Here is a 55,068-nt window from a genome sequence, read left to right as displayed (position 1 = left end):
CCAGCAAGGTTAATGGGGTTTTAAAGTTGGGCTTTTTCATAAATATCTCCGGTTTTATTCAGGCTGGCGCAGAACCAGTTCCACTCGGCGGTTTTTGGCGCGTCCTTCGGGCGTGTCGTTAGTGGCGACGGGTGCAGTTTCGCCCATACCCTGAGAGTTAATTCGGGTTAACGAGATGTCGTATTCCGCTGAAAGCACCTTCCCTACAGCACTGGCACGTGCGTCAGATAGCTGCATGTTGTAACTGGCTGAGCCACGGCTGTCGGTATGGCCGAACACCTGGAGTTCAGTTGAAGGGTATTCCTTCATCAGGCGGGCAATATTCTCGAGTTCTTTTACGGATTCCTGTGGCACGGCAGAGCTATTGCTGGGGAAGGCGATATAGAGATTTTCGCGGACTTCTACCGTCAGTTTTTCTGCACAACCCTGAGCGTCTACTTTTGCGCCCTCTGGTGTATCAGGGCACGCGTCATTCTTGTCGAGGATGCCGTCCATATCAGAGTCTTTTTCTTCACATCCGGTCGCATCAACGACAGCACCTGCCTGAGTATTCGGGCACTGGTCGTCACCGTCGACGACGCCATCCCCGTCACTATCAAGAACCACAGGTTCCATCGCTTTGGCGTAGCTACGCCCGAAGAGAACCGAAATACCAAGAAAGGGCTGGAAATCAATGTAGGTATCCTGAACTTCACCAATCGCGCGCACACCCGCCTCAGCAATAAAGCGCTGATCGAAGATCAATTTCTGCAACCCTGCCTCAGCGAACAGAGCGTTTTCGCTGACTTCACTACTACCGATTAAGGTGTTCGATGCGATGTCATAATTGTTGTACTTGTAACCGCCGCCAGCGAACGCCCGCCAGTCTCCGTAATGAAACGCAGACGGATGAAATCTAAGGCCGACAGAATACGATTCCACATCAATATCAGCCTCTGATTCAGTGGTTTCGCTCTCCGCCATGGCTGCCTGAGCATAGATACTTAACAGTGGGTTGTACTGGTGGGTGAGGTTGATGCCGTACCCATGAAAATCAGTGATGTTATCGTCGGTATCTTCGGTACGCCCTTCTGCGATCAGAGAGTAGTTGTATTCAATACCGAGGCTGGTATAGCTCTCAGGCCATTCATGTTCGTGGTCATCTGCTACTGCCATTGATGGCATGAGTGCGATGGTGCAGATAAGTGCTGTTTTTTGTATATCCATAGTCAGAACTCAGATTGTTCATAAATTGCGTGCTGTCGATGGCATAGAAAAATCAGTTATGACGGTGTCGACGTGTCGCGTTGTTTGTAACCTTCCTGTTTGAGAAGGTGTCCTGAGTGGAATATATCGTTGCGAACTATGGTGATATGTTCGTTTGTGTTATCGAAGGTGAGGGATTGTTATTTAAAAACTGAGAGATTTATTAGTAGTGGCTGAATCTATTGCAATAATCACAGTTACATTTTGAAACACTAGAACAGAGTGAAACAAAATAAAACCTATTGTTACTCTGCGGGGGTGTTTCAGATCTCTTTTGTAGTCAGCTGGCTCTCATGGAAAAATGATCTTTCAATTTCACAACACTGAATAACCGTTGGGATTCTCTGTATACTGCGCGCTGTGACAGAAGCCATAGCTACAGAAGCCATAGATAGAGACAGGGGACACATTATGAGACCAAGCGGCCGCGCACTGGATCAGTTGAGAGAAGTACGCATCACCCGGAACTACACCAAGCACGCCGAAGGCTCTGTGTTGGTGGAGTTCGGCGACACCAAAGTCATCTGTACGGCCAGTGCGGAAACCAAAGTGCCACCTTTCCTGCGCGGTCAGGGCCAGGGCTGGGTTACCGCAGAATACGGTATGTTGCCACGTTCGACCGGATCGCGAATGATTCGTGAAGCTGCCAAAGGTAAGCAGCAGGGCCGTACGGTTGAGATCTCCCGCCTGATTGGCCGCAGCTTACGTGCTGCTGTTGACCTCGAAGCGCTGGGTGAAAACACCATTACCATCGACTGTGATGTGATTCAGGCCGACGGTGGCACGCGTACCGCATCAATCACTGGTGCGTGTGTTGCTCTCGCAGACGCCATTAACTGGCTGAAAGAAAACGGCAAAGTGAAAGGTGAGCCACTGAAGCAGATGATCGCTGCAGTGTCTGTCGGTATTTATAACGGTGAAGCCGTACTGGATCTGGACTATGCCGAAGATTCAACCGCCGAGACCGACCTGAACGTCATCATGACCGAGAAAGGCGGTTATGTAGAAATTCAGGGCACGGCAGAAGGCGAAGCCTTCTCTGGTGAAGAGCTGACTGCCATGCTGGCGCATGCCCAGAAGGCTATCGGCGAACTGTCAGAGTTGCAGAAGGCGGCTTTGGCGTCCTGATACGAAAAAGGCCAGCGGGTTCGCTGGCCTTTTCACTTTGTTCCAGAGTTATCTCTTCTGGAAATTTCTATTTTAAGATCTGGTTTTTCAGATCTCTTCATCAAACTCATATTCGATAAGCACCGCAGCATGCTTGCCGAATTGAGGTGCTTTTTCGACACGCGCTTCAACAACGTACTGACGCACTCCCGGTGTGCAGATCTGATAGTCGATACGCCAGCCGTTCTGATCACGGCGCTGGCTTTCTTCATCGGGCCACCAGGTAAACTGATTCTCACCAAAGTTTGCTTCACGAAAGGCATCGGTGAACTCTACCGGCCCGAATACCTGATCAAACCAGGCACGCTCTTCTGGCATAAATCCGGGAGTATCCTGTGCATTTTTCCAATCCTGGATATCAACAGTCTTGTGCGCTGCTTCGAAGTTGCCACAGAAAATAAACTCGCGACGTTTGCGTCGGGTTTTCTGCAAATGCTCAAGAAACACCTGCTGAAACTCGAGTTTGTCGTCAAGCGTGTTGTGCTCATCAATCGTTGGAAACAGAACTGAGGCCACACTGACGTGGTCGAAGTCAGCCTGAATGAAGCGACCCTGCATATCCCATTCGGCGTGGGCTAAGCCCGTCATGATGGCCTTCGGGACATCGCGGGTCAGGATAGCGACGCCGCTGTAGTTATCTTCGGCAGCATCGAAAAAGTACGCGTTGAATCCTTCCGGGTAGAGTACGTCGTCAGACAGCTGATACTCTTTTGCCTTGAGGTTCTGTATGGCTACGACGTCAACATCGGCACTGCTTAGCCACTGATACAGGCCGTTTTTCACTGCCTGCTCTAGTCCGTCAACGTGAAGTGTGATTATCCTCATACATGGTTCCCGGTTATCGATGGGTGTATCATACCGCATCCAATTAGGCCGCTGCACTCTTCTGTGGCACCTATATGGCTACGGGTCTTGCAAAAACAGGAGATAACCCGGCTGGATCGCCTGTTCTTCTTAATTTTCATTGCTGGCCCACGACGACAATTCAGGATTCCTTATGCAGACCTATCAGAAAGAGTTTATCGAATTTGCTATCCAGCAGGGTGTACTACGTTTTGGTGAGTTCACTCTTAAATCCGGACGCATCAGTCCCTATTTCTTCAACGCTGGTTTGTTTAACACAGGGTCTGCACTCGCGCGCCTGGGTCGTTTTTATGCGGCGGCGTTAGAAGACTCCGGCATCGAATACGATGTTGTCTTTGGCCCTGCATACAAAGGTATCCCTCTGTCTGCTGCGTTATCTATTGCATTGGCGGACCAGTACCAGAAAGACCTTCCTTATGTCTTTAACCGCAAAGAGGCCAAGACGCATGGTGAAGGTGGTAATCTGGTTGGTGCTCCGCTTGAAGGCCGTGTTCTGATTGTAGACGACGTTATCACGGCTGGCACGGCGATCCGTGAAGTGATGACAATGATCAATGCAGCTGAAGGTGCGACTCCGGCGGCGGCGCTGATCGCGCTCGACCGTCAGGAACGTGGTCAGGGCGAATTATCGGCCATTCAAGAGGTAGAACGTGACTTCGGTATCACTGTTGCCAGTATCGTAGGCCTGAATCAGGTGCTAGATTATGTGTCTGGAAATCCGGAGCTGGCGCAATACGCAGACGCGATTACAGCCTATCGGGATCAATACGGCGTTAAGTAACCCGGGAGACCTATGTTCAGGCGGCTGTTGGTTGGTGCAACTATAAGCGCATTAGCATGCGCATCTTTGGCAGCAGGCAATGTTTATCGGTTCAATGTAGACGGACAAATTGTTATCAAAGACTCGGTGCCCGCAGAGCTGGCGCCGCTTGGATACGATGTTCTCAACTCCCGTGGGATGCTGGTAAAGCGTGTACCGCGTGAATTGACGCCTGAAGAAATCGCCGAGCGTGATCGCCTCAAGGCTGAGCAGGAAGCCCGCAATAAGCGCATAGAGCAGCGTAAGCAGAAGGATAAAGACCTGATGCGTATCTACTCTACGGTCGCGGATGTAGATCGAGCCCTGCAGAGAAAGTCTGACGAAGTGATCACTCAGAAGGATTTGCAGGCGCGGCGGATTACGGATCTCACTGAAAAATTAGAGCAGGCGCAGCAGGCGGCAGCAAACACAGAACGACGTGGAGCGGCTGTGTCTGAATCGCTGGTGGACGAGATCCGTCACTATCAAAGTGCCATTCAGGGAGCGGAAGTTGCCATTCGCGAACTGGAAGAAAAGTTAGAAACGCTGAATGCGGATTACGATGTTATCCGTCAGCGATTGCGAGTGCTGTCGGTGTATCCCGCAGGCACCTTGCCAGAGGAAGTCGACAGCAGTCGATTGCCAGCTCTCAATCCTTGAGAGCTAATCTTTTTATGGCATCTTTAAGTCTTTTTCCTGCAGCAATATCTGGCTGAGAGACGCCCATTGTGCTGACCAATGCTCTGTTGGGCGAACAGAAAATTCCGTGCGCACGTACTGACGTATACGCCCTTCAATAACAGCCGTCAGGAGGTTCGCCAGTGCTGTTGGCGATTGCTGTGGTATGAGGCCTTCACGCACTTCCGCTTCTCGCAGGATTTGCTTGAACTGAAGCTCAAAGCGGTCGAAGACCTGATCAATCCGCTGGCGCAGCCTTTCTGTTTCTCCGGCCAGTGCATCGCCCGAAAGCAGACGGCACATGCCAGGGTTTTTCTCAGCGAAAGTCAGCAATAACCCCAGTGTTTTTTCACACCGCTGCTGCGCACCGTCGATGTCCTTGAGAATCATGTTGATGCGCGAAAACAGCGTATCTTCGATAAAGGTAATCAAGCCTTCAAACATCTTCGCTTTCGACGGGAAGTGGCGATAAAGCGCCGCTTCTGAAACCCCGACTTCTTTCGCAAGGCTCGCGGTTGTGATCCGCCCGCCGGGATTGGACTCCAGCATGTGCGCCAGAGCCTGAAGGATCTGGTCGCGGCGAGACATCTTTTCCGTTGCGTCTGTCATCCGTATTCCTTAGCGGCGTCGGTTGGTAATCAGAGTACCCACACCTTCATCGGTGAAGAGCTCAAGCAGAGTTGAGTGAGCAACGCGACCGTCAATGATGTGAGCGCTGTTCACGCCACCATGCACAGCATCCAGTGCACACTGAATCTTCGGCAGCATGCCACCGTAAATGGTGCCATCTTCAATCAGAGAGTCGACCTGCTGTGTCGTCAGACCGGTCAGGATCTTACCTTCTTTATCCATCAGGCCTGCGATATTGGTCAGCAGGATCAGTTTTTCTGCCTGCAGTACCTCGGCTACTTTACCGGCCACCAGGTCAGCATTAATGTTGTAAGAGTGACCTTCTTCATCGACACCAATAGGCGCGATCACAGGGATAAAATCACTGTTGGTCAGCATATTCAGCAGCGAGGTATTGATGTGCGACACCTCACCAACATGACCGATGTCGATGATTTCTGGCTTTTCCAGTTCTGGCGATTTGTGCGTAACGTGCAGCTTACGTGCATGCAGCAGCTGACCGTCTTTACCGGTCAGGCCGATGGCATTGCCGCCGTTCTGGTTAATCAGGTTAACAATATCTTTGTTGACCAGGCCGCCCAGAACCATCTCAACCACGTCCATGGTTTCGCTGGTGGTGACACGCATACCGTTGACGAAGCGACTTTCAATGTTCAGTTTTGCCAGCAGATCGCCAATCTGAGGGCCGCCACCGTGCACAACAATCGGGTTTATACCAACCAGCTTCAGCATCACCATGTCGCGGGCAAAGCTGTTCTTCAGCTCTTCATCGATCATGGCATTGCCGCCGTATTTAACGACAATGGTTTTGCCAACAAAACGCTGCAGGTAGGGCAGAGCTTCGCTCAGAACGTTGGCGGTATTCATGGCGCTGTCTCGCGTCAGAGGCATTGGCTGGCTCCTGTTAGTCGGCAAACCGGGTTGTTTTCAAAGGCGCGATTATACCTCTAATCACTTCCCGGTTGCTATGACTGTTCAGAACGGGGTCTGTATTTCCGGGGCGTGACGGGTAAGTGCCTGCTTCAACAATGCCTGAATGCGAGCGACCGTTTCTTCTGATTCTCCGGCAAAGCGAAGCGTCAGTCGTGGAGTTGTATTGGACGCACGCACCAGCCCCCAGCCATCACTGAATTCAATACGCAGGCCATCTACAGTAAAGACACGACCTTCGGCGGTCAGATCGGCATCGGTTCTCAGGGCTTCAATGAGGGAGAACTTCTCCGCTTCTGTCGTCGTGATGGTCAGTTCTGGGGTACTAACATCTTCTGGTAGCGCCTCGCAGACATTGGCGACGGAGTCGTTGCGAGTGGATAGAATTTCCAACATACGAGCGCCGGTGTAGAGACCATCGTCAAACCCGTACCAGCGTTCTGCGATATAAAAGTGACCACTGAATTCACCACCGATAACCGCATTCACTTCTTTAAGTTTTCGCTTCATCAGAGAGTGGCCGGTTTTCCACATTGTTGGGCGTCCACCCAGGCGGTTAATTAATGGGGCGAGGTGGCGGGATGACTTCACATCAAAGAGAACATCTGCACCCGGGCGACGAGGCAGAATATCTTCGAGTAATAACATCATCATGCGATCTGGCCAGATGATGTTTCCTTCGTTATCAATCATCAGGACGCGGTCACCGTCACCGTCGAAGGCGAAACCAAGATCGGCACCGTGAATAAGAACAGCGTTCTTCAGGTCTTCAAGGTTTTCTGGTTCGCCCGGATCGGGGTGATGATTCGGGAAATGGCCATCAACATCGCAGTAAAGCTCGGTGACATCGGCACCCAATTCACGGAAAAGCTCCGCAGCGAGCGGCCCACTGACGCCGTTGCCAGCATCAATAACGATCTTCATTTCACGAGCGACCTGAACATCATCAGTAATGCGTTCCAGGTATTTATCTTTAATAGAGTCCTGTCGCGCACCAGCATAGCCCTGGGTGTAGTCTTGGTTGCGAATGCGCTGGGCCAGATCCTGTATTTCCTGTTCGGACAGAGGTTGTTGATCAATTACCGCTTTGAAGCCGTTATATTCAGCTGGGTTGTGGCTGCCTGTCACCATGACGCCACACGGCGTATCTGATTCAAAGCACGCGAAGTAGAGCGCTCCGGTAGGCAGCATCCCGAGTCGGTTTACACTGCATCCTACGCTCAGTAACCCATCCTGCAGAACTTTTGCCAGGTGTTCGCTGGAAAGTCGGCCATCCCAGGCGAGGTTAATGCGCTCAAATCCGCGCTGGCGAACGGCACTTCCTAAGGCTTTACCAATATTGCGGACGATGTCGTCATCAAGCTCTTTTTCAACGATGCCGCGAATATCGTAGGCGCGGAAAATATGATCGGGGAAGCTGTTTTCCAGCGACGGAAAATCAAGGGGTTTACCGTCGTAAGTCGCGGATGTTTCGCGAATTTCAGGGCGCTCCGGCTCTTCATCAATTTCGGGCAGATCGTCACGGGTACGGGCTTTCGGTGTGGCTTTGACGCTGGCGGTTTTCAGACTGGTTTCAGCGCTGCTAAGGCGATCGAAAACCTGTTCACTGGCGAGTCGCACGTCATCGGCGAGATCATTGAACAGCTTAAGACTGAACCCCGGATTCTCGCGAATTTCTTCTTTGAAAAAACGTTCGAGGAATTGCTGAAAATGACGATGATTCTTCTGCAGGATGCGTTTTTGAATAAACAGCAGTACGAGCAAAGCACTCAGTGTCGCAACCAGGGAAAGAATCCACGGGAAAGACAGATCAAGGAGCGAGACCACCGGACGGTGATCAGAAGGTGTATAAGTCAGAAACCAGTAATCATTGATCGGGCGGGTGACTGGCCTCGCACTTTTAACCGGCGTTGCTCCGGCACTGAACACTTCAATGCCCGAGCTTTCTTGTGGGGTCAGTTTCTGCATCACCTGAATCTGGCCAAGATCGCCAGAGACAGACGAGCGGAATGCGTTCAGCCAGTCGCGGCCATAACGCACGAGCAATACACCCTGAGGTTTGCCTGTGGCAGGGACCGGGCTGGCCCAGAAAAAGCTTTGCTCGCCGTTAATATTAACCGCTTCCAGCTTCATGTCATCGCCACGCAGAGTGCGGTTGACCAGATCCTGGACGGCGAAGCTGAACTCGGTCTGCAGGTTCTGCGATTGTGACGGGGTAAGCAGACGAATATCTTCGGTGCCGGGCAGCAAGCTTTTCAGGTCGCTCAGCCAGGTGCGGTTGCCCGTCTCTAGCGAATCTAACGTTGCTTCATGACTACTTGCCGCCAATTGCAGACGCTTGGTGTCTGTCAGGCGTGTTTTCAGTGCAAGGGCAGCCTGAGAGGCAACGGCTTCAGAGAATGCAGAGTCGACATCGGACTGCGTCAGCAGGTTGATCTGAACACTTTGCAGAGCATAGCCACTGGCGATAAACAGCAGTGCCAGCCAGATTGCTATCCGGCTGTACGTCACGATGGTAAGAGCCTTCTTGCGAGGCGCTGACATATTGCTCTCCCTGAGCCACTCAGGCTGCGTGGTGATTTATTATTGTTCCCCCTGCTTTATAGCAGGTTTAGCCGCGCCCGGAGTGTCCAAAGCCGCCGCTGCCGCGTTCGGTTTCCTGAAATTCTTCTACGACTTCAAAGGAAGCCTGCACCACAGGAACAAGAACGAATTGCGCGATGCGCTCACCCACTTCGACGGTGAAAGGTTCTTTGCCGCGATTCCAGCAACTGACCATTAATTCACCCTGATAATCGGAGTCGATTAACCCGACGAGGTTGCCCAGAACAATACCATGCTTATGGCCAAGGCCTGAGCGGGGCAGAATAATGCCTGCCAGCGCGGGGTCCTCAATGTATACAGATAAGCCGGTTTTCAATAAAACTGTGTCACCCGGATTCAGGGTGACGGCTTCGTCCATACAGGCGCGCAGGTCGAGACCAGCAGAGCCACCCGTGGCGTACTCTGGCAGTGGAATATCGTTACCAATTCGTGGATCGAGAATTTTTACCTGCAGCTTTTGCATTACGTTTCCTTCAGCAGTTATTTGTTCGGCAGTCAGTGTTACATTCGTTATTGCGACGAATCCGGTCGGAAGTGATCGGCGACGAGCCCTATCAATTCGCGGGCGAGGATCTGTTTGTTCATCACGTCGAACTGGCGTTGCCCCTCCGGCCAATAGACGTTTACCGCATTGTTATCGCTATTAAAACCAATGTCGCTTCGTGACACATCATTGGCAACAATCATATCGAGGTTTTTGCGAGCCAGCTTACCCCGTGCGTAGTGCTCGACGTCCTGCGTCTCAGCAGCAAAACCCACGGTAAAAGGGTGCGGCGTATGCGCTGCAACCGTGGCGACGATATCCGGGTTTTTGACCAGCTGAATCGACATCTCGTCGGCGGATTTTTTCACTTTCTGGTCTGCGACCTTGGCGGGGCGATAGTCTGCTACGGCGGCGGAGGCGATGAAAATCTCGCAGTGCTCAAGCTCAGATTCGGCAGCCTGCAGCATATCCAGAGCGCTATTCACCCGTACTACTTTAACCCTGTCAGGAGCATCCAGTGTGACTGGGCCGCTGATCAGAGTCACCCGCGCTCCGGCATCCCGAGCGGCTTCCGCCAGGGCGTACCCCATTTTTCCTGAGCTGTGATTTGTGATGTAACGAACCGGGTCGATGGCTTCCCGAGTCGGACCTGCGGTGATGACAACACTGACACCGGCGAGTGCACCCGACTCAAACTGATTGGCAACTGCTTCGGCAATTAATGCCGGCTCCATCATTCGCCCGGGGCCAACGTCGCCACAGGCTTGTTCACCAGCATCGGGGCCGATTATGGTCAGGTTCTCTTTGTGAGCAGCCTGTAGGCGCTCCACATTGGCCTGAGTTACCGGGTCACGCCACATCGCCTGGTTCATTGCAGGAGCAATGCAGAGAGGTGCGTCGGTTGCCAGGCATACCGTTGTGAGAAGGTCGTTACCCATCCCTTGAGCCAGGCGTGCTATCAGGTTGGCGCTGGCGGGAGCAATCAGCAACAGGTCAGCCCACTTGGCGAGTTCGATGTGCCCCATTCCGGCCTCGGCTTCAGGGTCCAGCAAGGCATAGTGAACCGGATTGCCGGACAGTGCCTGCATGGTAAGCGGCGTGATAAATTCCCGGGCACCGTCGGTCATAATAACCCGCACATCTGCCCCGGCTTTTTTCAGTTCCCGTACCAGTTCTGCACTTTTGTAGGCGGCAATGCCCCCACTGATACCCAGCAGGATTCGACGATTGCAGAGTTGTTGCATTTTCATGGTAGAAACAGCCTGACCTGAAAAAAAATTCAGTATATCGTAGAGCCATACTCCAATCACACCTACAAGGAGGTAGGGATGGCGATTACGGACTGGCCAGCGAGCGAGCGTCCACGCGAAAAGTTACTTGAGAGTGGTCCAGGAGCACTCTCAGATGCTGAATTACTGGCGATCTTTCTACGTACTGGCGTTAAGGGGAAGAGTGCCGTCGATCTTGCACGGGAGCTGTTAACCGACTTTGGCGGTCTGCGGCCTTTACTGACAGCCAGTCAGGCAGATTTCTGTCAGCCTCTGGGGCTGGGAGCGGCCAAGTTCGCGCAATTGCAGGCGGTGCTGGAAATGGCACGCCGACACCTGGCTCAGGGAATGCAACGTGGCGATGCCTTGAGCAGCCCACAGGACACCGAGCGTTACTTGCAGTCACAACTCAGAGATCGCGACTACGAAGTCTTTGCCTGCCTCTTTCTGGATAATCAAAACCGGGTCATACGGTATCGCGAGTTATTCCGGGGCACGATCGATGCGGCAGCGGTCTACCCGCGGGAGGTTGTTAAACAGGCCCTTGCTGAAGGGGCTGCCGCGGTGATACTGGCGCACAATCATCCCTCCGGAGTGGCAGAACCCAGTGGGGCTGATCGTTCCATTACAGAGCGCCTGCAGCAGGCACTGGGGTTGATGGATATCCGGGTATTGGATCATTTGGTGGTTGGTGATGGTCATACCGTCTCTTTCGCCCAGCGTGGCTGGCTCTAGAGAGCTTTGAAGAGCGATTCAGCGCTTCGGAATATTGTGTAAAAAATACACTTTTGCTTGCGGGGGTGTCTGCGTTTTGGTATAAAGCGCAACTCTTTTCAGCCAGGGCCGTCTACGGTCATCATAAAGTGATGAGCTAACGCCCACGGTTGGTAACGAATTAAATCTGTTCGATACACACAAAATCGGGGCGATGAACCATGTCTAAGGTTTGCCAAGTTACAGGAAAAGGTCCTGTTTCCGGGAACAACGTTTCCCACTCACAGATCAAAACCAAGCGTCGCTTTCTGCCGAACCTGCAGAGCCACCGCTTCTGGGTTGAAAGCGAAAACCGTTTCGTACGTCTGCGTATCTCTACTAAGGGTATGCGTATCATCGATAAGAAAGGTATCGATGTAGTACTGGCAGAGCTGCGTGCACGCGGCGAAAAAGTCTAAGGAGACCTGTTATGCCACGCGATAAGATCCGTCTTGTATCAAGTGCCGGTACCGGTCACTTCTATACTACTGACAAAAACAAGCGCACCATGCCTGAGAAATTCGAGATCAAGAAATTTGATCCTGTAGTTCGCAAGCACGTTGCGTACAAAGAAGCTAAGATCAAGTAATTGATCTGACTTCTGAAAGAACCCGGCTCCGGCCGGGTTTTTTTATGCCTGCATTTCTCTCGCCCAGAGCGGTAAACTAGCCCTTCACTCATACCATTGTTGTTTGTATGCCAGAACTTCCGGAAGTTGAAACCACCCTGCGCGGCATCAGCCCATATCTGAAGGGGCAGACCATTACGCGCATTGATGTCCGCCAGCCCAAATTACGCTGGCCAGTAGAAAATGAAGTGCAACAGCTGGTCGGACAGACGGTCGACAGCCTGACCCGCCGGTCAAAGTATATTCTGGTGAAAACCGCCGTGGGCACGGCCATCTGGCATCTGGGTATGTCAGGCTCTCTGCGCTTAGTTGATCCTTCGGCGCCAGCGATGAAGCACGATCACATTGACTGGCACCTGAGCAATGGTCGCGTACTGCGCTATCACGACCCGAGGCGCTTCGGTGCGCTGCTCTGGGTCGCGCCGGGGGAAACCTCTGAGCATCTGAATCATCTTGGCCCTGAGCCTCTGTCGGATGACTTTGATGATTCTCACCTGTTTCAGAAGAGTCGTGGCAAGTCGCAAGCCGTGAAAACCTTCATCATGGATGGTCGTATTGTTGTCGGTGTTGGCAATATTTACGCGAATGAGAGCCTTTTTCTGGCAGGCATTCGTCCGCAGACCCCCGCAGGGAAGATCAGCAAGGCTCGCTATCAAAGGCTGACACAGACCATTCAACAGGTATTGGGTGCGGCGATAGAGCAGGGCGGGACGACTTTACGTGACTTCGTTGGGGGCGATGGTAAACCGGGCTATTTTGCGCAGCAGCTTTATGTCTACGGGCGCGGCGGCGAAGAGTGTAAAAACTGCGCCACCACGCTGAAAGAGATCCGTCAGGGCCAGCGTGCGACCGTCTACTGCCCAAAATGTCAGCGTTAATCCAAAAAAGCGCGCGCTACGTATCTGCTTGTACTACTTTTTAGTGTATTGGTTTTTACTGTACTACTCATCAAGCTACTTTTTGATTCAGTGCAGATAGCAGGCGACGCCGCCATGACAAAAACAACAAGCATGCTGCGGGAGGCAATGAATGCCAAGGATCTCGACCCCATTCATTATGGATATTGAAGCGTCTGGCTTTGGCCCGGACAGTTACCCTATTGAAGTCGGTCTGGCGTTAGGGGATGGTTCTCGCTTCTGTTCTCTGATCGTTCCGGCGGAACACTGGACCCACTGGGATACATCGGCGCAGGGGGTTCACAATATATCCCGTGAGATGCTGGCGCGCCACGGAAGTCATGTTCACCAGGTTGCGACCGAACTCAATGCGATGTTGAGTGGTAAAACGGTGTACAGCGATGGCTGGGTAGTCGATAAACCTTGGTTGATCCGCCTGTTTGATGCTGCCGGGATCAATATGCAGTTTCAGATCAGCCCGATCGAAGTGATCATGACTGAGCCTCAGATTCTGCTCTGGGACGAGACCAAGGCGAGACTGACGCAGGAAGCGAGTATCCCTCGTCACCGTGCCAGTAATGATGCTTGGTTAATTCAGGAGACCTACCGCCACACTCTGTCAGAGCTGACGGCAGAAGCGGCAGGTTAAGAGAACCTGCCGCTGTCTCACTGACACCTGAATTATTGATTCAGGATGTATTCGAGCGTGATTTCGGTATCCAGTAATTTAGAAATCGGACAGTTCGCTTTTGCTGTCTGAGCGATACGCTCAAATTCGTCACCGTCAATGTCATCCACTTGTGCCGTCAGGCTCAGGGCGGACTTCGTCACGGTGAAACCGTCACCGTCTTTATCGAGAGATACATCGGCCTCGGTTTTCAGCTGACCACTGGAGTAACCTTCTCCCTCAAGAGCAAACGACAACGCCATGGTGAAACAACTGGCGTGAGCCGCGGCGATTAATTCTTCCGGGTTGGTTCCGGGCTGATCTTCGAAGCGGGTGTTAAAACCGTATGGCTGATCTTTTAATGCACCGGACTCAGTCGATACGCTGGCTTTCGCTTTCTTGCCGAGTGAATGATAAATCGCTGACGCTTTTTTGATGATGCTCATACTGACTCCCAATAAATAGTGATACAGATTGGGAGTGGGGGGCGGGTGTTAAAGTTCCTGCTTTCTTTCTGGTGAGGTCAAACGGCCTGCATGATCGCAGTTAAAGAAAAGACTTTAACCACTGCCAGGCTCTGCCCATGGTTTCGTAAAAAGCTCGCTCGGTTTTGTAGAGGCCAGTTGCGTCCAGTCGCCAGTCACTGTGATGTTCTCCGATAAACATCGCTGGGGCGGGAATTGGGTTCAGCCCTTCGCGCTCGAAGAACACGGTCGCACGTTTTAGATGGGCTGCCTCGGTTACCAGAGCGAAACGCTTATTTCTCAATAGTGGTTCTGTCAGCGACGCTTCATTTTCAGTGTCACGTGCGGTCGGGAATGCAAATATGCGTAACGGGTCAATACCGCGGTCAATAGCCGCCTGCTGAAGAATTTCTGCATGGGGTTTTGTTGCACTGAAACCAGCGTAGCCGGTCACAATCAGAATCGCGTCGGGATTTGCGCGCAATATCCTCAGGCCTTCTGACAAACGATACATGGCTGAACTACCTAAACTCATAAACGCTGGGCTTTCTGCTGGAGCACTCTGGCTGGCGCTACCAAGTACTACCACAGCATCGACAGGTTGCTTTATATCAAACACTGGATAATGACTTTCATGGGGTGCAATTAACCGGTCAGCCACCGGATTAAATGCACTGACTGCGAGGAGTAAAAATGCGCTGAAAAATGCCAGCCGTGATTTTATCGGTGCTCGCGAAAACCACCACAAGCCGAGAAGTATACACAGCAGAGTCAGCGGCACTGGCATCAGTGTCATGCCGACCAGTTTTTTTAGAATAAACGTAATGCTCTGAGATTCCATCGACGGCTCTTATCGGGTCTGACTATAGGGCTTCATGTAGCTGACATCTTTGCACTTCAGTATACCGGGCTGATTTTCAAGGAGTAGTCATTATGTCTGTCACGCGTCGCACATTTCTGCGTACAGGTACCGCGAGCATTGCCAGCGTCAGTGTTGCACCGGGCGCACTGGCCATGAGCCAGGTACCTGCGGAGCCAGAACTTCCAGCCGCGGGTTTCTTTAACTATGGCGTTGCCAGCGGAGATCCTACGGCAGATTCTGTTTTACTCTGGAGTCATTTTTCTCCCGTTAGTGCGATGGATGTTGATGTGATCTGGCAGGTCGCTGCTGACGATAGCTTTTCTGACATTGTTGCCAGTGGCGTCGAGCGCACAGGCGCATTCCGTGACTACACCGTCAAAGCAGATGTGACAGGGTTAATGCCTGGCACAACGTACTTCTACCGTTTCCTGGCGATGGGAGAGACATCGCCCATTGGTCGTACTCGCACTGCTGATAGTGGCAGCCCGGATGCGGCGCGCTTTGCTGTCGTCTCCTGCTCCAGTTATCCGCACGGGTATTTCAATGTCTATCGGGTGTTAGCTGAGCGCGCTGATCTCAATGCCGTCGTTCATCTGGGGGACTATATTTACGAGTACGGTCAGGACGAATACGGAGATGACAGTCTGCGCAACGAGCGCGCACTGGCTCCGGCGCACGAAACGATCTCACTTGATGACTATCGTCGCCGCCACGCACTGTACAAACTGGACCCGGACCTTGCGGCAGTGCATCAGCAACACCCGTTTATCTGTGTCTGGGACGACCATGAGTTCACAGACAACGCCTGGCAAGATGGAGCATCTAATCACGATGATTCTGAGGGCGACTGGTCAGCGCGTAAAGTGGCCGCAAAACAAGCGTACTTTGAATGGATGCCGGTGAGAGAAAACCGCTTCGGTAGTATTTATCGCCGCATTCAGTATGGTGACTTACTCGATTTGTTAATGCTGGACACCCGCGTCGAGGGGCGCGACGAACAACCTTCTGGCTCGGGTAAGCAGCAGACGGCAATGGATGAAAACCGCTCGCTGCTCGGTTTTGAGCAGGAAGCCTGGCTGCGCGATCAACTGGTCAGTAGCTCTGCACAGTGGAAGATACTTGGACAGCAGGTGATTATGGCTCAGCGCTATTATTTAAACCTCGAAAATCTTCTTGGCAGCGGTGCGGCGGCGTCTTTCTGGCTCGATAGCTGGGATGGCTACGCAGCGACACGAAATCGCCTGCTAGATGTTGTGCGCAGTCAGAATGTAAAAAACATGGTGGTGTTGACTGGCGATCTTCATGCATCTTTTGCCGCTGATATCTGTGACGATCCATATAGCTGGAGCAACTACAACCGCTATACCGGAGAGGGGTCTCTGGCCGTTGAGTTTGTTACGCCGTCAGTGACCTCGCCTGGCTTCCCAAGGATTATTGCCAATAGCGCTGAGAACACCATCATGGCCGGCAGTCCGCATATTAAATACGCAGAAGTGCAGACCCACGGTTTTATTCTGTTAACGGTGGATCGCACTAAAGTGCAGTCAGACTGGTATTACGTCCCCACAGTGACTGAGCGCAGTAAAGTCGTTGAATGCGGCATCAGTTATGCCTGCGAAGACGGTCAGGGCCGGTTGATGCGGGTGTATCAACCGGCCTGAATTTACCAGGACTACTGGCTGATCACTTTCGCGCTGCCGATGCCGCGCGGGTCTGAAGCGGCGGTGACTTCGCCGCTTTTCTTATCGATCAGGATCGCCTGCATATTGCCGTATTCACGGCCGACATCCCGGAAAGTATGACCGCGTGCCTTGAGCTCGGTCATCGCTTTATCCGAGATCACGCCCGGTTCGTGCTGAATGACATCGGGCAGGTACTGATGATGAATGCGCGGCCGTGCGACCCAGCTTTCGACAGGTTTCTCTTGTAGATATTCCAGCGCACCGAGAAAGACCATGCTGATAATACGGCTGCCACCCGGGGTGCCTAAGACGGCAATGCTGTCTTCAGATTCCAGCATCGAAGGCGACATGGACGACAGTGGGCGCTTACCCGGAGCAATCGCATTCGCCTCATTGCCAACCAGACCATAGGCATTAGGTTCGCCCGGTTTGGCAGAAAAATCATCCATCTCGTTATTCAGCAAAACGCCCGTACCCGGAATCGTGTAGGCAGAACCAAATGGCAGGTTAATACTCAGGGTTGCCGAGACACGGTTACCCTCAGAATCGACAACCGACAGGTGCGTCGTGTGGAAGCCTTCCTGAATATTTTTCGGGCCATTCAGGTCGGCGCTTGGCGTCGCCTGATTCATATCGATACTGGCTGCCCATTCTGAATTGCGTTCATCACTGATGAGTTTGCTCATCGGGACATCGACAAAGTCCGGGTCACCGAGGAATTCAGCACGATCTCGATATGCACGGCGCATGACTTCGGCCAGCAGGTGAATCTGGTCGGCTTCATTCATGTTCTGCCAGTCAAACGGCTCCAGCATTTTCAGCATCTGCGCAATCGCGATACCGCCAGAAGAGGGCGGTGGTGCACTGATCAACTGAGTGTCACCCAACGTCACTTTGACTGGCTCACGCTCTTTCACTTCGTATGAGGCGAGGTCGTTCAGAGTCCAGTCGCCGCCTGCTTTATTGATCTCGTCGACCATGGTCACCGCCAGTGGGCCGCGGTAGAAGCCATCAAAACCCAGGTTGGCGATGCTACTGAGGGTATTTGCAAGATCAGGCTGCTTGAGCGTGAAACCGACCTCTGGAATACGGCCGTCATCAAGAAAAACAGAGGCACTGGATGGGTAGCGCTGAACAGCATCAAGCCGGTAGCCCATCAGCTTCTGATAATGTGGATCGACAGGAAACCCTTCACTTGCCTGCGCGATGGCGTCAGCCAGCGAGCGTGTGAGTGGCAACTTACCGTAGTGTTCAGCAATATAAGCGAATGCGGCAGGTTGTCCGGGGATGCCCCCTGCGGTTGCACCGTTCACCGCTTTGTCTCGGTCGACGTTTCCGGTTTCATCCAGATAGTAATCCCGGTGAAAAGACTGAGGAGCCGTCTCGCGGGCATCAATAAAACGGTATTGTTTCTCGTCTGCATCGTACAGAAGCCAGAAGCCCCCTCCGCCAATGCCTGCACTGTATGGCTCGACAACCCCCAGGCTGGCTGCGACTGCGATGGCTGCATCAAAGGCATTACCGCCTTCGGCCAGAATTTCAAGACCGGCATCTGTGGCCAGAGGGTGAGCACTTGCTACGGCCACTGTGCCAGAGAATGATTCAGGCTGAGTATCGTTCTGAGCACAGCCAGTAATGGCAGTAGAAAAAGTGACAATGAGAGCGCTGGTGGCGAAAACTCCAGCAAGCCAGGTGCGGCGCATAAAAAAGCCTCCGGTGACAGGAGGCTCTAGTGTCTTACTCGCAGGCGCCGGGTGCAACCAGCGCATGAGAAATCAGGCGATTTTCTTACCCGTCAGGCGCTCGTATTTTGCTTCGAGCTCGTCCTGGGTTTCCATGTTGTCTTCATCCTGTGGGATGCAGTCGACCGGGCATACGAGCTGGCACTGAGGCTCGTCGTAGTGACCTACACACTCGGTGCATTTTGCCGGGTCGATTTCGTAAATTTCTTCTCCCGGAGTGATCGCTTCGTTCGGACACTCTGGCTCACATACATCACAGTTGATGCACTCATCAGTAATTATCAAGGCCATGATTAACCTCCATCAGGGAATACGGTTCAGGAAACACGGTTACTGAACCGTATTATGCCTCAGTCTGGTATTTTTTCAGAGTATTAGCGACGGTTGGATGAACCAGTGTACTGATATCACCTCCCAGAGCTGACACCTCACGCACGATCGTCGACGACACATAGGAGTATTGCTCTGCGGGTGTCAGAAACAGGCTTTCAACATTCGGTGCCAGTACGCGATTCATATTGGCGAGCTGAAACTCGTACTCGAAGTCAGACACCGCACGCAGCCCGCGCAGAATGATGTTACCGCGCTTTTCTTTAACGAAGTCTGCTAGCAGATTGCTGAACCCGACAACCTCAACGTTATGCAGGTGGCCCAGTACGCTCTGAGCCAGGTCTACGCGCGTTTCGAGATCCAGCAGGGGGCGCTTCTTTGGGCTTGCAGCAACGGCGACGATGATGTGATCAAACATGCGGGCTGCGCGTTCGATCAAATCGGTGTGACCGTTGGTGATAGGGTCAAAAGTGCCCGGGTATACAACTGTATTCATAAAATCAGCCTTATGGGTGATATCTGCGCGAATAGTAATAGATGGGTGGGGTCGGGGCAAATGGCAGGACACGTCACATCATGCTGCTTGATGTTCATCTACCTCCCTTCCGAGAGTGAGCATTTTTAGATAAGGCGCACGAGTCAGGGAGATAGGTGCGGCAGCGTACTGACGATCTGTCCGCGCTTGTCGATGATCAGCACCTCGGTCTCTGGCATATTTTCTATCAGCGTGATGCCTTTCTCTGGGCCCAGGACAAATACGGCGGTCGCGAGCGCATCAGCCAGGTAGGCTCGGGAGGTCAGCACGGTAACACTGCGGCTCATATCCGCAGGGTACCCGGTATCCGGGTCGATAATATGGTGATAGCGAATGCCGCCCTTTTCGAAATAGCGCTCGTAGTCGCCCGAGGTTGCTATGGCACCGTTAGCGACAGGCAGTAAGGCGATCAGGCTTTCTGTTTCGTCCGGGTGTTGTATGCCGACTTTCCAGCGCTTGGTACTGTCTTTCGTGCTGTTTTTAGAAACGCCACCGGAACTGGCATACAAATCCCCGCCCGCGTTGATATAGAACACATCAAAACCAGAGTTACGAATAATCTGAACGGCACGATCAATAGCATAGCCTTTGGCAATGCCGCCGAGGCCAATCTGGGTTTCTGCCTTCGTCAGAAAAACAGTCTGTTTTTCTTCATCTAAGATGATGTGCTGATAATTAATAGCCATAACCGCGCTTTGCAGAGTGGCGGCGTCAGGAATAGTCTGTGCGCGGAAATCCCAGAGTTTGCCTGCGCTTTTGAAAGTAATATCGAATTTGCCGTCACTAAGCTCCGAGATGCGCAGCGCTTCTGCAATTAAGCGGAAAACCTCAGGTGATACCTCGATGGCTTTAACGCCCGCCGCCTTATTAATTGCACTGATTTCGCTGCCAGGCTCCCATTCGGAGAATACCTGGGTTACGCGTTTGATTTCATCAATGGCGCTGTCTATTGCTGCATTAGCCATCGCAGAAGAGTGGTTATCTTTGGTCATAAGAATCTGAAAATCGACCGTAGTGGTCATCAGGCTGGTGGACCTGTTGACCGAAGGCGTTGCGTGATTTTCTGCAGTGCCGCTGATGCGTTCAGCGGCATCTAACGGGTTAATAAAGAGGCTTAGGCCAACCAGTAAAATACATTTGGCGCGGAGTTTTCTGAGCGCAAAGACCACGGAATTATTGCTCTGCCGAAAGAGTGTCGAGAGCGGCTTTAAATTCGTCGTCAGTCCGTCGACCGCGATAAATCGCATCTCCTTTGCTGTTGAGCACAATCAGAGTCGGCGTGCCCCGTACTTTGAACTGATCTCCGATGACCAGGTCTGGGTCACTCAGTGATAACCAGGGGAGGGCGCGCTCTAGTTCTACCAGACGACCATCTTCGGGATTTTTATTCACATTAAGACCGAGCCAGGTGAATTCCGGGTGGTCTTTTAATTCTTCCTTGAGGTGCGGGATTTCTTCCATACAGTAGCCACACCATGAGGCCCAGACGATTAAAACGACCGGCTTTTCTGGCTGATTAAAATCTATGTTGTAGGTTTCGTTGTTCAGCGTGGTGTAGTTTCCTGCGAAGGAAATATTTGACATTAAAAGTGCTGAAAAAAGTAAAAATAATACTGATGCTAATTTCATAGTGGGGTGTACCAACCTAAGGTAAGCCAGTAAAAATTCAGATCATCTGAACGATGATAAACATTAAAGCCAATATCGTAGTTTGACGGCGCTTGGGTGAACCAGCCCGCTTTCCGATACGATAAATTTAAGCCAATACTGTGACCATCGAAATCTCCGAGATCGGAGTCACTGGTTTGATACGCTTGTGGCGCCGTAAACTGCTCGGAAAAATATTCCGTGGCCGTTTGTGTGTAAAACCGGTAGCTCGGCTCCAGTGTTAGTTGGCCGTCGTTTAAACGATAAAAATAGCGAGCTTCGACTGCCTGGCCATCAAGCTCCCAGCTATCCTGATAATGACTCAAGCCTAACTGAACCGAGTCTTCGCCTATGGCGTGTTTATAACGCACTGATACAGTATTGCGGATACGTTCGTCAGGGAGCAGCTCAAAGCCACGTTCACCATTGTCGAACAGCACCGAATTAAAGGATGTTGCCAGCATGCCGCGCTGGCGACTGTAGATCCAGGATAGATTGACCAGAGACATGGGCGACACCGTTTGGGTCAGGCTGAAGGCTGCAGTGGCTGTATCGCGTGGCTCATCGGTTTCTTTACTGCCGTCGTAGCGGATCATGCGAACCGTATCGTCATAGAACTGGAAATCGGCACTGACTTGTGTCGATTCTTCGTTCAGAGACTGGGAGACTCCGAAACCATAGCCAGTACTGCGATAGGCAAACTCCTGTCCGTAGCTGGTATGAAGAGTAAAGCCGGTACGATTGTCGCTGCGGTACTTCCAGCGCCCTTCAAGATTAAAACGCCCAGGGTTGTAGCCCGTCGCGCCAGAGACAGTTTCTGCCTTATCGCGGGCATCATCGTAGGAGGCTGCGGTGACCAGGTCACCGACGGCTTTAAAGCTGGCGGCGTTATTTTCATTGAGGCGTTGTTGAAACAGCAGTATGCCCTCGTAGATGGTCGCATCTTCTTCGATGGTCGGGTTGCCTCCCGGGCCGCCGTCGTCTTCCTGCTGGTAAACGATGCCGCGCGCGGCAAAAATGCTATCAAGCTCATCCGTCGTAGGCGCAGCCGCATGAGTCATTGAGTTGATCATCAGGAAGGCGGCCAGGCCAAGCAGTCTCAGTAGCATCCGCAACCTCCACCACCGCCGCCAGTAAATACACCGGATGCACCTTCTCGTGCGCTGTAGACATCGGCTTCGATTTCACTCTTCAGTGGTGTGCTATCAAAGGCCATATCGGGCTGCGAAAGTCGTTCACGCTCATTGAAGCGCACTGGCGTGCAGGCTGATGCGGATACAACTATAAAAGCCAGAATTCCGCAGCCTAGGTATTTTCTATTCATGCTGTACTTACCTGATCTGCAATGCAGGTATAGTAACAGCTATTGAAGGACGCTTTATGACAGTCTCGTCATATTGAAAAAGGACATTTCGTTACTGTGTGTTCAGATTTTGCTTAACGATTCCAGCTGCTCGTATTACGCGTCAGTGATCACTCAGCATTCTCAGAGCCGCTTTCTGAGTCACTTATGGAATCGCCGGTCTTTTTAACGCGCGCCTCGGTGTCCTCTGGGGTGGGCGTTGATTCCGGATCATCGGGCGGCGACTCAGTTGGCCCTGATTCCTGATTTTCTTCTTTCAGCTCTTCCTGCGCTTCTTCTTTAGCCTCTTCCGGAGTCTTAGCCTCGCCGATGTGATAGGCCGCAAAACCCGTCTGTACGACCTGATTGAAGGCCATGCCGATAATTTTTCCAGATAAGGGCGAGACGATATCACTGCCAGTATTGGATACCGGATCGACAACGCGCCCCAGAATATCGCCGGCTCGCACGTTGTCGCCCAGTTCTACATCCGACATGAGTATTCCGCCCTGATCAGAGCGTACCCACTCAGAGTGATAAAACACGGGCTGAGGCGTTCCCCAGAAGCGAACGGTGGGTTGGATATCAAGATTCTGTAACAAGGTCTCAAGTGCCTTTACGCCGCCATCGACTGAGCTTTCATCAAGGCTGTTTGGTCCGCCGGATTCCAGAGTGATTGCCGGAATACCGAGATCGGTTGCCGCTCGGCGAAGTGTGCCTTCACTACCGCGACCATGCAGCACGGTGATGCCACCTAAGTGGCGACTGAACTCAAAGACAGTTTCATTACTGAGGTCAGCACGGATCTGCGGAAGGTTGGTACGCTTTAATGAGCCTGTATGAAGGTCGACGAGAAAGTCGCAATTACCGCGGATGATCTTATTGAAAAAGGAGTAAGCGATACGCGAGGCCGCGCTACCGTTCTCGCTCCCCGGAAAGTAACGGTTCAGGTCCCGGCGGTCAGAAAGATAGCGACTGGCACGACGAAAACCATCCAGATTAACGATCGGCACGCCAATGACAGTTCCGTTCATTTTTACCGGTTCCAGCTGGTACATCAGGCGCCGCACCATTTCGATACCGTTCAGTTCATCGCCATGTATCGCGGCGGTCAGGCAGACTTTAGGGCCTGGGTTTTTCCCATGAGCAACAAGTACCGGTACAGGCGTGTCGATACTGGCAAACGACTGGCCGGGGCTCCAGTACAAGGTCTGAAACTGGCCGGGGGGAATACTGGCATTGAGGAGTGGAAGATTGTCGACCGTAGGCGTCGTTTCGGCATCTTGCTCCGTTCCGGGTAACTTAGCCTCAGGTTCGGCTGCTGCAGTTTCCGGCAAGGTGGACTCTTCCTGTTGGGCGCTGGAGGGCTGGCTCTTTGAAACGACTGCAAATGCAGTCGGAGTCAGGGTGCTGAAAGCGGTAAGCAGAGCGGAGTACAGCACAATTGAGAAATACGATTTCTCAGCAGAAAACATAACGACAACTCAGTTTGTTGAATGTTCTGAGTCTAGACCATGCTGTCTGGATAAGGTTCGGTCGTTGCGGATATTTTCGAATTGCCCAGAACGGAAGAAAAAGCCATAAATAAAAAGAGCGGCTGAGCCGCTCCTTCTGTTACTGGTTATCACGTGTGAACGGGTGTCACAGCAACCTGTTATGCGCCGGCTTTAATCTTCGCCGCCAGCTGGTTAGCAAACTTACAGGCAAAGCCGTACACCGACAGCTGCGGGTTAGCACCAATACTGGTTGGGAACACAGAACCGTCGATAACGTACAGGTTGTCGAGGTAGTGGTATTTACCGTTACTGTCGACAACACATTTATCGAGGTCTTCACCCATGGCCATACCGCCCATAACGTGCGCACTTCCCACGGTAAATGCATTTGAGCGGTTATCAAGGTTATTGATGCCGTCGCGCGCTTCTTCAACCGTTTCGTACCATGGAGCATCCAGGTGTGACGGGCGAACGCGCTTGGCGCCTGCAGCAAACTGGATTTCGGCCATTGAGATCATGGCGCGTTGGAATGCATCCCAGATGTAGTCGTTAACCGGGTAGTCAACAACCGGCGAGCCATCGCTGGCCAGCTCAATGCTTGCGCCCGGGCTTTCTTCGTCAAAGCCGTCACGGATCAGTGCCAGCAACAGGTTGGTGTTCGGCAGGTTGCCCATGTCTTCATAGTGGCGGCCACCGTGGCCCATGAACAGAACGGCAGCAAGTCCTGGATGCAGAGGTGTTGCCTCAAGCTTATAGCCCGCCGGACCTGTCACGTTCAGCCACTGATAATGGTCACTGTAGATCGACTGCGGCGCACCGTAGTAGGGATCAATCAGCTCATCGAACTGGGCGAAGTTAAATGCCACCGGGTGGAAGAAGGTACGTTTACCGACGCGCTTCTTCGGATCTGGTGCATCCGAGCGTAACAGCAGAGCAGGGCCGTTGATACCACCACAGGACATCACGACGTGAGGTGCTTTCACCGAAAACATATTGCCGTTCGGTTTGTAGTCGCTGTTCAGGGCCGTCACTTCAACGCCCAGTACTTTCTCGCCTTCAATGATCAGGCGCTCGGCACGCGCATTATAAATAAGGCCTGATTGCTTATTCAGTGCACCCGGAATGGTGGTGACCAGCATGGACTGTTTTGCATTGGTCGGACACCCGGTACCGCAGTAACCCAGATTCCAGCAGCCCGATACGTTCCGGGGAATGACATGCCATTCGAGGTTCAGCGCTTCTGCACCACGACTCAGGACGGCGTTGTTCGGGTTAGGGGGTACTGGCCAAGGCGCAATCTGCAGACGTTCTTCCATGCGTTCAAACCATGGAGTCATCTCTTCTTTACTGGCGCCTTCAAGTTTGAATTCATTCGCCCAGTGTTCGAGTGTCTGTTCTGGCGTATGAAAGCTTGAAGTCCAGTTGATGACTGTTGTACCACCGACGCAGCGACCTTGAAGGATCGACATTGAGCCGTCTTTGCTCATACGCCCGGCGCTTTCCTGATAGAGGTCGTGATAGGCTTCACGCTCATCCATCTTAAAATCATTGGTGCTTTTCAGCGGGCCTTCTTCCAGCATCAGTACATTGAGGCCGGCTTCCGCAAGAATTTCTGCGGTAGTACCACCGCCTGCACCGGTACCAATAATGACGACATCAGCAGTAATGACGCCGCCATCAGCAACATCGGCTGCATCCTGAACGTTCCAGCCGCTTGCGATACCCTCCAGAATCGGATCAGGGATACCCGCAACCATTGGAATGTGTGGTGTACGTTTCATCGTGTTCTCTCTATCGGATTCTGTCGTGTTATTCGCCAGTGGCAGGGTATGGGTAAGGCACTTTCACTGGTGGTCCCGGGTAGCCGCTGAGTGCATAGTTTTCTGGTTGCGAATACCAGCAAATGGTAATCAGCTTACAGAGCCCCTGATAACCCATGCGCTTGATCGGCAGCCAGGAATCACGCCAGCTTTCAAGAAATGCCTCGGCTTCTTCAACGGTGGCTTCCTGCCATGGGTGCAAAGGTGCGCCTACAGCAACACGAGTGACCGGCGAACCCATCAGGTCGAAGGCCATCTGCAACTGGCTCAGAGCGTGCCCCTGAAGGGTCGTCATCAGGCTATCCAGAGACTCCAGCAGGCGCTGGCGGGCATCTTTGCCCAGCGCACCGGGATAACCTTTAGTAGTCAGAACAGCGGGTGCCAGAGCGCCCAGAAAGTAGACATCCACTTCACGCAGTGTCTTAAACCCCTCGGCTGGGGTCTGCTGTGCCGAGCAGCCAGTTAACATGGCTGCTCCTGAACCGATTGTCAGTGCAGCGGTGCCCATGGCGCCAAGCTGCAGAAATCCACGGCGGGATGTTTTCATTCTTTTCCCCTTACCGGATGAAGAGTTTATAAACCAGATTGTGCAGACGCGTGCCATACGGTGGATAGATCACTTTACCGCTGTTGATCCGCCCTTTGCGATGCACTGCTTTCGCCTTAGATAACGTTACGAAGCCTTCTTTACCATGATAATGGCCCATGCCTGATGGTCCAATACCCCCAAAAGGCATGTCATCCTGCGCGATATGCATCAGGGTGTCATTGACTGCAACGCCACCGGCGTGGGTCTGCTCAAGCACTTTCTTTTCAATATCGCGATTATAACTGAACAGGTAGAGTGCGAGAGGTCGGTCCCGGTCAGTGATGTAGGCCAAAGCATCGTCGAAACTGCGGTATGTGACGATCGGCAGGATAGGACCGAATAATTCTTCCTGCATTACCGTCATCTCGTCGGTACCGTTTTCGATGAGGTGTGGCGGCATCTTCCGGCAGTCAGAGAAGTTTTCGTCGCCGGGGTTTATCTGAGTTATCTTTGCGCCTTTTTCATCGGCGTCTTTTAACCAGGAAAATAAGCGCTGATACTGGCGGTCATTAATGATGGATGTGTAGTCATCATTATCTTTCATCGTCGGGTACATTTTTGTGAACGCCTGGTGGTAGCGTCCAATGAATTCTTTTTCGCGACCTTCGGGTACCAGCACATAATCCGGTGCGATGCAGGTCTGGCCGGCATTCAGTGACTTGCCGAAGCAGATACGTTCAGCAGCGTGCTCCAGGTTCGCATCAGGGGCAATCAGGGCCGGTGATTTTCCGCCCAGCTCCAGTGTGACTGGCGTGAGATTCTTTGCGGCCGCGGACATGACGTGCTTACCGACGGCGGTAGAACCGGTAAATATCAGGTGATTCCACGGCACCTCGGAGAAGGCGCTGGAGACATCGATCTCACCTTCAATGATGGCCACTTCGGTTTCGTCGAACACAGACGCCAGCATGTCTTTCAGAGCGCGGTTAGTCGCGGGGGTAAACTCCGACATCTTGATCATGGCACGGTTGCCCGCAGCGAGTGCCGTAGCAATCGGTACAAGGGCCAGCTGAATGGGGTAGTTCCAGGGCACCATAATACCGATGACCCCCAGAGGCTGGTAGACGACTTCATTCGACGCCGGTGCAAACAGCATATTTACATGACGACCGGACGGACGCATCCATTTGCGTACGTTTTTAATCATGTAGTTGAGTGCCTGCACCGTCGTCATGATTTCTGCAATCAAGGTGTCCCCTTCAGCCCGGCAACTGAAGTCTTCATTCACGGCTTTGACCAGTGAGTCCTGTTGCTGAATCAGGGCGGCTTTCAGTTTCCGTAAGTTCCCGACCCGGACGGCGGCATCCGGCATAGGAGCTGCGCGGAATTCTTCCAGTTGCTGGTGGTGCAAGGCATGAAGTCGCTCGATCTCCTGAGCGGGTGTATGCAGGGTAGAAACTGTGGCAACCATGGGTGCCTCCGGGTGGTTAACAAATAAACAGACCCCATTATTAGAGTTATTACTCTAATTCGTCAAGGGGTGTCTCGCATAGACAAGAAGATTGTCCGTATATACCTTTAAACAGGTTAAAATAGAGACATGATTTTTCAGGAGTGATGGTATGGGCACCCGCGAGCGCATCATTGATGCGGCCTTACAGATGTTTAACGAAAACGGAGAGCGGGCCGTAACGACGAACCATATTGCCTCGAAGCTCGGTATTTCGCCGGGTAATCTCTATTATCATTTCCGTAACAAGCAGGCGATCATCGCCAATCTGTTTGATCGCTATGAACAGCGGGTTCTGGATATTCTGGCACTCCCCGAAGGACGCGTGATCGAAACTCAGGACAAGCTACGTTACCTGACGGACGTCTTTAATGAACTCTGGGCGTACCGTTTCATGCACCGGGATATGGAGCATCTGCTGAGCGCAGACCCGGAGCTACATCAGCGGTATCGTGAGTTTTTCAGTCATTGCCTGAGGCAGATTGAAAAGATTTTTCTGGCGCTCAGCAGCGCCGGAATTCTGTCTGCTGATGAACAGGACTGTCAGGACCTGGCGTTAAGCACCTGGATCGTTGTGACTTCGTGGTTTTCGTTTCTTCAGTGCAACCTGTTGTCGGGGGATGAGAGTGTGATCACGCAGGATATGTTGCAAGGCGGCATCTATCAGGTGTTCAGTCTTGAGCGACCGTATCTGACTCCTGAGCATAAGGATGACGTTCTGGCATTGCAGAGAGCCTTTATTCCCCGCCCTGACTGGATGCAACGCCGGTGAGGCCTTTGCTGCTTTTGCTTGTTGCGGCCATGTTAAGTGGCTGCTCCACAGGTGAGCAGGCAGCGTTGGATGACTATCTTGAGCGCCTTGGCCGTGCACTTCAGGTTGAATTGCCGGAGTCTGATGGAGAGGAACTTCCGGCTGCACTCACCGACTTGCCGGGGCGCCGCCAACTGTCAGTCAGTGAGCCTGAATTAAGCATTAACCTACTCGATTTTCTGTCGTTATCTTCATGTGAGCTAGGACGAGTACTGGGGGCAAATAATAGTTCTCTCGGCAAGTTGGCGGCGCCCAGTCAGAGACTGCATCTACAACGTGACCTGATGCTAAGTGCGCCGGAGTGTATCGATGTGCTGGATGATAGTGATCCCGAGCTTGCGGATAAGTTACGTCGCCTTCTGCAGCAGAAATACGACGCCCGAATGACGTACTGGTGGAATGCCTGGTTCTCGTCAGAGGAGTGGCAGGCCTTTTTGTCACAATCAGAAGGTCTGCTGCCAGCGGGAGACAGGTCGCCTCAGGACGGAGCAACCACACTGGCGGCGACCCAGGTGTTCGATTACCTCGTACAGCAAGGTCGTCAGTGGCAGTCTGGCGATTGGCAGTACGATTCGGGGGTGATGGAGGCTCATCAGCAGCAGATGCTTGCTACGGCGGCGATAGGGCGTTGGCGTCTCACGAATCGTGCGCTTATGGAGGCCAGTATCAGAGGTGCTTGGCTTCTTGAGCAGCGCCTTGGCGATCGTCCGCTGTGTCCTGCTGGCCGCCTCACTCCTCAGGCCGAGATTCTGCAGAATGTCTTCCATAAGTATTACGCCGGTGTGCTTCAACCCTATCTGAGTAAAACCGATCGCTTTGGTGCCCAGTTGATCGACTACTTGAATGCTATCTCACTATTGGCGCCACGCAGTGTAGTCGGTGATTGGCAGCGAGGTGTGGTTGCGACACTTGAGGCCGAGAGGGCGGCGATGCTCAAAGCTCATCGTGGTCATGTTACAAAGTGGCAGGACATTCTGGCTCAATGTGCCATGATGCCCGGTTCACAATAGCGTTAAGCTGACCCAGAATAGGCCTATGAAGAAAAACAGCATGTATTTAAGAGTGCTCATCGGTTTCACGCTGGCGATGACTGCTCAAGGTGTATTTGCGTTCAGTTATCCAAGCCATGCTGTAGTGTGTGACCTTGCTTATCAGTACGCCACACCTGAAACACAGAGAGTCATTAGCGGGCTGGTCAGACAGTCTGGCGAGGCCCGCTCATTCGCACAGTTGTGCGGATGGCCTGACCGGGTCAGAACGATAGATGACTACAAGCATACGTCGGTGTGGCATTACATTAATGTAGCGCGCAAAGATACCTCTGTTCATCGTGCTCATTGTCCGGGAAAGGGGTGTGTGACGGAGGAAATTCGCGCAATGCAGAAGCGTCTGCAGAGTGCGCCCGAGTCCGATTGGCAAGCGTTGGCCTTCCTTGGGCATTTTGTCGGAGATGTGCATCAGCCATTACACGTCAGTTATGCAGATGACCGTGGCGGTAATCAGACGCGGATATATTATCGGGGTGAGCGTACGAATCTGCATGCCTTCTGGGATCGTGATGTGCCTGGTCTGTCGGGAACTTTAGCGAAGGACAGTACTCTTATCGCGTCTTTTGTTGTTGCGGCGCCATCAGAAGGAAGTCCCGAGGACTGGGCCAGCGAGTCGCTGCAGAAAACGCGTGATATTTACCGGGACTACAAGAAAGGTGCCCGTTTGGACGAGTCAGATATTAGTACTGATCGTCAGTGGATCAGGTCGAGACTTCACCTCGCTGCCCGGCGCTTAGCCAGCTTACTTGACCAATTGCTGGATAGCAGCGCGGCGGAATAAACAGGGACGAAAATGCAGATAATAAGAATAATCCCCATATGTTTGCTGGCGTCATTTGCTATGGCCGCCGAAGAGGAACGAACTGTCTGCGAAAGTGGAGAGGTATGGCATGCAGTTCAGGTGGTTTATCCACAAGGCTGGAGGCTGCCGTGTGAGGTACATTTTACGACGCCTGAAGAACAGCGGGTTGTCTGGAATGCGAAGACAGCGGAAGGATTCTGCGAGCGTAAAGCACAAGAAATTGTGCAGCGTCGCAGAAACGCAGGTTGGCAGTGTCATACCGAAACCCTGGTCGACAGTCCTGCTTTAACTGAGAGTAGCCTGATATCGGATTTGCCACCGATGCGGTAAAACACAGAGACAACGGCATGGATGCATCTATTTTAACAACGAGCCTGAAAACCACCCGACCGCCGTTTCTTATTCTGACGCCCGTCTGCTTGCTGGTGGGGTTTGCCGCCTCAGGATACTCTCCTCAATTAAATCCTGATCTGATCTGGGTTGTACTTGGTGCTTTGCTCGCGCATATATCTGTCAATATGCTCAATGAATATCAGGACTTTAAAAGCGGCCTTGATCTTGTCACCGACCGCACGCCGTTCAGCGGCGGAAGCGGAGGTTTGCCCGAGCACCCGCAGGCGGCAGGTTGGGTACTGGCCGGAGCTGTCCTGTCATTGTTGTGCGTTGTAATCATCGGTGTTTATCTGTCATTAGCGTACCCCGCCTTGTGGCTGTTGGGCGGCATAGGGGTGCTTCTGGTGTGGTTTTATACCTCGGTCATTAATCGTTTACCGTACCTTTGTTTGTTTGCTCCAGGGTTGGGGTTCGGTGTTTTGATGGTGGTAGGGACGGCTATTGTCGCAGGACTTGAGCAGCCGGTTTGCGTGGCTTTTGGCGCGGCAGTGGTCTTTCTGATGGTGAATAATCTTTTACTGGCGAATCAGTTCCCCGATATTGAAGCGGACAGAGTCCACGGTCGAGATCACCTGTTGATTCGTTACGGCGTCTCTGCAGGCGTCAGGGCTTTTAATATCATGACGTTTTCGGTGGCGGGCTTGATCGTCATTGCGGTTATGGCCGGGATCTGGCCGCAGTGGGTTCTGCTGGCGCTCTTCCCTTGGGCACTGACATTGAAGACGCTGACGGCCTTAAATCAGGAGCGTGAAAATATCGCTGCGGTTCCGGAGGCGCTCGGTATGAATGTGATAGCTACGTTGCTGACCCCAGTGGTACTGTCGCTGGCGCTGTTACTGAGTCGCTGACGCGGCCTTTGTCAGTCAGCTTCAGATGCTTCAGCTTGCTGTGGTCGGATTAACCGCGAAGCAAGGACACCCGCTTCAAAGAGCAGATACATCGGCAGCGCCAGGATCGTTTGTGAAATAACATCCGGAGGCGTTACCAGCATCCCGACAACAAAACAGCCGAGGAAAATATACGGCCGTTTGCCACTGAGTGATTCCACGGTGGTCATACCACTGAGCACCATAAGAAACGTGGCTACCGGGATCTCAAACGCGATGCCAAAGGCGAAGAATATTTTCAGCGAGAAATCGAGAATATTGCTGATGTCGGGCATAAACGAAATACCCTCTGGCCCGACTCCTGTGAAGAAACCAAACACCAGTGGCAGAACTACGAAGTACGCAAAAGCAATGCCTGTATAGAACAGCAGGATGCTCGACAGAAGGAGAGGAATCGCGAATTTCTTCTCATGCTGGTACAGCCCGGGTGAAATAAACGCCCAGATCTGGTGGAGTATAAAAGGGACTGCCGCCAAGACCGCCAACACAAAGGTTAATTTGAAGGGCACAAGAAAGGGCGAGGCGACGCCCGTCGCGATCATCTGCCCTTCGACCGGCATCAGCACAGACAGCGGCTCCACCAGGATCAGGTAGAGGTCGTTGGCGAAATAGAATAACCCGGCAAAAATCACCAGCACGAGCAGAACGGCACGAAGCAAGCGGTTACGCAGTTCAACCAGATGAGCAATAAGGGGTTGTTCTTGATCGGTCATTGAGACTTGTCTTCAGATGTTTTTTTCGCGATCGGAGTCGTCACTTCAGACGGGGTGGCTTCATCATTCGCCTCAGTATTATCCTGAGTCTCTTTCGGCTTTCTCATCGACGCCGGATTGAGGATGTCCTCATCGAGAAATGTCGCCGCAGGGTCACGAAGCTTGGCTTTCAGTTCTTCGGTGCGAGCCTGTCTTTCCAGGTCTTCCTGGAAGTTACTGACAGAGCGTCGGACGCGGCCGATAATCAAACCCATTGTTCGGGCTGCTTTCGGCAGTCGTTCCGGGCCAAGTACCAGCAATGCCAGGACGCCGATGACCATCAGCTCCATGAAGCCCATATCAAACATCAGGCTTTATCCTGATCCTTGGTTTTGCTGAACTCAGCGTCTTTTGCGGAAGTCTTCTCAGCCGTTTGGTTGGTCAGCGATTCGGGCTTTTTTTCATCCTCTGAGTCGTCTTTCTCGTCCGGCTTCTCATTCATTGCATTTTTAAAACCACGGACCGCACCACCGAGGTCACCGCCCATATTGCGTAGTTTCTTGGTACCGAAAATCATAATGACGATCGCCAGAATGATCAGGAGTTGCCAGATACTGATACCACCAAGCATAGTTTTTCTCCGTTATTTCTTTGTACGAGAGGCTTTTTCTTCCAAGCCTGACATGTTGAACCGGCGCGCCAGTTCGTTAACGACGGCTTCAGGGCGCTCACCCAGCTTCGCAAGTGCCACCAGGCTATGGAACCAAAGGTCGGCCGTTTCGTATATGACCTCTTTATTGTCACCACTGGTTTCAGCATCTTTCGCTGCGAGTATGGTTTCGGTGGCTTCTTCACCCACCTTTTCCAATATTTTATTCAGGCCTTTGTGGTAGAGGCTGGCGACATAGGATGAGTCAGCCTCTGCACCTTTGCGTTCTTCCAGAATATCACCTAACTGCTGAAGAATATCGCTCATAGGAATCTCAGTATATGTCACTTGGATCTTTCAGGACGGGATCTACATCGACCCAGTCGTTGTTGTCGTAGACTTTATAGAAGCAGCTTTCACGCCCGGTGTGGCAGGCGATACCGCCAATCTGCTCAACCTGCATCACGATAACGTCGCTGTCACAGTCGAGGCGAAGCTCATGGAGCTTTTGTACGTGGCCCGATGATTCGCCTTTGCGCCAGAGTTTCTGACGTGAACGCGAGTAGTAAATGGCGCGCTGCTCTTTTGCGGTCAGTTCGAGGGCTTCACGATTCATCCATGCCATCATCAGGATGCGGCCGGTGGCATGGTCCTGAGCAATGGCCGGTACTAATCCATCGTTGTCCCATTTCACTTTATCAAGCCAGTTCATCGTTTAACCTTGTTTCATATGCGTTGAAAGGCGAAGGATACCGTAGAGCATCGATTGTGCCTATTATGAAATCTACGCCGTGAACCCTGTGTCAGCTCTTAAGTACCAGCCAGATCAGGCCCGCCGCTCCAATGCTCAGGCCCGCTATTTCTGGCAGAGCGAGTGCGTATGATTGCCACCAAAGCAGTCCGCCAGTCACGGTGATCATAATTCCCAGTGTCTGGTGGCGCTTCTGCAAACGTTGCGCTTCGAGTGCGGCGTTCAGGACTTCCAGTTGTTCCTGCATTTTCTGCTGGTTTTCATCCAGATGATTGAGGCGCGTCAGGGCGCCGTGCATCAGGTTAGGAATCTGTGGTGCTTTTTCAACCCATCCCGGCAGCTGACGCTTGAGCTCTTTCCAGGCGGCTTTCGGCCCGAAACGTTCCCGCATCCAACGCTCAAGATACGGTTTTGCCGTGGTCCAGAGGTCAAGGTCCGGGTACAGCTGCCTGCCCAGACCTTCAATATTCAGCAGGGTTTTCTGCAGGAGTACCAGCTGTGGCTGAACTTCCATATTGAAGCGTCTGGCGGTCGCGAACAGTTGAATCAGTACCTGTCCGAATGAAATCTCTGACAGCGGCTTCTCGAAAATGGGTTCGCAGACACTGCGAATCGAGGCGGCGAACTCGTGGACTTTTGTCGTTGGTGGCACCCAGCCTGAATCTACGTGCAGTTGCGCAACCTGATGGTAATCCTGATTAAAGAAAGCCATCAGGTTCATCGCCAGGTAGTGCAGGTCCTCGTCGGTGAGACTGCCAACGATACCGCAGTCGATGGCGATATATTGCGGGCTGGAGGGGTTTTCACGCGAAACAAAAATATTGCCCGGATGCATGTCGGCATGGAAGAAACTGTCGCGGAATACCTGAGTGAAGAAAATTTCTACGCCGCGTTCGGCGAGTAACTTCATATTGGTATTCTGGGCGTAGAGCTCGTCGATGTTGGCAACAGGAATACCGTAGATACGCTCACTGACCATGACTTTATTGCGGGTGTATTCCCAGTACACCTCTGGCATGTACAGCAATTCGGACTCTGAGAAGTTACGTCGTAGCTGGGTCGCGTTAGATGCTTCAATCTGTAGGTTCAATTCACCGTAAATCGTGTGGCGATAGTCTTCTACCACTTCGACGGGCTTCAGGCGACGTCCTTCAGCGGAATACTTAACGAGAAGAATCGCCATAAATTCGAGTAACTGCAGGTCGCGCTCAATGGTGTCTTCGATGCCCGGGCGGACAACCTTAACCACGACTTCTTTACCGGCTTCTGAATGCTCGCCGAACAGTCGGGCCGCATACACCTGAGCAATAGACGCTGCTGCAAGCGGCTTCTCGGAAAACTCAGCAAACATCTCACTGATGGGCTGGCCGAGCTGTTCTTCGATCAGTTTCAGTGCGGTCTCAGTCGGGAAGGGGGCAACGTTGTCCTGCAGGTTTTTCAGCTCTGCGACAATGTCTTCCGGGATCAGGTCCGGACGCGTAGACAGAATCTGTCCAAATTTGACGAAGATGGGCCCCAGGGCTTCCAACGCCAGTCTTAAACGTGCGCCGCGGCTGAGTTTGCCCGGAACCGGACTCAAGCGCCACGGAGCCAACCACAACAGGATGCGGATTTTGAGCGGTAGCTGATCCGTCGGAACAAGCGCATCCAGACGGTAGCGGGTAAATATGAAGAGTATTTTCCAGAGTCGCCAGAGGTTGCCCACGCTCAGTCCTCAGTCTTTTTCTTGTTTTCCAGACCGGCAATCCGGGCTTCTATACGATCCATCATCAGGCGCAGGTCATCTGTCTGTGTTGCAAAATCATCAAGCATGGCTGACGGTGTTACCGCCTGCAGCTCGTCTTCAAGGTATTCTTTCGCAGCGGTGCGATAAGTTGATCCGGTGTCACTGCTCCAGCGGCTCAGGCTACGTAAACCTTTACCTATCTGATGAGCGAGCAGTCCCCCGGTCAACGGCTGTATGGCGGATTCCCAGTCAATATCTAACGCCTGTACGGTACGGGTTAAATACAGTGCCAGTTCGGTATCGCCATCCATGTCAATGTCGCTGTTGATCAGCTCATGGGCTTTGTCTTCGGCGCGCGCAAGCTCCAGAAAGTCAGTCAGCTTGCCACTCAGTACCACTTCGCTGTCTGAATCGGGCGTCATGCTCAGCGCTATGCCATCGCGTAAAAGGCGGACGTTGAAACGGCCCAGCCCTTCTATATCGACAGCAGCCATCCGACCCTCCTGGCGAGCCAGTCGCGAGAGCGTTGCGCTGTCCTGACGCAGAGCGTAATTGATCACCCGCTCAACGGGCAGGCACATGGCCTGACTGAGCACCGCTGGTAGCATCAGGGCTTGATTCCCCGGTGCAGGGCGACCACACCGCTGGTCATGTTGTTGTAGCTGCAGCGGACAAGGCCAGCGTCTTCCATCATGCCCTTCAGGGTTTCCTGATCTGGGTGCATACGGATGGATTCGGCCAGGTATTTATAGCTTTCAGAGTCGTTGGCGACCAGTTTTCCCATGAAGGGCAGAGCACTGAACGAATACAGGTCGTAGGCTTTGCTCATGACAGGGTTGGTCGGCTTGGAAAATTCAAGAATCAGAAGGCGACCACCGGGCTTGAGCACACGCGCCATAGAACGCAGGGCTTTGTCTTTGTCGGTGACATTCCGCAGACCAAAGGCCATGGTTATAACGTCAAAGCTGTTGTCTTCAAAGGGCAGGCATTCGGCATTCGCCTGAACATATTCGATATTCCCCGCATACCCCTGATCGGTCAGGCGATCACGGCCGACATTCAGCATGGAGGAGTTGATATCAGCGAGGACGACCTTGCCCTGTGGGCCGACGATGCGTGAGAACTTACGGGTCAGGTCTCCGGTGCCACCGGCAAGATCAAGGATCTGATTGCCTGGGCGAGCACCACTCATATCAATGGTGATTCGTTTCCAGAGACGGTGGACGCCGAACGACATCAGGTCATTCATTACATCGTATTTTGCAGCGACAGAGTGAAATACATCAGCCACTTTTCCAGCCTTTTCATCGACCGCAACGGTCTCGTAGCCGAAATGAGTTGTTTTGTTGTCGGACATGCCTACCTCCCAATCTGGATCGACATTCTAACCACCCGACGTTCGAATGTCTGCTTTCATTGCCATCACAAGCTGGCACAACCGCACCTGTGCAACCGAAATAGCATCAGGCAATCTGCGTCATCATACTTTTCTGACTTCTGGTCAGAAGTTAACTAAGACTTTGCGGGAGCAACAAATGAATACCGTAGCTATGAAAGCGGCAACATTCTTCTTCTGGGTACTGGCGATTACTGCGTGGGTGCAGGGCTGGGATGGCCTGCTCGGTTACCTGCCGACCATCGGTCTGATCGTTGCGGGTATCCACGTACTCGAAGTGCTTCTTTTCTGGGTGGCTTTCCGCAAAAAGAGCACCAACGTCAAGCTGGGTGCTGCGCAGGTATTTGTTTTTGGCATGTTCCACCTGCAGCGATTTATGCCTAGATCCTGAGTACATTTCAGGATCACAGGCATAAAAAAGGGAGGCCTGAGCCTCCCCAATAATACGCCGCTAACCCTTATTGAATGGTCAGTTCAACACGGCGGTTGAGCTGGCGGCCTTCTTCAGTGGTATTGTCAGCGATTGGCTGAGAATCACTTAGTGCGCGCAGTTCAATCGAATCTTTGCTGACACCGCGTGCCTCCAGATATCCACCGATTGTTTTGGCTCGCTCCATAGAGATGAACTGGTTAAATTCATCGCTGCCGGTTTCATCGGCGTGCCCTTTCACAATGATCTTGAGATCTTTGTCTTCTTTTGCCTGAGCAGCAATCTGATCCAGATAAGCAGTCGCTTTGCCTGGCATGCCTGCTTTGTTCAGAGGGAAGCGCAACAGAGCTTCTACCGTTTTGATCAGGTCACAGCCATTGCTGCCAACCATAGCTACCTTGCCGGTATCTGCACACTGGTCAACACTGTCAGCAACGCCATCATTGTCGCTGTCTTCAAAGGCAGACTTGGCTGGGATACCTGCTGCGGTTGCTGGCAGATCATTGGCTTGCTCAGCCGTCATCTGGCTGTCATCGGTCATATTGTTGCTGGCAACTGAGCTGGCCGCCGCGGCCGTTGATGCCACCGTCGTCGCTGCAGAGCCGAAGCGGTAACCCACTTCGATGACATAGTTCATGTGCTCTGGATATTCGTTGATCATATCGTCATAGCGAATTTCAGCGCGCGCAAATACACGCTCAGAAGAGTCGTACTGCACACCAGCCCCCAACGATGCCAGAGCATTTGATGCGCTGCCGCCATCGGTACGCATCTCTTCAAACCCGAGACCTGCTGTCAGGTATGGCTTCAGCGCATCATCAGACAGGAAGTACAGGCTGCTGAAACGGAACTGCTCAATATCTGCGCGTGAGTCGTCCTGGATGATGGACGGAATAACGAAGCTACCTTCCAACGCGAGGCTGTCTTTGAGCATGTAGCCAAGAGAGATTTCGTTGGTGTAGCTGTGCTTCATGTGATCGCCGAAGTGATCAACACTGATCTCGTTCTCGGTGTGCGCAGCGCCCACAGTGAAGTAGTAAGGTAAGTCCTGAGCCATCACTGACGCAGAGGTCGCTGCCAGAATGGCTGCGCTAAGTACTGAAAATTTCATAATCAATCCCCCAATCGATTGCCACTGAACTTTACCTAAGCTTGCATTCCAAAGCTACAACGATGACGTACCAGTCATACACTTGGCAGGCAGCACGCAAGGAAATCGATCACAAAACTGGTACTTTTTTCGTGCTTATTAGTAAAGGCTTAAGTACGTGTCGTATATTTTCTGACCTTCCTCGTTTGCTGACCCGGGGAGGATGAAATACTCTGAGCGCCATAACGATAACAACTGGTATTTCTCACATGGACTCCGTCTCTCTGCCTCTGCGGATACCCTATATCCTGCGCGCAGGCATCATCATCACGCTGGGCATCGGTGCCTGGGCGATTGCTGCCTATATTGTTCTATCGGTGTGTCCTCCTGAACAGCGCCTGCTGGCTACTTCGCTGATGGCGACCAGCGTTTTCTGTTTCTGTGCTCTGGCATTTTTGGGCACACGCGAGTTACTGATGAACAATCTTGCCTGGCGTGTCGATAATCGTGACTGGCAGTTCTGGTTGTTTCTGGTGGGGTCGCACCTGTGCTCCATTCTTCTGATGGGGGTCGCTGAGGTACCTTCTGAGAATGCGCCTTACGCAGTGCTGATGGTGGTGAACTCGGCTTCTCTTGTGGTTCGTTTTTCACCCAAATATTCACTCAGCTTTAATATGTTGGTAGCCGTGTTGTTCGCGATGCAGTTCCCGCAGGATCAATGGCTTATTTTCTGTTTATGCACGCTCATGCAGCTGGTCTTGTGGAGTTTCGGCCTCAGCATTGTGGTCGAGATCAGTGAGGTCAGGCGTTTGCGGGTAATGGGAGATGAGTTGCGCATGGCACAGGCTCAGATTGCTGAGTCTGAGCGGATGCTGGAAAGACGCAATATCCGTCATAACCTGCATGATAATATGGGACACGAACTGGCGACCCTGCACATGAATCTGCAAATTCTCGAGCAGCAGGCGAGTCGGTTAGAGTTATCGGATGATGTCGTGGCGCCTCTTGAGCGTTCACGGGATGCGAGCAGGAAGATGTTCGCCGTTCTGGACGACATCGTATCTGGTTTACGCCAGGTGCCCTCTGCCCATTTTTACGACGCATTAACCGACCTTGTCGATCAGGCGACCACCCTGAAAGTGAAAACACTCTGGGATGAAAAGGTGAAAATATCTGATCCGCAGTGCTGTGAGACCTTATTGTCTGTTGTTCGTGAGTTTCTCACAAACGTTATGAAGCACTCTGAAGGACGTGAAGTCGAAATTCGCAGTCGCTACAGCAATGGCCATATTGAACTGAAGCTTACCGATCTTGCCGAATACACAGGCGAGTTCAGTTATGGCAATGGACTTTCCGGTGTTGAAGAGCGAATCGCGGCGATGGATGGACGCTTTTTGGTTGAAATGTCCGACAACAGTGAACTCACCTGGAGCATCAGTTTGCCGGAGGCCAGCGTATGATGAGACTTGTTCTGGTCGATGATCAGGCCCTCGTGCAGCAAGGGGTCGCAACGCTTCTGGAGATGTCTGGTGTATTCACTGTGGTGGCTACGCTTGAATCGGGGACTGCATTAGCTGCTTGGTTGCGCGACCACCCCGAGGGGTGCGATCTTGTCCTGCTCGACTTTCATATGCCGGCTCAGGATGGCATAGAAACTCTTAAATCCCTGAAACCCGAACTCCGCATTCCCGTTGTATTCCTCTCTACCTTTGCTGATGCTGCGCTGAGTCGTGAAGCCCGGCGAAATGGTGCTGCTGGATGGTTGGCCAAAAGCGTAGAGATCAGCGAGCTGGTCTCGGCGCTGAAAGCGGTCGGGACGGGTGAACAGGTATTCCCTGCCTTGGCTCACAACGCTCAGGATTGGGATCTGAGCGTCAGGGAGTTCGAGGTCGCACGGTGTCTTGTTGCCGGGATGACCAACCAACAGATTGCTGATCACTGTTGCCTGAGCCTGGGCACGGTGAAGAACTATACGTCGAATTTGTTCAGTAAACTTGAGGTTTCAAACCGTTCGTCAGCGATTGCGGCGCTGCGTGAGCGCGGGATCTCTTAACCGGAGTTAAGTTGTTCAGTTCTCAGCTGACCTGAACTGTGTCTTGTCTTTTGTATTGTTTATGTATAGGTTTTGTATATCAATATTATTCATAAACGAGCAGGAGAGATCCCCCATGCAACTTCTTACCCGGCTGATTCTTATCGCATTAACGGCCATGTCGCTGTCGGCATGCCGTATTGTCGAAACTGTCCCTTTTGTTGATATCCCCCGATATATGGGCCTCTGGTACCAGATTGCTGCCAATGAAGTGTCATTTAATGAGGGGCTGGTAGGGGTCACCGCAGAATATACCCTGCTCGAAGATGGTTCTGTTGAAGTGCTGAACAAAGGGTATCAGGACACTCTCGACGGCGAATTGAATCAGATTACAGGGAATGCCACCATTTGGGATGAAGAGACAAACTCTAAGCTCAAGGTTGTATTTCCGGGCGCACCGGACCTGCCGTATCCTAACTATCTGATCGTTGTCCTGGATGAGGCGGGTTATGAGTATGCGGCGGTCACAGATCCGTTTGAATACACTCTGTTTATCCTCAGCCGCTCTCCTGAAATGAGTGAGAACACCTACGCCATGATTCTTGGTGAACTGGAATCTCTTGGCGTCGATACCAGTGAACTCATTATTACTCCACAGGCCGCTACGGCTGAGTGATGAGTTTGATAACTTCAGGCGCAACGTTGTCGGCCAGTGCCGGTTGCGCCTCTGTTGTGGGGTGAATTCCATCGTCCTGCATCATGCCATCGACCGCTGCGATTCCTTCCAACAAAAAAGGCACCAGACCTGTGTTGTAACTTCCTGACAGTTCTATATACAGCGTTCGGAACCCCTCTGTGTATGCTGGCCCATAATTCGGAGGGATCTGCATACCAGCCAGAATGACATCCGAGCCTGATTCCTGCGCGGCTGCGATCATAGCGGTCAGGTTATTTCGGACCAGAGAAAGTGGCGTGCCTCTCAATGCGTCATTGCCGCCAAGTGCCAGCAGGGTGACGTCTGGTTTATGGCGTTCCAGCAGGGCGGGTAAGCGGCTACGGCCGCCTGAAGTCGTGTCGCCGCTTATTGCTGCAACGACAACAGTGAGTTGCGGAAACCGGTCACGCAGTTTCTGTTCTAATAATAGAGGCCATTGCTCTTCGACCGGGATGCCAAAGCCCGCACTGATACTGTCGCCAACGATCAGCAATTTTGGCTCTGTCTGCTTTTGAGCATGCACTTGTGCCTGATCCTCAGCGTGCACCTGAGAGCAGGCGAGGCCTGTCATGATCAGAAGTGCAAAAACTGACATTAACGATTTAACTTTCAGGAAACCATTCGGTATGCCGGACAACACAGATACTACCTCTCTCAGTGCCGATCACTTAGTGAAAACAGTTCGCAGTGGTGAAGAACCTCTGACCATCCTGAAGGGAGTTTCGTTGCATATCAAGCGCGGAGAAAGTGTGGCGATCGTCGGCGCATCCGGCAGTGGTAAGTCGACCTTGCTGGGTATTCTGGCCGGGCTCGACCTGCCGTCAGAAGGTGAAGTCACGCTTTTGGGGCAGGCCATGAGCGGGTTGGATGAAGACCAGCGGGCGGCTATCCGCGCGGGCGGTGTGGCGTTTGTATTCCAGAATTTTCATCTGCTTCAGGGACTGACCGCTCTGGAGAACGTGATGCTGCCGCTTGAGATTGTCGGCAAGAAAAACGCAGATAATGAGGCGACTGAGCTGCTTCATTCTGTTGGTCTGGCGGATCGGCTAACGCATTATCCGAGTCAGCTATCTGGGGGCGAGCAGCAGCGTGTGGCTTTGGCCCGTGCCTTTGCCGGGCAACCCGACATCCTGTTCGCGGATGAGCCTACCGGAAACCTGGATCGTACGACGGGTGAGCAGGTCGAGTCCCTCCTGTTCAGGCTTAACGAAGAATCTGCCACGACACTGGTGCTTGTCACACACGACGAGCGCCTCGCGCAGCGGTGTGACCGGCGCCTGAAAATGACCGATGGGGTATTGGAGGAAATTGCCTGATGAAAAACGCAGCAGGCAGGTTCACCGAGGTCAGACTCGCACTCAAATTGATGAGCCGCGAGCTGCGTAGCGGCGAGTTAACGCTGATATTTCTGGCACTGGTGCTCGCTGTGACAGTGACCACGGCGATTGCGTTATTCAGCCAGCGACTGGATCTGGCGATGCAGGCCAGCGCCAATGATATGCTGGGCGCTGATCTGCGAGTTCGTTCGACCACTCCTCTCGAAGACGAATGGTTGGCAGAGGCAGATTCCCTTGGCCTGGATCGGGCCCGGGCACTCACTTTTCCCAGCGTGGTCGTCGCCGGTGATCAGATGACGTTGTCTGCGGTGAAAGCCGTTGATGATGGTTATCCGTTACGTGGTGAACTTCTGGTCTTGGGTGTCGACGATAAGGTTGCATCATTGCGTCAGTCAGGCCCCGAACCGGGAGAAGCCTGGGTCGAGGCGCGCCTGCTGTCGTTGTTGAATATCGGCTTGGGCGATGAAGCGGATCTGGGGGGCAAAACTTACCGGATCACCGGCCTTATTGAGAAGGAAAGTGACCGGGGAGGTAACTTCTACACCTTATCACCGCGCATTATGGTGCATTGGAGTGAGCTTGAAAGCAGTCCGATGCTAGGGCCCGGCAGCCGCGTGCGTTATCGGTTGATGCTCAGCGGTGATGACGGTCTGTTGGAGCAGTTTCAGAATTCGGTAGAGCTGAAAGCCAATCAGTCGTTTGAGGCTCTGGGGGATGGTAATCGGCAGATGGCTGCCTCACTTGACCGGGCGCGCCGGTATCTCGGCTTGGCGGCTATTCTCGCGGTGGTTCTGGCGTGTGTTGCCGTCGCAGTCAGTGCCCGTCGCTACGCCGAGCGCCACTTTGATATCAGTGCTCTTATGCGTACCTTCGGCTTACCCCGAGCATCGGTACTGCGGATTTTTCTCGCCCAGCTACTGCTTCTCGGGGGGGCGGCTACTCTACTTGGCGCTTTGTTCGCTTACCTTCTGCAGCTAGGGTTATTGCAGGTGCTGTCGGGCCTGATTCCTGAAGGCTTACCGCCTGCAACACCGAGTGCATGGGCTCTTGGGCTCAGTGCGGGTTTGCTGAGCTTGTTTGGTTTTGGTGTGCCACATTTGCTGCCTTTATCCTCCATCAGTCCGTTGAGGGTTCTGCGTCGGGATCTGGTTCCTGTGCCGCTTAAGGGCTGGCTGATTTACGCCTTAGCGTTGGGATCGCTGACACTGCTGCTCTCCCTGCTGACGCAGGACATTATGCTCAGTGGTGGTCTGATGATCGGTGGTGCTGCGACCTTGCTGCTTTTACTTCTACTGTTACGCGGAGGACTGAGGTTTGCCGGGAGCTTGTTGCGAAACAGAAAGCTTCCTCTCAGCCTCAGGTTTGCCTGGCAACATCTGAGTCGTAGCCATACCGCGACGGCAGGACAGCTATTGGCGTTCGCCATGACTCTGATGGTGATGTTAATTATTGGTATGTTGCGCACAGACCTGTTGGCCGATTGGCAGCGCAGCATGCCGCAAGACGCCCCTAATATTTTTGCTTTGAATATTCAGCCTTTTGAGCGTGAAAGTTTCTCTGAATCTCTGGTGAATCACAGCATTGAGACTCAGGCCCTGTATCCCATGATTCCGATGCGTCTGGTGAAAGTAAATGGCATGGCGGTAAGTGAGATGGATATTGCTGAGGACCGCTCGATCAATCGTGATCTCATTACATCCTCCGCAGAAACGCTCCCCGACAATAATGAAGTCGTCGGTGGCGAATGGTCTCAGACGGCTGCAGGCCCGGGGCAGGTATCCGTTGAGCATGAGCTGGCTGAACGCCTGGGGCTGGGGTTAAGTGATGTGCTGACTTTCCGTGCGGCTGGCGTCGACCTTGATGCTGAGATCACCAGCTTGCGTCGCCTCGACTGGACGGCGATGACGCCAAACTTTTTCATGATGCTGTCGCCAGATCTGACGGCTGAACTCCCAATGGGTTACATGACCAGCTTTCATCTTGCGGAGGAGCATGAGGGCGCACTGGTTTCCCTGATCCGGAAATACCCTGGCATTACCTTTATCGACACCCGAGCTATCCTTTCGCAGGTACAGACACTGTTGCAGCGACTGACCACCGCAGTGGAGCTGATATTGGTATTCGTCCTGCTGGGTGCTGTATTGGTGATGTTATCCGTGTTGCTGACATCGACACGGGAACGACTGACCGAAGGTGCGGTGTTACGTACTTTAGGTGCGGCACGGAAACAACTACGTCAGGCACAATGGGTTGAGTTCGCACTGCTGGGTGTGTTGTCAGCTGTGCTGGCCTTAGTCGGCGCGGAGTTAGTGACGGCGGGTTTGTATATTGGCCTGTTAGATATTCCATACAGCAGTCTTGGCTGGGCGTGGCTCTGGTTACCACCTGCAACGGCGCTAGGATTGGCTATTCCGGGGAGCTTGATGCTGCGCAGAGTCAGCCGGGTTCCGCCGTTGACCGTATTGCGAGAAGCTTAGTTAATCAGCTCAGCTGCATTCTCGAACATGCCGAGCGGAGTCTCCAAAATGGCGGCGAGGGTGCGGATCATATCGCGCTCTTCCATCGTGATTTTGCCATCGTGATGCACACATACGGAAATGGCACGCATGACCCGCTCCCGAACCTCCGGTGCGCTTGCGATCAGAGCGCTCAATGCTTTATTCAGCGGTTTCAGGCTTTTGTGTGGCGCATGTTCGGGGTTGCAGTCACGCATAAGCAGTTGTTCTGAAGAGATTCCTGCTTCGAATGCCAGCACCGCAGATTGATAGTCTTTCGTTCCTGCGTGCGCGACATACGCCATGACGGCAGCAATATCATCGGCGAGGGCGTGAGCTGACTTGCGTTTCTGGCGGAAGGCCGGAAGAGTACCAAAGTGCCGCCCTAGGTATTGCAGAATCAGACGGTAGAGACACCACTCGAACAGGTCGATCCTGTTGTCCAGCTGTATCATGCCGACCAGTGTCTGATTCATGGTGCGGTACTGCTTAAGAGACATTCGACGGAGTGCCGGCATCGCTCGCTCAACCAGTTCAAGCCGTACTTCTTTGTCGGTGCGTCGCACCTCATTCAGGTAGCGCAGAGCTTCGCGGAAGGTGGCACTGCCGTGTTTCTGTTGAATCATGTTCTGCTGCTCACGTGCGGTTTCTTCGCTTGAGCCGCTCATCAATAGCGCAAACACCAGAGCCTCTGCTGACATGGCATTAATGATTGCGAGTTCGCTTCTGAGGAACTCTTCACCGCGTGATTCGTAGGGCACAGTTGCATATCCGCTTTCAGCAGGAGCCTCTGTGTTATCGACGTTTGCAGGTGTTTGATCATGACTACCCGAGAAGCCGCTGATGGCATCGCTGTCGTTATAGCTGAAGTCACGCAATTCAATGTGTTGCATTCTTGGCTTCAGGTAGTGCCCGTCCCAGCCCGGCTGAATCTTCTGAATACGCTCGTCCAGTGGCGGGTGGGTTGCAAACATGGTGCGACGGAAACGCATCACAGGGCCAAAAAAGAAGTGAGATACTTCAAGCGCAGAGGGTGAACCGACACGAGAGCCAGCACCATAGCCGATGACTTTAAGAGCGCCACTGATGCCATCGGGGTTGCGGGTAAATTGCACAGCGGATGCATCAGCCAGAAACTCACGCTGACGACTGACGGCCGATTTGATCATACGCCCAAAAAATTCGCCGCCGTAGCCAATCGCCATCAAGGCAAATCCGAAGATGGCGGCGCGAGGATCGGTACGACGCGTTGTATAGCCGCGATTGTGCGAGCCACGGATAATCATACGCCCGATTTCACCAATAAATACGATGCCATAGATGATGCCGGTCAGACGCATATTCATACGCATATCACCGTTGAATATATGGCTGAATTCGTGGGCGATGACGCCCTGAAGCTGGTCGCGCGTCAGGGCAGATATTGCGCCGCGCGTAACACCAACGACGGCATCACTGGGTTGGTAGCCTGCGGCAAACGCATTGATGCCTGAGTCCTCCATGACATAGACGTCGGGTACAGGCATCCCGGAGGCAATGGCCATTTCTTCAACGATATTCAGGAGGCGCCTTTCATCCGGGTCCCGGCTGCCGGGGTCCAGCAGCGTTGCTCCCAGCGAGTTGGCTACGTCACTGCCTTTACTAAGTGACAGTTGCCTGAAAAAGCTGGAAATAAGGATCACCGCCAGCGTCGTAAAACTCACGACGGCCCAGTGCTCGGCATCATATATACCAGAGATGCGATGGGCTCCGAGCGTAAAACCGATGCCAGCAATAAACAGAAGGTTCACAGTCAGGATGACAGCAATGACGGCAAGGCTGAACAGTAGAATGAGGCGTCCGGTGTTACGGCGCGCCTCCTCCTGATGACGAAAGAAGTTCATACGTTAGTGCAGAGCTCAGAAGCTAATTTTGGGCGCGTCTTCCAGTACTTCCCGGTTTTCGAACTCTAACAGGGTAGCGTCTTCTCTGTGGCCAAAAGCGCCTGCAAGAACAATGGCAGGGAAGCTTTGACGGTAAGTGTTGTAATCCATGACTGAATCGTTATACGCCTGACGAGCGAAAGCGATCCGGTTCTCTGTGCTGCTCAGCTCTTCGGTGAGCTGCATCATGTTTTCGTTTGCCTTCAGCTCTGGGTAAGCTTCCATCACGACATTCAGGCGGCCGAGTGCTCCAGCCAGCGCGCCTTCAGCACCCATTAACTGAGCCATGCCACCACTGTTCGCAGGATTGCCACCAATGGCTTTGAGGCCCGCGGCGGCTTCGTTGCGAGCGCTGATGACAGCTTCCAGAGTATCCCGTTCGTGACGGATATATTCTTTTGCAGTTTCTACAAGGTTAGGAATCAGATCGTAGCGACGCTTCAGTTGCACATCGATCTGAGCGAAACTGTTCTGAAAGCGGTTTTTAAGTGCGACCAGTTTGTTGTAAACACTGACCAGTAAAAGAATGATGCCAGCGATAACTGCCAGCAGAATAATGCCTGATGTTGTCATTGTCCGTTCTCCGTGTGCTCAGATCAGAGCGTTATCGCTGCCACTGACCTGAACCGTCCATGTAAAATTCACCACTGCCCTGAGCTTTTTCAATCAGCTTTTCACCGGCGATACGCTCGATGTTGACCAGTTGTGTGTTCTGTTTGTTGGCGATTTCCTGATAGCGGGCTTTGCGCTTGGCGTTAATGTCAACAACGAGGGCCGCCGCCTCAGGGCTACTGGCACTGACGAGGCCAAGGTAACCGTTCGGTTGCTCACCTATAAGTCCCATATTCTTTGCGTCGTCCAGTTCCAGGGCCAGTGCAGCAACACTGAACAGTAGGCCAGCGACGAAGGTTGTTATCTTGCTGAGTTTCATCGTCTTCTCCTTGTTCAGAACAGATCGTCTTCGGATTCAAACAGTTGCTCGAGGTCCTTTTCGACCTTTACCCGGACTTCGTGCTCAATCTTGACGTTAAGATTGATGGTGATCGGCTTTTCCGGGGCCGCAACCTTGAGCGTGCAGGCGGTCAGAGGCGCCAGCAAAAGCAGAATCAATAGAGGGTTTTTCATGGTCAGAGTCCTTACCTGTCTCAGGCTTACTCTATCTTACGGGGCATGAAGTGGGAACGGTCGGAGGTAAGGTTTGGTATAAGAATCACGAAAAATAAGGGTATTCACACGGCTCAGAGGCAGAATACTTGCGTTGAATCATGTCCAGTCGTTCAAACCCGGACGATTTGTAGCTATAATGCGTGCACTAAAATTACGACAAGCCTGATTGGCACTGGATGAGGACATCTTCGTGAAGCAACTGAAAGCATTGATTCTGGCGGCCGCCACTCTGGTCATGGCTCAGGCATACGCCGAGAGCGACGCTCAGATTGAGAAAATCCGCGAGCGTATCGCTCCGGTCGGTGAAGTGTGTGTAGGCGCTGAGTGTGGTGGCGTTGCAGTGGTTGCAGGTGAACCTCGCACGGGTGAAGAAGTTTACAACACTGCATGTACTGCCTGTCATGGTGCTGGCGTACTGGGTGCACCTAAGAAAGGCGATACTGCTGCTTGGGATGATCGCCTGGCCAAAGGTATGGAGGAGACTCTGTACAATGCAATCAATGGTATCAATGCCATGCCGCCTAAAGGTAACTGCGCGACCTGTTCGGATGATGAAATCCTGAACGCGATCAAGTACATGGCAGGACGTTAAGCACCTTAACCATTTGGTTAAGCTCGAAGAAAACCCGCTCCGGCGGGTTTTTTTGTGCCTGTATTTTCTGCCGGAATATGTGATTACTGAAGGCCCGTTCGTCGGGAATATTGCATTCAGGATTCTCTGGCGGTGACTGAAATCCGGCTTTGATGTTTTTTTTGTTACTAAAGGTTAGCGTCACTGGCAGGCGTGGAGGGCTTGTCTATAAGTATTCCCATCAAATAAACACCGCTTAAAGAGGGATGTCTTATGGCACATGATGATCTGCACGACGACGAGTTTAACGAACAGGATTCGCACGACGATTCCGGCGAGCAGGAAACAGAGACAAAAGAAGCCGCCTCCACAGATGACGACATTGAGTATGGTTCTCAGGCTGCTCGCGAAGCGATGCGTCAGGCGATGGCCTCTGATGTGGAAGCGTTTCTCGCCCGTGGTGGTCGAATTCAGGAGGTCGCCGCGGACGTAATGGGTGATCCACCACGCAAACCACAGACGAACTACGGTAGCCGTCCTATATAAGACGCAGCCGCTTGCCAGCCGTATAGAACGGATAATTCTTTCTATGTGGCTGGTCGTTTTCTGAGCGAGTGCTAAAATAGTCTGGCAAGTTGATTCGCAAGGATGCAGAAACATGACCAGTCATTCCAGAAAATACCGTCGTCGCTTACACGCCTTACCTGCCGCACTGGCTCTGTTGGTATTCGCCGCTCTCTGGCTCTACAGTCACACCACCTCTGCCGATGTGCTGCTTTCCGCCAAAACCATAGACGACTGGAAAAAAGACTGCCGTCACTGCTCTATCGAACCCCACTATGATGTTATCCAGGGTGAAATCGTGCGCCTCGAGAGCCGTATGGGCCGTGCTCTGTTGAGCCGTCCGTTTGTCAGTGAAGGTGCAAGGCCCCAGCTAAGCTGGCTGTGGTCGCTGGATCAGTTTGATGAAGAAACAAGTGCGGCGCTGATGCGTGTGACGGTGGATTTCTCAAGCGCAGAAACCGATCAGACTTATCGCCTGCATTATGTGTGGAATCCGGCCGAACGTACGACGCACCGTGAGATGATCGAAGAGAATGAGTTTATCTGGGTGGTCAGTGGTGCTCAGCAGGCGCCGCGTCGCTGGTATTCTGTCGAGCGTGACCTGAAACAGGATCTGGGCAGGCTTGCGGAAGAGATCCCTGAAGATATCTCTGTTACCCGCATCGAAGCCGGTATTGGTGAACCGGATGGGCGTAAGGTCCGTAGCGGTGGTTACATCAGCGAACTGATCGTCAATTACCTTCCAGAGCCCTTATCGCTTGAACCAGTTGCGACCAGTGACTGAACTCACCATCGGGCTGACAATCCGCTAACGGCCAGTCAGCCTCCTTATCATTGAACCACAAGGTTGTCATCCCGACGGCGCGAGCTGCAGCGACATCCTGCTCCGGGTGATCGCCAATGTGGAGTGCTTGCCGGGGTTCCACGCCTGCGTGCTGAAGTGCAGCCTCGAACATGTCTGGCGAGGGTTTCGCAGCGTAGTCGTCAGCTTTCAGATGGCGTTCGAACAAATGGGTATGTCCAGCTATATCGAGATCAGCATTGCCGTTCGTCAGAGCAATCAGAGTGTACGACTCTTTAAGCTCTGCCATGACGTCGGCAACATTTTCAAACAAGGTTAAGCCTGTACTGCGTGCCTGATAAAAGGTCGCAAAAGCGTCTTGTGCCATGCGTCGGGCAGTATCGGAATCATGGCCAGACTGAAGGAAAATCCGGCGCAGCAACTGGAAACGAAACTCAGACACTTTGCCTGTCAGCTCAGGGTAGGCTGCGGCCAGGTCTTTCTTGTAGGCGTGAAATTTTTCCGGTGGGTAAAAACTGGCAGTGACCGGAGAATGTTCATTAATCCAGCCAAACATAGCCTGTTCTGCTGCGATCAGCGCATCAGTCGGGTCCCAGAGCGTGTGATCCAGGTCGAAGGTAATGAGCCGTAAGGTCATACTCAGCTGACCGGAACCTGCGGCAGTCGCAGCGCCAGTACGTCTGCTATAAAGTCGAGGAATAAGGTATCTACTGAACTGCGGTAGTAGCCTGGATCTTCACTGGCGACCGTCAGTATGCCGAGATTATCCTTACCACGAATATGTGCCGCGGCAACAGAACGGCAGGCAGACTCTTCGACACCGAGGAGTTGTGCGATGTCAGCCTCGGGCAGTTGCCCACAGATGGCTCTGTGGCCTTTAAACAGCCGGTGTACCGAGCGCTGGACTTCGCTGCTGTGAATAGCAATTAATGGTGGCTCAAGCTGGCGTTCAGTGAAATGCAGCATCGCCCAGGCATCCACCGAAAAGTCTTTGCGCAGAGAGTCATCGAGGGCGGCCTGAACATCCACCCAGGTGGTTGCTTCGACCAGAGCTAAAACCAGACGCTTACTTTTTTCGAATAACTGATCGTTACGGCGCGCGTTCTCAAGTAAGTCCGACAGGCGTTGTCTCAGCTCGACGTTGCGTTCACGGTGCACAGCAAGCTGACGCTCAACAAGGCTGGTGGCCGGACCGCTGTTGTGGGGAATCCGCATGCCTGCGAGGAGGTCATCCTTTCCGATAAAAAAGTCGGGATGATCTTCCATGTAGGCAATTACGTCAGCTTCAGTCAGTCGCGGGGTCTGGCTCATGTCTGTCTGTTCCTTAGAGGTCAGAGGTTTACTTTACCTTCGAACACCCGTTCAGCCGGGCCTGTCATTTTTACTGCGCCTTCACCGTCCCAGTCGATGAACAGATCACCACCGGGAAGGCTGACTTTGACGCCCTGATTCAACCAGCCGCGAAGCTGGCCAGAAACTACGGCAGCGCACGCGCCGGTTCCGCACGCCAGAGTCTCACCCGAGCCACGCTCAAAAACACGCAGGCGGATGTGATGTGGATTGATAATCTGCATAAAACCTACGTTAACGCGGTTCGGAAATTCCTTGCAGGACTCAACCGCTGGCCCCCAGGTTTCCACGGGGGCGGTATCAACGTCGTCGACGCGGATAACGGCGTGTGGGTTGCCCATGGATACTGCGCCGAGGTTAATGATACCGACGTCAGGCACATCGATGGTGTACTCAGTAGCAAAATCGTCGGCAATAAACGGAATTTTTTCCGGAGTCAGTTCCGGTTTGCCCATATCGACCATGACCTGTCGGTCATCGGTCAAATGCAGTTCCATGATACCGCTGGCTGTCTCAACACGAATATCGCGTTTGCCTGTCAGGTTCTGGTCGTAAACGAAACGCGCAAAGCAACGTGCCCCGTTACCACAATTCTCAACTTCACTGCCGTCGGCATTGAAAATCCGGTATTGAAAGTCGACATCCGGGCGGGTTGGCTTTTCAACGACCAGCAGCTGGTCGAAGCCGATACCAAAGTTACGGTCCGACAGTTCGGCAACACGCTCCGGGCGAATGTTCGCACTTTGCGTAATCAGGTCAACGACAACGAAGTCGTTACCGATACCATGCATCTTGCTGAATTTGAGCCACATATACTGTCTCTTTATCCGGGCTGATATTAATCGGGTAAGCAGCTTTCGCCGGCGAATAAGGACTCCACGGTTTCGCGTTCGCGAACAACAAAGGCATTGTCACCATCCACCATGATTTCAGCGGCACGGCCACGGCTATTGTAGTTTGATGCCATGACAAAACCGTAGGCGCCTGCGGACATCACAGCCAACAGGTCGCCAGCAGCAATGTTCAGTGCGCGATCTTTACCCAGAAAATCTCCGGTTTCGCAGACTGGGCCGACGAGGTCGTACGTGCGCTCTGGCTCAGCGGAGGTTTCCGATACCGGAACGATTGCCTGCCATGCACTGTAGAGTGCTGGGCGGATAAGGTCGTTCATTGCACCATCAATAATCGCGAAGTTCTTATGCTCGTTGAGTTTCAGAAACTCGACCTGAGTCAGGAAGACACCGGCGTTGGCGGCAATAGAACGGCCCGGCTCAAAAATCAGCTTGAACGTGCGATCACCCAGTCGCTCTTTTACGGCAGCAATGTACTCTGCCGGTGTCGCTGGCTGTTCGTCCTGATAGCGCACGCCGAGGCCACCGCCGAGATCGAGGTGCTCAATAGTGATGCCACGTCCGCTGAGCTCGTCGACAAGCGCGAGTACCCGGTCAAGGGCATCAAGGAATGGATCAATCTCAGTCAGCTGGCTACCGATGTGGCAGTCTACGCCCTTAACGTCGAGACCTGGCAGGCCAGCGGCCTTTTCATAGATACGCACAGCATCATTGATATCAATACCAAACTTGTTGTCTTTCAGACCGGTAGAAATATAGGGGTGGGTCTGTGCGTCCACATCCGGGTTTACGCGCAGTGAGACGGGAGCTGTTTTGCCCAACTCAGACGCTACGGCGCTCAAACGCTCAAGCTCTGCTTCTGACTCAACATTAAAACAATGTACACCCACTTCGAGGGCGCGCTGCATTTCATGAGCTTGTTTGCCTACCCCAGAAAAAACCACTTTCGACGGATCACCGCCAGCTGCGATCACACGCTCCAGCTCACCGATACTGACGATATCAAAACCAGCGCCCAGCCTTGCCAGTGTGTTCAGAACGCCGAGGTTGGAATTCGTTTTGACCGCGAAACACACCAGGTGAGGCCATTCACCCAACGCGTCGGTGTAGGCGAGGTAAGCTTGTTCGAATGCGCTGCGTGAGTATACGTACAGGGGCGTGCCGTGTTCTTTGGCCAGTGCGGCCAGAGAGACGTTTTCGGCATGCAGGCTGCCGTTCTGGTATGAGAATGCTGACATGGGCTTACTGCTCTTGTTCTTGTTCGGAATCTGGGAGATAAAGCGGACCTTTCTGACCACAGGCACTGACACCGGTTGCGAACAACACAATCAAAGACACACAGGCGATGGTTTTCAGGTTCATAGCTACCTCCCACAGAATGCCACGCATTATACGGGCAATGGTGTGCTATGTCTGCGCCTGAGCGCGCCCTTTGCTGTGCGGGGGCTGGGCCTTAGGTGTGCTGGTAGTTGGTGGGGAGTTGAGCAGGTGTTCCAGACGTTGCCTGAACTGCAAATGGCGGATCAGGTGTTGATTATCGTCGATAACAATATCGCTCAGCCAGACTGGCTGCGCATGATCTTCTGTACGAGCGTTAATCACTGCCTGACGAGCTTCTACCAGCAGCTTAGTGCCGAACGTTGCCTGTGACAGCGTGATGTCGTTGACGGAAATCTCCAGAACCGATTTAGCATGTGAGTGAGCACATACTTCAATGGCAGCGGATTCTTTTGCTTCCATGGGAATGCGGCGGCGTTGGGCGCTGAAAGATAGAGTCTCACCGTCAAGCAGAAGTTCGCTCAGATGCAGGGGCCAGAGGGGCTGCTGTGATTCATCAGCCCAGCGTTGATTAAGTCGACGGATAAACCGCAATACGGGCACCAGGGTTGAGCGAATATCTGTATCACTCTGTTCCTGATAATGCAGAGAACCAAACTGGTCCATCACGTACAGAAACACTTTGCCTTTCTGACGCCAGTACCAGACGTGCCACTCGTCGCCCTCGCTTTGTTCCAGAATCAGGCGCAGTGGGCTACTGGGTAGCGCATGACGGTCGAGCTGCCAGCGCCGGAAGCGGGGGCGCGGGCGGGCCAGGAGTTTGATCAGTGCTTTAAGGCTTTCTGCATGGTGACTGACGACCTCTCGCCGGCGGTATTCAATCAGATGAAAACTGTCGCCGGTCTGAAGTAAGTAGGGCGCTGGCTTCGCCTGCGACAGGTGATCAATCAGATCATTAAGTAACTGTTCAAGACGCTTCTGGATTGCGACTGACCGCACCTGACAGTGACAGTGGATACGCCATTCTGGCCAGGCCTGAGTGTCGGCCTTACTGCGAAAATTCAGTACCTGCAGCATTGCTTCATGCACGGTGTCGGCGCCGGTGTAATAACTGACCTGCCACTCTCCCCAGCTGGTGATGGTCAATAACTCAACAGACTGAACCAGGTTTTCGCGGCTTGAGCTGAAGCCCAGGGCGTCGTCACGGTTGCTGATTTTCTGCATGCCGCGTCGCGACAACGACTGTTGAGGATTTACCCCGGGATTAACGAACAAATGCCAGCGCAGTGGCGTCTGATCGTTTTCAAAGTCGATACTCTTTTTCCCCGGCAGGGGGATTTCCATAATGTCCTGCAGCAGAGACCTGAGTTCGTATTGGGTCACTGGGTTATGCGCCGGATACAGGGCGACATGGGAGTGGCTGGTGAGCATGCCGTTACGCCGGGCAAACACCAGCGCTTCAATGATTGAAGGAGTCTGCATCAGTACGGCGCTGTCGTCTCCCGGGCGCCAGCTGCCGGGGATCAGTTGCCAGATGCCGTCTTTGAGGTTAAGGGTCAGCTTTTCCTCTTCCATATCGCTACGGATTTTCGGGTTAATGTCGATGATCTTGCCCGGCTCGGCTCTGAACGCTGCGAACAATTGGTTGCCGAGTACTTTGAGGTCGCGCTCTTTAATGTGCAGGGATTGCGCGTGCTCCTGCGAAAACGTAGCGAGCGCGCGGTAGCTGTTCAGCA

Annotated in this window: 63 protein-coding genes (2 of these 63 running past the window's edge); 22 read left to right on the top strand and 41 right to left on the bottom strand. The window is 52.8% G+C overall.

The window, feature by feature from the left end:
• On the bottom strand, positions 1-40 hold the 5' end (the start) of the coding sequence (locus tag B2R29_RS13580; RefSeq protein WP_301181557.1) for an Ig-like domain-containing protein. The gene continues 1,892 nt to the left of window position 1, outside the view; only the first 40 of its 1,932 coding nucleotides appear in the window; its start codon is at positions 38-40; its stop codon lies beyond the left edge, outside the window.
• A gap of 14 nt (positions 41-54) precedes the next feature.
• Complete coding sequence (locus B2R29_RS13575; protein ID WP_301181556.1) at positions 55-1,206, bottom strand: OmpA family protein; 1,152 nt, start codon at positions 1,204-1,206, stop codon at positions 55-57.
• A 450-nt stretch (positions 1,207-1,656) separates the two neighbouring features.
• Here B2R29_RS13575 and rph point away from each other — a divergent pair, with 450 nt between their 5' ends.
• Positions 1,657-2,373 (top strand): ribonuclease PH, encoded by a 717-nt coding sequence (rph, locus tag B2R29_RS13570; RefSeq protein ID WP_301181555.1) that lies wholly within the window; start codon positions 1,657-1,659, stop codon positions 2,371-2,373.
• An 87-nt stretch (positions 2,374-2,460) separates the two neighbouring features.
• Here rph and B2R29_RS13565 read toward each other — a convergent pair whose 3' ends face one another.
• A complete protein-coding gene (locus B2R29_RS13565; protein WP_301181554.1) occupies positions 2,461-3,237 on the bottom strand; it encodes an exodeoxyribonuclease III in 777 nt (258 codons plus the stop codon).
• Positions 3,238-3,409: 172 nt separating this feature from the next.
• Here B2R29_RS13565 and pyrE point away from each other — a divergent pair, with 172 nt between their 5' ends.
• A complete protein-coding gene (pyrE, locus tag B2R29_RS13560; protein ID WP_301181553.1) occupies positions 3,410-4,057 on the top strand; it encodes an orotate phosphoribosyltransferase in 648 nt (215 codons plus the stop codon).
• 66 nt (positions 4,058-4,123) lie between these two features.
• Positions 4,124-4,735, top strand: coding sequence for a hypothetical protein (locus B2R29_RS13555; protein ID WP_301181552.1), 612 nt, complete (start codon positions 4,124-4,126; stop codon positions 4,733-4,735).
• A gap of 12 nt (positions 4,736-4,747) precedes the next feature.
• On the opposite strand, the gene slmA is transcribed toward B2R29_RS13555, so the two are convergent.
• The 5 genes from slmA to coaBC form a co-directional block, all read right to left on the bottom strand.
• On the bottom strand, positions 4,748-5,362 hold the full coding sequence (slmA, locus tag B2R29_RS13550) for a nucleoid occlusion factor SlmA (RefSeq protein ID WP_301181551.1): 615 nt from the start codon (positions 5,360-5,362) through the stop codon (positions 4,748-4,750).
• Positions 5,363-5,371: 9 nt separating this feature from the next.
• Positions 5,372-6,274: an acetylglutamate kinase gene (gene argB, locus B2R29_RS13545; protein WP_301181550.1), complete on the bottom strand. Its 903-nt coding sequence runs from the start codon at positions 6,272-6,274 to the stop codon at positions 5,372-5,374.
• Between the two features lie 84 nt (positions 6,275-6,358).
• Positions 6,359-8,857: a phosphomannomutase/phosphoglucomutase gene (locus tag B2R29_RS13540; protein WP_301181549.1), complete on the bottom strand. Its 2,499-nt coding sequence runs from the start codon at positions 8,855-8,857 to the stop codon at positions 6,359-6,361.
• Between the two features lie 67 nt (positions 8,858-8,924).
• A complete protein-coding gene (gene dut, locus B2R29_RS13535) occupies positions 8,925-9,380 on the bottom strand; it encodes a dUTP diphosphatase (protein ID WP_301181548.1) in 456 nt (151 codons plus the stop codon).
• 47 nt (positions 9,381-9,427) lie between these two features.
• Positions 9,428-10,645: a bifunctional phosphopantothenoylcysteine decarboxylase/phosphopantothenate--cysteine ligase CoaBC gene (gene coaBC, locus B2R29_RS13530; protein ID WP_301181572.1), complete on the bottom strand. Its 1,218-nt coding sequence runs from the start codon at positions 10,643-10,645 to the stop codon at positions 9,428-9,430.
• An 84-nt stretch (positions 10,646-10,729) separates the two neighbouring features.
• On the opposite strand from coaBC, the gene radC reads away from it, so the two are divergent.
• From radC to B2R29_RS13505, 5 genes are all read left to right on the top strand, one after another.
• On the top strand, positions 10,730-11,404 hold the full coding sequence (radC, locus tag B2R29_RS13525; RefSeq protein ID WP_301181547.1) for a RadC family protein: 675 nt from the start codon (positions 10,730-10,732) through the stop codon (positions 11,402-11,404).
• A gap of 200 nt (positions 11,405-11,604) precedes the next feature.
• Complete coding sequence (gene rpmB / locus B2R29_RS13520) at positions 11,605-11,841, top strand: 50S ribosomal protein L28 (RefSeq protein WP_068438718.1); 237 nt, start codon at positions 11,605-11,607, stop codon at positions 11,839-11,841.
• A gap of 11 nt (positions 11,842-11,852) precedes the next feature.
• The gene (gene rpmG, locus B2R29_RS13515) at positions 11,853-12,011 is read left to right on the top strand and encodes a 50S ribosomal protein L33 (protein ID WP_068438531.1); all 159 of its coding nucleotides are present in this window, start codon (positions 11,853-11,855) and stop codon (positions 12,009-12,011) included.
• Between the two features lie 107 nt (positions 12,012-12,118).
• The gene (gene mutM / locus B2R29_RS13510; RefSeq protein WP_301181546.1) at positions 12,119-12,928 is read left to right on the top strand and encodes a bifunctional DNA-formamidopyrimidine glycosylase/DNA-(apurinic or apyrimidinic site) lyase; all 810 of its coding nucleotides are present in this window, start codon (positions 12,119-12,121) and stop codon (positions 12,926-12,928) included.
• A gap of 151 nt (positions 12,929-13,079) precedes the next feature.
• Positions 13,080-13,595, top strand: a complete 516-nt coding sequence (locus B2R29_RS13505) for a hypothetical protein (protein ID WP_301181545.1) — start codon at positions 13,080-13,082, stop codon at positions 13,593-13,595.
• Between the two features lie 32 nt (positions 13,596-13,627).
• On the opposite strand, the gene B2R29_RS13500 is transcribed toward B2R29_RS13505, so the two are convergent.
• Positions 13,628-14,059, bottom strand: a complete 432-nt coding sequence (locus B2R29_RS13500) for an OsmC family protein (protein WP_301181544.1) — start codon at positions 14,057-14,059, stop codon at positions 13,628-13,630.
• Between the two features lie 100 nt (positions 14,060-14,159).
• Positions 14,160-14,918, bottom strand: a complete 759-nt coding sequence (locus B2R29_RS13495) for an ElyC/SanA/YdcF family protein (protein WP_301181543.1) — start codon at positions 14,916-14,918, stop codon at positions 14,160-14,162.
• Positions 14,919-15,010: 92 nt separating this feature from the next.
• On the opposite strand from B2R29_RS13495, the gene B2R29_RS13490 reads away from it, so the two are divergent.
• A complete protein-coding gene (locus B2R29_RS13490) occupies positions 15,011-16,600 on the top strand; it encodes an alkaline phosphatase D family protein (protein WP_301181542.1) in 1,590 nt (529 codons plus the stop codon).
• An 11-nt stretch (positions 16,601-16,611) separates the two neighbouring features.
• Here the strand turns inward: B2R29_RS13490 and ggt are convergent, their stop codons facing one another.
• The 11 genes from ggt to B2R29_RS13435 all read right to left on the bottom strand — a co-directional run bounded on the left by ggt (position 16,612) and on the right by B2R29_RS13435 (position 27,533).
• Positions 16,612-18,324 carry a gamma-glutamyltransferase gene (gene ggt / locus B2R29_RS13485; protein ID WP_301181541.1) on the bottom strand — a complete coding sequence of 571 codons (1,713 nt, stop codon included), beginning with the start codon at positions 18,322-18,324 and terminating at the stop codon, positions 16,612-16,614.
• Between the two features lie 72 nt (positions 18,325-18,396).
• The gene (locus tag B2R29_RS13480) at positions 18,397-18,654 is read right to left on the bottom strand and encodes a YfhL family 4Fe-4S dicluster ferredoxin (RefSeq protein WP_301181540.1); all 258 of its coding nucleotides are present in this window, start codon (positions 18,652-18,654) and stop codon (positions 18,397-18,399) included.
• A gap of 52 nt (positions 18,655-18,706) precedes the next feature.
• Entirely contained in the window at positions 18,707-19,189 is a 483-nt protein-coding gene (gene coaD / locus B2R29_RS13475; RefSeq protein ID WP_068436960.1) for a pantetheine-phosphate adenylyltransferase, read from the bottom strand.
• A gap of 143 nt (positions 19,190-19,332) precedes the next feature.
• The gene (locus tag B2R29_RS13470; protein WP_301181539.1) at positions 19,333-20,250 is read right to left on the bottom strand and encodes an FAD:protein FMN transferase; all 918 of its coding nucleotides are present in this window, start codon (positions 20,248-20,250) and stop codon (positions 19,333-19,335) included.
• Positions 20,251-20,401: 151 nt separating this feature from the next.
• Positions 20,402-20,812, bottom strand: coding sequence for a TlpA family protein disulfide reductase (locus B2R29_RS13465; RefSeq protein ID WP_301181538.1), 411 nt, complete (start codon positions 20,810-20,812; stop codon positions 20,402-20,404).
• Positions 20,813-20,853: 41 nt separating this feature from the next.
• Positions 20,854-21,984 (bottom strand): DUF3570 domain-containing protein, encoded by a 1,131-nt coding sequence (locus B2R29_RS13460; protein ID WP_301181537.1) that lies wholly within the window; start codon positions 21,982-21,984, stop codon positions 20,854-20,856.
• Positions 21,975-22,199: a DUF4266 domain-containing protein gene (locus B2R29_RS13455; protein WP_301181536.1), complete on the bottom strand. Its 225-nt coding sequence runs from the start codon at positions 22,197-22,199 to the stop codon at positions 21,975-21,977. Before B2R29_RS13455 ends, B2R29_RS13460 begins: the two co-directional genes overlap by 10 nt.
• Before the next feature lie 149 nt (positions 22,200-22,348).
• A complete protein-coding gene (locus tag B2R29_RS13450; RefSeq protein ID WP_301181535.1) occupies positions 22,349-23,692 on the bottom strand; it encodes a succinylglutamate desuccinylase/aspartoacylase family protein in 1,344 nt (447 codons plus the stop codon).
• 179 nt (positions 23,693-23,871) lie between these two features.
• Positions 23,872-25,494: a GMC family oxidoreductase gene (locus B2R29_RS13445; protein WP_301181534.1), complete on the bottom strand. Its 1,623-nt coding sequence runs from the start codon at positions 25,492-25,494 to the stop codon at positions 23,872-23,874.
• 28 nt (positions 25,495-25,522) lie between these two features.
• Positions 25,523-26,080 carry a twin-arginine translocation signal domain-containing protein gene (locus B2R29_RS13440; RefSeq protein WP_301181533.1) on the bottom strand — a complete coding sequence of 186 codons (558 nt, stop codon included), beginning with the start codon at positions 26,078-26,080 and terminating at the stop codon, positions 25,523-25,525.
• A gap of 10 nt (positions 26,081-26,090) precedes the next feature.
• Positions 26,091-27,533 (bottom strand): coniferyl aldehyde dehydrogenase, encoded by a 1,443-nt coding sequence (locus B2R29_RS13435; RefSeq protein ID WP_301181532.1) that lies wholly within the window; start codon positions 27,531-27,533, stop codon positions 26,091-26,093.
• Positions 27,534-27,684: 151 nt separating this feature from the next.
• Between B2R29_RS13435 and B2R29_RS13430 the strand changes: the two genes are divergently transcribed.
• From B2R29_RS13430 to B2R29_RS13415, 4 genes are all read left to right on the top strand, one after another.
• The gene (locus B2R29_RS13430; RefSeq protein ID WP_301181531.1) at positions 27,685-28,344 is read left to right on the top strand and encodes a TetR/AcrR family transcriptional regulator; all 660 of its coding nucleotides are present in this window, start codon (positions 27,685-27,687) and stop codon (positions 28,342-28,344) included.
• 5 nt (positions 28,345-28,349) lie between these two features.
• A complete protein-coding gene (locus B2R29_RS13425) occupies positions 28,350-29,393 on the top strand; it encodes a DUF3080 family protein (RefSeq protein ID WP_301181530.1) in 1,044 nt (347 codons plus the stop codon).
• 25 nt (positions 29,394-29,418) lie between these two features.
• Positions 29,419-30,213 (top strand): S1/P1 nuclease, encoded by a 795-nt coding sequence (locus B2R29_RS13420; protein ID WP_301181529.1) that lies wholly within the window; start codon positions 29,419-29,421, stop codon positions 30,211-30,213.
• Positions 30,214-30,581: 368 nt separating this feature from the next.
• Positions 30,582-31,475 (top strand): prenyltransferase, encoded by an 894-nt coding sequence (locus tag B2R29_RS13415; RefSeq protein ID WP_301181528.1) that lies wholly within the window; start codon positions 30,582-30,584, stop codon positions 31,473-31,475.
• Positions 31,476-31,486: 11 nt separating this feature from the next.
• Here the strand turns inward: B2R29_RS13415 and tatC are convergent, their stop codons facing one another.
• From tatC to ubiE, 8 genes are all read right to left on the bottom strand, one after another.
• Positions 31,487-32,227 carry a twin-arginine translocase subunit TatC gene (gene tatC / locus B2R29_RS13410; RefSeq protein ID WP_301181527.1) on the bottom strand — a complete coding sequence of 247 codons (741 nt, stop codon included), beginning with the start codon at positions 32,225-32,227 and terminating at the stop codon, positions 31,487-31,489.
• Positions 32,224-32,574 (bottom strand): Sec-independent protein translocase protein TatB, encoded by a 351-nt coding sequence (tatB, locus tag B2R29_RS13405; RefSeq protein ID WP_301181526.1) that lies wholly within the window; start codon positions 32,572-32,574, stop codon positions 32,224-32,226. Before tatB ends, tatC begins: the two co-directional genes overlap by 4 nt.
• On the bottom strand, positions 32,574-32,837 hold the full coding sequence (tatA, locus tag B2R29_RS13400; protein ID WP_301181525.1) for a Sec-independent protein translocase subunit TatA: 264 nt from the start codon (positions 32,835-32,837) through the stop codon (positions 32,574-32,576). The genes tatB and tatA overlap by 1 nt, the downstream gene beginning before the upstream one ends.
• Positions 32,838-32,849: 12 nt before the next feature.
• Positions 32,850-33,182 (bottom strand): phosphoribosyl-ATP diphosphatase, encoded by a 333-nt coding sequence (locus B2R29_RS13395; RefSeq protein WP_301181524.1) that lies wholly within the window; start codon positions 33,180-33,182, stop codon positions 32,850-32,852.
• A 7-nt stretch (positions 33,183-33,189) separates the two neighbouring features.
• Positions 33,190-33,567 (bottom strand): phosphoribosyl-AMP cyclohydrolase, encoded by a 378-nt coding sequence (hisI, locus tag B2R29_RS13390; RefSeq protein WP_301181523.1) that lies wholly within the window; start codon positions 33,565-33,567, stop codon positions 33,190-33,192.
• A 91-nt stretch (positions 33,568-33,658) separates the two neighbouring features.
• Positions 33,659-35,311 carry a ubiquinone biosynthesis regulatory protein kinase UbiB gene (gene ubiB / locus B2R29_RS13385; protein ID WP_301181522.1) on the bottom strand — a complete coding sequence of 551 codons (1,653 nt, stop codon included), beginning with the start codon at positions 35,309-35,311 and terminating at the stop codon, positions 33,659-33,661.
• A gap of 2 nt (positions 35,312-35,313) precedes the next feature.
• Positions 35,314-35,940, bottom strand: coding sequence for a ubiquinone biosynthesis accessory factor UbiJ (locus tag B2R29_RS13380; protein WP_301181521.1), 627 nt, complete (start codon positions 35,938-35,940; stop codon positions 35,314-35,316).
• Positions 35,940-36,689 carry a bifunctional demethylmenaquinone methyltransferase/2-methoxy-6-polyprenyl-1,4-benzoquinol methylase UbiE gene (ubiE, locus tag B2R29_RS13375; protein WP_301181520.1) on the bottom strand — a complete coding sequence of 250 codons (750 nt, stop codon included), beginning with the start codon at positions 36,687-36,689 and terminating at the stop codon, positions 35,940-35,942. Before ubiE ends, B2R29_RS13380 begins: the two co-directional genes overlap by 1 nt.
• A 178-nt stretch (positions 36,690-36,867) precedes the next feature.
• On the opposite strand from ubiE, the gene B2R29_RS13370 reads away from it, so the two are divergent.
• On the top strand, positions 36,868-37,119 hold the full coding sequence (locus tag B2R29_RS13370; RefSeq protein ID WP_301181519.1) for a DUF1145 domain-containing protein: 252 nt from the start codon (positions 36,868-36,870) through the stop codon (positions 37,117-37,119).
• Positions 37,120-37,186: 67 nt separating this feature from the next.
• On the opposite strand, the gene B2R29_RS13365 is transcribed toward B2R29_RS13370, so the two are convergent.
• A complete protein-coding gene (locus B2R29_RS13365; RefSeq protein ID WP_301181518.1) occupies positions 37,187-38,269 on the bottom strand; it encodes an OmpA family protein in 1,083 nt (360 codons plus the stop codon).
• A 248-nt stretch (positions 38,270-38,517) separates the two neighbouring features.
• Between B2R29_RS13365 and B2R29_RS13360 the strand changes: the two genes are divergently transcribed.
• The 3 genes from B2R29_RS13360 (at position 38,518) to B2R29_RS13350 (ending at position 40,956) form a co-directional block, all read left to right on the top strand.
• Positions 38,518-39,708, top strand: coding sequence for a sensor histidine kinase (locus B2R29_RS13360; protein WP_301181517.1), 1,191 nt, complete (start codon positions 38,518-38,520; stop codon positions 39,706-39,708).
• Positions 39,705-40,301, top strand: a complete 597-nt coding sequence (locus B2R29_RS13355) for a response regulator transcription factor (protein ID WP_301181516.1) — start codon at positions 39,705-39,707, stop codon at positions 40,299-40,301. Before B2R29_RS13360 ends, B2R29_RS13355 begins: the two co-directional genes overlap by 4 nt.
• A 115-nt stretch (positions 40,302-40,416) precedes the next feature.
• Entirely contained in the window at positions 40,417-40,956 is a 540-nt protein-coding gene (locus tag B2R29_RS13350; RefSeq protein ID WP_301181515.1) for a lipocalin family protein, read from the top strand.
• Here the strand turns inward: B2R29_RS13350 and B2R29_RS13345 are convergent.
• Entirely contained in the window at positions 40,943-41,590 is a 648-nt protein-coding gene (locus B2R29_RS13345; protein ID WP_301181514.1) for an arylesterase, read from the bottom strand. The genes B2R29_RS13350 and B2R29_RS13345 overlap by 14 nt on opposite strands.
• A 31-nt stretch (positions 41,591-41,621) precedes the next feature.
• Here B2R29_RS13345 and B2R29_RS13340 point away from each other — a divergent pair, with 31 nt between their 5' ends.
• The gene (locus B2R29_RS13340) at positions 41,622-42,311 is read left to right on the top strand and encodes an ABC transporter ATP-binding protein (RefSeq protein WP_301181513.1); all 690 of its coding nucleotides are present in this window, start codon (positions 41,622-41,624) and stop codon (positions 42,309-42,311) included.
• On the top strand, positions 42,311-44,809 hold the full coding sequence (locus B2R29_RS13335; protein ID WP_301181512.1) for an ABC transporter permease: 2,499 nt from the start codon (positions 42,311-42,313) through the stop codon (positions 44,807-44,809). Before B2R29_RS13340 ends, B2R29_RS13335 begins: the two co-directional genes overlap by 1 nt.
• On the opposite strand, the gene B2R29_RS17015 is transcribed toward B2R29_RS13335, so the two are convergent.
• The 4 genes from B2R29_RS17015 to B2R29_RS13315 are packed head-to-tail and all read right to left on the bottom strand — an operon-like array spanning position 44,806 to position 47,874.
• A complete protein-coding gene (locus B2R29_RS17015; RefSeq protein ID WP_301181511.1) occupies positions 44,806-46,710 on the bottom strand; it encodes a M48 family metallopeptidase in 1,905 nt (634 codons plus the stop codon). The genes B2R29_RS13335 and B2R29_RS17015 overlap by 4 nt on opposite strands.
• 15 nt (positions 46,711-46,725) lie before the next feature.
• Positions 46,726-47,322 carry a LemA family protein gene (locus tag B2R29_RS13325; RefSeq protein WP_301181510.1) on the bottom strand — a complete coding sequence of 199 codons (597 nt, stop codon included), beginning with the start codon at positions 47,320-47,322 and terminating at the stop codon, positions 46,726-46,728.
• Between the two features lie 31 nt (positions 47,323-47,353).
• Positions 47,354-47,680: a YdbL family protein gene (locus B2R29_RS13320; RefSeq protein WP_301181509.1), complete on the bottom strand. Its 327-nt coding sequence runs from the start codon at positions 47,678-47,680 to the stop codon at positions 47,354-47,356.
• 14 nt (positions 47,681-47,694) lie between these two features.
• The gene (locus B2R29_RS13315; RefSeq protein ID WP_068440156.1) at positions 47,695-47,874 is read right to left on the bottom strand and encodes a YnbE family lipoprotein; all 180 of its coding nucleotides are present in this window, start codon (positions 47,872-47,874) and stop codon (positions 47,695-47,697) included.
• 232 nt (positions 47,875-48,106) lie between these two features.
• On the opposite strand from B2R29_RS13315, the gene B2R29_RS13310 reads away from it, so the two are divergent.
• From B2R29_RS13310 to B2R29_RS13300, 3 genes are all read left to right on the top strand, one after another.
• Positions 48,107-48,508, top strand: coding sequence for a c-type cytochrome (locus B2R29_RS13310; protein ID WP_308790196.1), 402 nt, complete (start codon positions 48,107-48,109; stop codon positions 48,506-48,508).
• Positions 48,509-48,760: 252 nt separating this feature from the next.
• Positions 48,761-49,033, top strand: a complete 273-nt coding sequence (locus B2R29_RS13305; RefSeq protein ID WP_301181508.1) for a hypothetical protein — start codon at positions 48,761-48,763, stop codon at positions 49,031-49,033.
• Positions 49,034-49,145: 112 nt separating this feature from the next.
• The gene (locus B2R29_RS13300) at positions 49,146-49,835 is read left to right on the top strand and encodes a DUF3047 domain-containing protein (RefSeq protein ID WP_301181507.1); all 690 of its coding nucleotides are present in this window, start codon (positions 49,146-49,148) and stop codon (positions 49,833-49,835) included.
• On the opposite strand, the gene B2R29_RS13295 is transcribed toward B2R29_RS13300, so the two are convergent.
• The 6 genes in view from B2R29_RS13295 to B2R29_RS13270 are tightly spaced (at most 51 nt apart) and all read right to left on the bottom strand, a layout consistent with a single transcriptional unit that may run on beyond the window.
• Complete coding sequence (locus tag B2R29_RS13295) at positions 49,783-50,490, bottom strand: HAD family hydrolase (protein WP_301181506.1); 708 nt, start codon at positions 50,488-50,490, stop codon at positions 49,783-49,785. The two genes, B2R29_RS13300 and B2R29_RS13295, sit on opposite strands and share 53 nt — an antisense overlap.
• A 2-nt stretch (positions 50,491-50,492) precedes the next feature.
• Positions 50,493-51,164, bottom strand: a complete 672-nt coding sequence (locus B2R29_RS13290; RefSeq protein ID WP_301181505.1) for a DUF484 family protein — start codon at positions 51,162-51,164, stop codon at positions 50,493-50,495.
• Positions 51,165-51,184: 20 nt separating this feature from the next.
• Positions 51,185-52,015 carry a diaminopimelate epimerase gene (gene dapF / locus B2R29_RS13285; protein WP_301181504.1) on the bottom strand — a complete coding sequence of 277 codons (831 nt, stop codon included), beginning with the start codon at positions 52,013-52,015 and terminating at the stop codon, positions 51,185-51,187.
• Between the two features lie 26 nt (positions 52,016-52,041).
• Positions 52,042-53,292 (bottom strand): diaminopimelate decarboxylase, encoded by a 1,251-nt coding sequence (gene lysA, locus B2R29_RS13280; protein WP_301181503.1) that lies wholly within the window; start codon positions 53,290-53,292, stop codon positions 52,042-52,044.
• A gap of 4 nt (positions 53,293-53,296) precedes the next feature.
• Positions 53,297-53,410: an LPS translocon maturation chaperone LptM gene (gene lptM, locus B2R29_RS13275; RefSeq protein ID WP_414716619.1), complete on the bottom strand. Its 114-nt coding sequence runs from the start codon at positions 53,408-53,410 to the stop codon at positions 53,297-53,299.
• A gap of 51 nt (positions 53,411-53,461) precedes the next feature.
• Positions 53,462-55,068, bottom strand: partial view of a class I adenylate cyclase gene (locus tag B2R29_RS13270; RefSeq protein WP_301181501.1) — the 3' portion only. 1,186 nt of this gene lie beyond the right edge of the window; only the last 1,607 of its 2,793 coding nucleotides appear in the window; its start codon lies beyond the right edge, outside the window; the stop codon is at positions 53,462-53,464.

Source organism: Thalassolituus sp. UBA3500 (assembly GCF_002377545.1).
Classification (GTDB): domain Bacteria; phylum Pseudomonadota; class Gammaproteobacteria; order Pseudomonadales; family Oceanobacteraceae; genus Thalassolituus.
Note: the sequence above shows the minus strand (reverse complement) of the source record. Positions and strands in the feature narration are given on the sequence as shown.

Excerpts from the sequence above, each read along its gene's own strand:
- B2R29_RS13575 (WP_301181556.1), bottom strand. The coding sequence starts at position 1,206 with ATGGATATACAAAAAACAGCACTTATCTGCACCATCGCACTCATGCCA.
- rph (WP_301181555.1), top strand. The coding sequence starts at position 1,657 with ATGAGACCAAGCGGCCGCGCACTGGATCAGTTGAGAGAAGTACGCATC.
- B2R29_RS13565 (WP_301181554.1), bottom strand. The coding sequence starts at position 3,237 with ATGAGGATAATCACACTTCACGTTGACGGACTAGAGCAGGCAGTGAAA.
- pyrE (WP_301181553.1), top strand. The coding sequence starts at position 3,410 with ATGCAGACCTATCAGAAAGAGTTTATCGAATTTGCTATCCAGCAGGGT.
- slmA (WP_301181551.1), bottom strand. The coding sequence starts at position 5,362 with ATGACAGACGCAACGGAAAAGATGTCTCGCCGCGACCAGATCCTTCAG.
- argB (WP_301181550.1), bottom strand. The coding sequence starts at position 6,274 with ATGCCTCTGACGCGAGACAGCGCCATGAATACCGCCAACGTTCTGAGC.
- B2R29_RS13540 (WP_301181549.1), bottom strand. The coding sequence starts at position 8,857 with ATGTCAGCGCCTCGCAAGAAGGCTCTTACCATCGTGACGTACAGCCGG.
- dut (WP_301181548.1), bottom strand. The coding sequence starts at position 9,380 with ATGCAAAAGCTGCAGGTAAAAATTCTCGATCCACGAATTGGTAACGAT.
- coaBC (WP_301181572.1), bottom strand. The coding sequence starts at position 10,645 with ATGCAACAACTCTGCAATCGTCGAATCCTGCTGGGTATCAGTGGGGGC.
- radC (WP_301181547.1), top strand. The coding sequence starts at position 10,730 with ATGGCGATTACGGACTGGCCAGCGAGCGAGCGTCCACGCGAAAAGTTA.
- rpmB (WP_068438718.1), top strand. The coding sequence starts at position 11,605 with ATGTCTAAGGTTTGCCAAGTTACAGGAAAAGGTCCTGTTTCCGGGAAC.
- rpmG (WP_068438531.1), top strand. The coding sequence starts at position 11,853 with ATGCCACGCGATAAGATCCGTCTTGTATCAAGTGCCGGTACCGGTCAC.
- mutM (WP_301181546.1), top strand. The coding sequence starts at position 12,119 with ATGCCAGAACTTCCGGAAGTTGAAACCACCCTGCGCGGCATCAGCCCA.
- B2R29_RS13505 (WP_301181545.1), top strand. The coding sequence starts at position 13,080 with ATGCCAAGGATCTCGACCCCATTCATTATGGATATTGAAGCGTCTGGC.
- B2R29_RS13500 (WP_301181544.1), bottom strand. The coding sequence starts at position 14,059 with ATGAGCATCATCAAAAAAGCGTCAGCGATTTATCATTCACTCGGCAAG.
- B2R29_RS13495 (WP_301181543.1), bottom strand. The coding sequence starts at position 14,918 with ATGGAATCTCAGAGCATTACGTTTATTCTAAAAAAACTGGTCGGCATG.
- B2R29_RS13490 (WP_301181542.1), top strand. The coding sequence starts at position 15,011 with ATGTCTGTCACGCGTCGCACATTTCTGCGTACAGGTACCGCGAGCATT.
- ggt (WP_301181541.1), bottom strand. The coding sequence starts at position 18,324 with ATGCGCCGCACCTGGCTTGCTGGAGTTTTCGCCACCAGCGCTCTCATT.
- B2R29_RS13480 (WP_301181540.1), bottom strand. The coding sequence starts at position 18,654 with ATGGCCTTGATAATTACTGATGAGTGCATCAACTGTGATGTATGTGAG.
- coaD (WP_068436960.1), bottom strand. The coding sequence starts at position 19,189 with ATGAATACAGTTGTATACCCGGGCACTTTTGACCCTATCACCAACGGT.
- B2R29_RS13470 (WP_301181539.1), bottom strand. The coding sequence starts at position 20,250 with ATGACCACTACGGTCGATTTTCAGATTCTTATGACCAAAGATAACCAC.
- B2R29_RS13465 (WP_301181538.1), bottom strand. The coding sequence starts at position 20,812 with ATGTCAAATATTTCCTTCGCAGGAAACTACACCACGCTGAACAACGAA.
- B2R29_RS13460 (WP_301181537.1), bottom strand. The coding sequence starts at position 21,984 with ATGCTACTGAGACTGCTTGGCCTGGCCGCCTTCCTGATGATCAACTCA.
- B2R29_RS13455 (WP_301181536.1), bottom strand. The coding sequence starts at position 22,199 with ATGAATAGAAAATACCTAGGCTGCGGAATTCTGGCTTTTATAGTTGTA.
- B2R29_RS13450 (WP_301181535.1), bottom strand. The coding sequence starts at position 23,692 with ATGTTTTCTGCTGAGAAATCGTATTTCTCAATTGTGCTGTACTCCGCT.
- B2R29_RS13445 (WP_301181534.1), bottom strand. The coding sequence starts at position 25,494 with ATGAAACGTACACCACACATTCCAATGGTTGCGGGTATCCCTGATCCG.
- B2R29_RS13440 (WP_301181533.1), bottom strand. The coding sequence starts at position 26,080 with ATGAAAACATCCCGCCGTGGATTTCTGCAGCTTGGCGCCATGGGCACC.
- B2R29_RS13435 (WP_301181532.1), bottom strand. The coding sequence starts at position 27,533 with ATGGTTGCCACAGTTTCTACCCTGCATACACCCGCTCAGGAGATCGAG.
- B2R29_RS13430 (WP_301181531.1), top strand. The coding sequence starts at position 27,685 with ATGGGCACCCGCGAGCGCATCATTGATGCGGCCTTACAGATGTTTAAC.
- B2R29_RS13420 (WP_301181529.1), top strand. The coding sequence starts at position 29,419 with ATGAAGAAAAACAGCATGTATTTAAGAGTGCTCATCGGTTTCACGCTG.
- B2R29_RS13415 (WP_301181528.1), top strand. The coding sequence starts at position 30,582 with ATGGATGCATCTATTTTAACAACGAGCCTGAAAACCACCCGACCGCCG.
- tatC (WP_301181527.1), bottom strand. The coding sequence starts at position 32,227 with ATGACCGATCAAGAACAACCCCTTATTGCTCATCTGGTTGAACTGCGT.
- tatB (WP_301181526.1), bottom strand. The coding sequence starts at position 32,574 with ATGTTTGATATGGGCTTCATGGAGCTGATGGTCATCGGCGTCCTGGCA.
- tatA (WP_301181525.1), bottom strand. The coding sequence starts at position 32,837 with ATGCTTGGTGGTATCAGTATCTGGCAACTCCTGATCATTCTGGCGATC.
- B2R29_RS13395 (WP_301181524.1), bottom strand. The coding sequence starts at position 33,182 with ATGAGCGATATTCTTCAGCAGTTAGGTGATATTCTGGAAGAACGCAAA.
- hisI (WP_301181523.1), bottom strand. The coding sequence starts at position 33,567 with ATGAACTGGCTTGATAAAGTGAAATGGGACAACGATGGATTAGTACCG.
- B2R29_RS13380 (WP_301181521.1), bottom strand. The coding sequence starts at position 35,940 with ATGCTACCAGCGGTGCTCAGTCAGGCCATGTGCCTGCCCGTTGAGCGG.
- ubiE (WP_301181520.1), bottom strand. The coding sequence starts at position 36,689 with ATGTCCGACAACAAAACAACTCATTTCGGCTACGAGACCGTTGCGGTC.
- B2R29_RS13370 (WP_301181519.1), top strand. The coding sequence starts at position 36,868 with ATGAATACCGTAGCTATGAAAGCGGCAACATTCTTCTTCTGGGTACTG.
- B2R29_RS13365 (WP_301181518.1), bottom strand. The coding sequence starts at position 38,269 with ATGAAATTTTCAGTACTTAGCGCAGCCATTCTGGCAGCGACCTCTGCG.
- B2R29_RS13360 (WP_301181517.1), top strand. The coding sequence starts at position 38,518 with ATGGACTCCGTCTCTCTGCCTCTGCGGATACCCTATATCCTGCGCGCA.
- B2R29_RS13355 (WP_301181516.1), top strand. The coding sequence starts at position 39,705 with ATGATGAGACTTGTTCTGGTCGATGATCAGGCCCTCGTGCAGCAAGGG.
- B2R29_RS13350 (WP_301181515.1), top strand. The coding sequence starts at position 40,417 with ATGCAACTTCTTACCCGGCTGATTCTTATCGCATTAACGGCCATGTCG.
- B2R29_RS13345 (WP_301181514.1), bottom strand. The coding sequence starts at position 41,590 with ATGTCAGTTTTTGCACTTCTGATCATGACAGGCCTCGCCTGCTCTCAG.
- B2R29_RS13340 (WP_301181513.1), top strand. The coding sequence starts at position 41,622 with ATGCCGGACAACACAGATACTACCTCTCTCAGTGCCGATCACTTAGTG.
- B2R29_RS13335 (WP_301181512.1), top strand. The coding sequence starts at position 42,311 with ATGAAAAACGCAGCAGGCAGGTTCACCGAGGTCAGACTCGCACTCAAA.
- B2R29_RS17015 (WP_301181511.1), bottom strand. The coding sequence starts at position 46,710 with ATGAACTTCTTTCGTCATCAGGAGGAGGCGCGCCGTAACACCGGACGC.
- B2R29_RS13325 (WP_301181510.1), bottom strand. The coding sequence starts at position 47,322 with ATGACAACATCAGGCATTATTCTGCTGGCAGTTATCGCTGGCATCATT.
- B2R29_RS13320 (WP_301181509.1), bottom strand. The coding sequence starts at position 47,680 with ATGAAACTCAGCAAGATAACAACCTTCGTCGCTGGCCTACTGTTCAGT.
- B2R29_RS13315 (WP_068440156.1), bottom strand. The coding sequence starts at position 47,874 with ATGAAAAACCCTCTATTGATTCTGCTTTTGCTGGCGCCTCTGACCGCC.
- B2R29_RS13305 (WP_301181508.1), top strand. The coding sequence starts at position 48,761 with ATGGCACATGATGATCTGCACGACGACGAGTTTAACGAACAGGATTCG.
- B2R29_RS13300 (WP_301181507.1), top strand. The coding sequence starts at position 49,146 with ATGACCAGTCATTCCAGAAAATACCGTCGTCGCTTACACGCCTTACCT.
- B2R29_RS13295 (WP_301181506.1), bottom strand. The coding sequence starts at position 50,490 with ATGACCTTACGGCTCATTACCTTCGACCTGGATCACACGCTCTGGGAC.
- B2R29_RS13290 (WP_301181505.1), bottom strand. The coding sequence starts at position 51,164 with ATGAGCCAGACCCCGCGACTGACTGAAGCTGACGTAATTGCCTACATG.
- dapF (WP_301181504.1), bottom strand. The coding sequence starts at position 52,015 with ATGTGGCTCAAATTCAGCAAGATGCATGGTATCGGTAACGACTTCGTT.
- lysA (WP_301181503.1), bottom strand. The coding sequence starts at position 53,292 with ATGTCAGCATTCTCATACCAGAACGGCAGCCTGCATGCCGAAAACGTC.